The following is a 56,356-nucleotide window of genomic DNA, read 5'->3' as shown; positions in this document are numbered from 1 at the left end:
CGCGGACGGCGAACAGGGCCTGGCCCTCGTCCGCGCACATCTGCCGGACATCGCACTGATCGACGTGCAGATGCCGGTGATGACGGGCATCGAGGCGACCCGGCGGATCGCCGCCGACCCCGCCCTGTCCGCCGTACGCGTCGTGATCCTCACCAACTACGGCCTCGACGAGTACGTCTTCGAGGCCCTGCGGGCGGGCGCCAGCGGCTTTCTCCTCAAGGACACCGAACCGGCCGACCTGCTCCAGGCCATCGAGGTAGTGGCCCACGGCGAGGCCCTGCTCTCACCGTCGGTCACCCGCACCCTGATCGGCGAGTTCGTCTCCCGCCCACCGGACCGGTCGACGGCACCCGGCCTGGACTGCCTCACCCGCCGCGAACGCGAAGTGACGGCCCTGGCGGCGCGTGGTCTGTCGAACGAGGAGATCGCCGCGCACATGGTCATCAGCCCGCTCACGGCGAAGACCCACATCAGCCGGGCGATGACGAAACTGGGGGCACGGGACCGGGCCCAGTTGGTGGTGTTCGCGTATGAGTCGGGGCTGGTGGCGCCGCGCGGCGGGGATCACCGCTTCGAGTGACCGCCGACGACCCGTAGCGCCCCCGTAGGGGCGCGGGGCAATATCGACATGCGGCTTCGCCGCGTGGGCGCGACCAGCCCCCACTGGCCCGCAATGTCACCCCGCACCCCCAGAGGAGCGCTTACGCCGCGGTACCGCCCGCGTAGTCGCTGTTGAACGTCGTCTCCACGGTCGTGGCCACGGACTGGGCCACCCCCGTGCCGGTGAGGATGATGCCCAACTCCCTATTGTTGGAAAGGGAGTTGCTGCTGATGTTCATGGAGCCCGCCTCCACCTCCTGGGTGGACAGCCCGTAGTCGGCGACCATGGCCTTGGCGTGGATGTAGAAGCCGTTGGGGTCGGAGTAGCCGACGACGGTGCCGCCCGCCGCCTCGATCTCGGAGACCTCGCTGGAGTAGTCGCCCGGCGTCTCCAGGACCACCCGCACGGTCACACCCGCCTTCGCTCTTGCCGCGATGGCGTCGACCACCGTGCTGTCGCTGAACTCCAGTTCCTCGACGTCGAGCGTCTTGGTGGCGGAGTTGATCACGGACAGCAGGCGGCTGCGGGAGTCGTTGGGCGACCAGAGCAGGTGGTCGCCGTCGGTCGGCGTGATCGAGGTGCCCGCGTAGTCGGCGTTGAAGACCTTCTCGATCGCGGCGACGTCACGGGTGTCGTCGGTGAAGACGCCGTAGTCGCGGCCGGTCGCGTAGTACTGCGAGGTGAGATTGCCCGTGAGGACCAGCGACTTGGTGGCGTCCACCGTGATCGTCTTCTGGTGGGTGTAGACGAAGCTCGACGACGACCACACCACCCCCACGCCCGCGTTCGTCAGGGCGGTGTACGCCGAGTTGTTGGCGGTCTTGTGCTGGCGGTCGAGGACCACCCGCACGGTGACGCCCTTGTTCTCCAGCGCTATGAGGTCGTTGACGGCCGTGGTGTCCTCCAGCTCGTACATGGTCATGTCGAGGGAGGTGGTGGCCGAGTCGATGAAGTCGTAGATGTCCGGCTGGCTGCCGCTCTGAGAGAAGGCGAACGCGGTGTAGCTCGCCGCGTTCGCGGGGACGGCGGTGGCGACGACGGCGGCGCCGGCCGCCAGGGCGACACCCGCGCGCCCGATGACCTTCCACAGCATGCGTGACTCCTGGTCGAGTTGATGCCCACGTGGGGGGTGGGTGAGCGTGGGCATGACACCACGCGCGTAGAACGCCCAGGAAGAGAAGGTCGGTGAACACGGGATTACCGGCCCGAAGCACAGCCGGACAAACGGGACTTCAGGCAGGTGGTAGGCGGTTCATGCGGTCCCCGCGAGTTCGCAAAATCTTCGTAGGGTCCCCGCGGTGGAATGCAGCGCATGGCGTCGCTGCCGGGGAGTCCCGCAGAACGCCATGCGACCCGCACCCGGCAACTCAGCCCTTGACGGCCGAGCTTGCCACGCCCTGGACGAACCAGCGCTGGAAGAACGCGAAGACGATCAGCACGGGCAGGACGAGGAGGACGCCGAAGGCGAGAACCTGACCCCAGTCGACGGGCATCTGGCCCTGGAAGACGCTCATCTCCAGCGGCAGCGGGCGCACCGACGGGTCGGAGACCATCAGGACCGGCCACAGGAAGGCTCCCCACTGGGTGAGGAACGTCAGGACCGCGACCGAGGCGAACACCGGCTTCGACATCGGGACGATGATCGCGAAGAAGGTGCGCCAGGGACCGGCGCCGTCGATGCGGGCGGCCTCTTCGATGCTCGGCGGGATCGCGCGGAAGAACGTCGCGAACTGGTAGATGGAGAAGGCGTTGGCGATGAAGGGGAGGGCCTGGATGTAGACGGTGTTGCGCTGGTCGTTGAGCATGTAGAACAGCGGGACGGCGACCGCTTCGAACGGCACCAGCATCAGCACCAGCACGAGGGTGAAGACGGCGCGCTGGCCGCGCCAGCGCAGACGGGTGAGGCCGTACGCGGCCATGGAGTTGACGATCAGGTTGCCCAGCACCACGACCGTGGCCACGAGCAGTGAGATGCCCATGAAGCGCCAGAAGTAGCCGGTGGCGTCGGAGTCGAAGCTGTTCAGCACGGCGCGGTAGTTGTCGAACGACAGGTGGGTGGGGAGGAAGCCGGTCAGGCCGCTGAGGACCTGGTCGGACGGCTTGAAGCTGCCGAGGACCAGGTAGAGGACCGGCAGGACGAAGACGAACGCCAGGACGCTGAGGACGGCGTAGTCGAAGAAGCGGCGCAGGGGTGTGCTGGTCATGATCAGTCCTCGTTGCCGGGGCGGACGACGCGGCGCTGGATGAGGGTCAGAACGACGACGATCAGGAAGAAGACGACGGTGATCGCGGACGCCTGGCCGATGTTGTTCTGGTCGAAAGCGGTGGTGACGGCCTGGTACATCACGGTGCGGGTGGCGTCCTCGTCGAGTCCGCCGCCGTGGACGAGGACATAGACCTGGTCGAAGACGCGGAAGGAGAGGACGGAGGTCAGCATGGCCACGAAGACGAGGGTGCCGCGGATGCCGGGCAGGGTGACGTTCCGGAACTGCTGCCAGCGCGAGGCACGGTCGAGTTGGGCGGCCTCGTAGAGTTCGCCGGGGATCTGCTGGAGGCCGGCGAGCAGGATGACCATCTGGAAGCCGACGCCCTGCCACACGGACAGCACGATGATCGAGGCCATGGCGGTGAGGCCGTCGCCGAGCCAGTCGAAGGCGCCCCAGTTGCCGAAACTCACCGCGTGCAGCGCGGAGTTGAGCAGGCCGTCGCCGCTGCGGGCGAGGATGAGCCGCCAGATGACCGCGACGAGGGCCATGGGGAAGACGACCGGCAGGAAGAAAAGGGACCGGAAGACGCCGATCGCCTTGAGTTTGCGGTTGAGCAGGATCGCCAGGGCAAGGGCCAGCCCCGTCTGCAGGGGTACGACGACCACGGCGAAGGTCAGGTTGTTCAGCAGGGCCCGCAGGAACGGACCGGACATGTCCGGGTCGGTGAAGATGCGCCGGTACTGCTCGATGCCGAAGAAGCGCGGCGGGAGCGGGGAGCCGAGCCGCACGTTGTAGAAGGACAGGACGACGGCGTACACGAACGGCACGGCGACGAAGGCGATCAGTCCGCCGAGCGCGGGTGCGGACATCAGCAGTCCGTGCACCCGGTCGCGGTTCGCGCGGCGAGGCCGTACGGGCTTGGCGGACGGCGGTGGTGGGCTCGGCCTCCGCCGGTCGGGCGTGGCGGGTGCGGGGTTCACGGTGGTCACGGTGGGGTGTCCTCTTCCCGGCCGGGAGGGACGGGCGCTGTCAGAGTGAGTCCGTCCCTCCCGGCTGCTGGATGCCGCTACTGCAGCTTGTAGCCGTCGTTGTCCGAGAAGTCCTGGTCGATGGCGCGGGCGGCCTTGTTCAGGGCGGACTTCGGGTCGGCGCCGCCGTAGACGTCGCTCAGCGCCTGCGAGAACTTGGCGGTGACCGTGGGGTATCCGGCGGTGACCGGGCGGGTCACGGCGACGCAGGACTTGTCGATGTTCGTGTCACCGCAGGCCTTGGCGAGCTGGTCGGCGTAGAGCTGCAGGGGGCCGCCCTGCTTGTACAGAGTGCTCTTGGCCAGCGCGGTCCTGGTGCCGGGAGGGGCGCCGTTGGCCGTGGTCATCGCGGTGACGTTGGTGTCGTTCAGCAGGGAGTCGAGGAAGGCGCCGGCGGCCTTGCCGTTCTTGGTGTCGGCGCCGATGCCCCACGCCCACGAACCCTGGCCGGTCTTGGGGCCGTTGCCGAAGTCGGGCAGCGGCAGCACGACCAGGTCCTTGCCGAGCGCCTTGCCGTAGGCGGGGTACATCCAGTGGCCGACCCAGCTGAGGGCGACACGGCCCTTGGCGAAGGCGTTGCCGTCGGTATTGGGATCGACGTACTTCTTCCAGGACTGGAAGGTCTTCAGCGCCGATACCACGGCCGGGGTGTCCAGGGCGCCTTCGGCCTTGCCGTTCTTCAGCAGGGAGCCGCCCGCCGACCAGACGACCGGGGCGAAGCCGTAGGTGCCCCACTCGTTGGCGAACCCGCCGCTCTCCTGCAGGTCCAGGCTCTTGCCGTCGGAGTCCCCGGCGGCCAGCTTCTTCACCGCGGCGGTGAACTCGGTGGCGGTCCAGTTGTCGGACGGACCGGTGGGGTACTTGATGCCGGCCGCGTCCAGCAGCTTCTTGTTGCCGTAGATGCCGAGCCCGGAGTCGTACATGCCGAGGCCGTACTGCTTGCCCTCGAACCGGCCCTCGGCCTTGATGGCGGGGGTGGCGTTGGACAGCGTCCTGGCGGAGACGTAGCTGTCGATCGGGGCGAGCTTCTTGTTGTAGACGAAGTTGGCCATAGTCGGGCCGTCGAACTCCATCACGTCCGGCAGCCTGGACGCCTCCGTGGCAGTGATGGTCTTGGTGTAGTCGGTGTCGGGGATCAGTGTCAGCTTGACCTTGACCTTCTTCTGCGAGGAGTTGAAGGTCTTCACCGCGCTCTGCAGGGCGGCCGCCTCACTCGCCTGACCCTGGTGGGCCCAGACGGTGATGGTGCCCGTGCCGCTGCCCTGCTCGGCGGAGGCGCCGGTGCCGCTGCCCCCGCCGCAGGCGGCGAGCGCGGCCAGCGGAAGGGCGAGGGCCAGGGCCGTACAGGCCGTCCGTCGGGCTCTTGTGGTGCCGGCGTTCATCGTGGGTGCCTCCGGTGTGTGGTGCGGGCGAGGGTGGGTGGTACTCAGGTGCATGGGGGGGATTCGGGATCGGCACGTGCCGGTACGGCGACGCGGGCGACGACTCCGTCATGTGGGCTGCCCCTGCGGCAGTTCGGGACCGGTGCTCGGCTCCTTGACCACGAGGGGCAGCAGCTCCCAGGCGTCGACCGCGTGGCTCAGGTGCGCGCCCGGCGCGGTGTGGGCCTGCAGCCGCCAAGGGCCGATTCCTGTCGGATAGAAGCGCAGGGTGAGCACCTGGCCGGTGGAGGTCAGGAAGATCTCGGCGAGGGAGTGGTCGACGACCAGGCGCAGTTCGACCGGCTGTCCGGTGGGGCAGGGCATCCGGTAGGAGCCGCCGTGGGCGCGGGTGTCCAGCGAGGCGTGGTCGCGGTCGACGACCAGCTCGCCCGCGGCGGCGTCGAGGCGGATGTCGAGGTACTCCGAGCCTTCGGGGTCGGTGAGCAGGCGCAGGCTCGCCGCGCCGGTCGTCTCCAGACGGGCCGTCAGGTCGAAGGCGCGGCCCACACTGCCCAGTTCCACGGGCTGCGGGCCTTGCGCCACGCCTTCCGAGTGGAGCGCCGACTCGCCGTGCAGGGCAAGGAGTTCGGTGGCGGGCTGCTGGTGCAGTGTGCCGTCGGCAGCGACCGAGATCTCGCGCGGAAGGGTCAGTACGCCGGCCCATCCGTCCGCGACCACCCAGTCTTCCTCGCGGGCTTCCGGGGACCAGCCCCACAGCAGCCATCGGCCGCCCGGTGCGCGCAGCAGGGCGGGCGCGTAGCAGTCCGGGCCGTGGTCCACGAAGGCGGGCGGGCCGGCCTCGAAGGCGTTGCCGTGTTCCTCGCCGACCAGGGCGGTGACGCAGCGCGCGCCGTCGTGGTCGTTCCACGCGCTGAAGATCAGGGCACCGGGCCGTCCGGACTGCGGCGGCAGGTACTGGGGGCACTCCCAGCCCTCGCCGGTGTGCAGGCCGCTGTCGCCGACCGGCTCCTGCGCGCGGGCGTCGAAGGGGCCCAGGTAGGTCCAGGTCTCCAGGTCGGGCGACGTGTAGAGCAGGGCCGCGCCGCGGCCGTCCGTGAGAGCGGCGCCGACCAGCATCCGCCAGCGCTCGCCGTCCCGCCACACATAGGGGTCGCGGTACATGGTGCAGCCCTCGGGCCATGTGGGGATGACCAGTTGGCCCCGAGGGCCGAAGGTCCGGCCGCCGTCGCTGGAGGTGGCGGTGGTGACCGGCTGGTGCTGGGGCGAGCGGTCCCAGCGGTTCGCGGAGTAGAAGGCGACCAGCCGGTCGCCGTCGGAGACGGCGTTGCCGGAGAAGCAGCCGTCGGCGTCCACGCCGCCCGGGGTCGGGGACAGGGCGATCGGCAGCGGCTCCCAGCTCAGCAGGTCGGGGCTGCGGAAGTGACCCCAGTGCATGTTCGCGTGCGTCGCGCCAGAGGGGTTGTACTGGTGGAAGACGTGGTAGTGGCCGTCATGGAAGACCAGCCCGTTGGGGTCGTTGATCCAGTTCCGGGGCGGGCGCAGATGTGCGACGGGCCGGTACGGATCGCGGGGCGCGGTGGACACACGCGTGCCTTTCGGTATGTGCAGCGGAGCATGCGAGGACGGACGGTCACCGGACACGGCCGGCCACGATCCCCTCGTGGAACTCGGTGAAGGCGCCTTTCACCCTGCACTCGCTGCCGGCCCTCGTGGCATGGCGAGGGAAGCCGGGTCCGGCGTGCTGCCGGCGGCGAGGTGCGGGAAGGCTGTCTGAAGCGCCGACGACTCGTCGGCAGGAAAGGCGCGGCTCAGTACTCCGAGGCGCTGTCGGGCATCAGGCGGGGATGCCGCCTCGATCGCTCGTTGAAAGGCTCAGGGGACATGTGTGTACCCTCACTGTGTTCCAAGTACTGGCAGGACCGACGACCGGTTGCGACGGTCGCCTGTCACGGTGCGATTGCTTCGCCGTCCCGGGGTCAGAGTCGGGGCGGCGAAGTGACCGATGCCCGCGCCACCAGCGGGCAAGGCAGCAATTCCTGGGTGTCCGGGCCCGGTGGCCGGCCCGGAGTCTTCGTGAGTGCGAGCAACTGGGCCACGGCCCGTGCCCCCATCTCGTAGTGCGGGAGCTGAACCGTGCTCAGCTGCGGGTGCACCGACTCGCAGACGAGCTCCTGGTTGTCGAAGCCGATGACCGACAGATCGCCGGGGATGGACAGTCCCAACTCGGCGGCGGCCCGGTAGGCACCGGCGGCCATCCGGTCGTTGAAGCAGAACAACGCCGTGGGGCGCTGCTCAGCCGTCAGCAGCCGCCGCGCGGCCCGGTAGCCCGTGTCCACGTCACCGCCGACCGTGTTGAACGGCACCGCCGTCTCCGCGGCGACCAGAGACGGGTCGTAGGCGACACCGGCCTCGGCCAGCGCCTTGCGGTAGCCCTCCAGACGGCCCTGACGGGCGGGAAGGTCGACGGTCTGTACGGTCACGCCGATCCGGCGGTGGCCGTGGTCGAGCAGTTCGCGCACCGCCGCGTAACCGCCCTGCACCTCGTCGGGCACCACGGACGGGACGGCGGGGTCGGCCGAGCTCGCGTCGAGCAGCACGGTGGGCGTCGTGCGCAGTGCCTCCGGCAGTTCCACGATGCGGTGGTACATGGCCGCGTACACCACGCCGTCCACCTGCCGCTGGAGCAGCATCTCGATGCTGGTGCGCTCCAGCTCGGCATCGCCGCTCGTGTTGACCAGCAGCAGGACCAGGCCCGCGGCCGCGGCGGCCTCCTGGGCACCCAGGATCATCCGGCCCGCGTGGGGGGTGGTGGCGATCTGGTCGCTGACGAAGCCGATGGTCTGCGACCGCTGTGTCCTCAGCCCCCGGGCAAGACCGTTCGGCGCATACCCGAGCTCGTCGGCGGCCTTCCAGACGCGCTGACGCGTCTCCTCGCTGATCCGCTTGCCCTCGACCCGGTTCAGGACGTGCGACACGGTCGCGGTCGACACACCTGCCGCCGCAGCCACGTCCTTGATCCCGATCCGGCGCGCCATTGCCCCTGCCCAAAGTGGAGGATTCCGGGTTGCCTAATCGTTTAGCCAACCGTGTGGACATGAGAGTGCCCCCAGCCGGAAGCCACTGTCAATGGCTCGTTACGAACTCGTGGCCACGGCATGTCGCAGAGGGTGGCAGGAAGGGCGGCCCGGCCGAGGGGCATCGGCACGGCGTTCCGTACTCGGCCGGGTTCTGTCCCTGTTTCTCCCTGTTCCACCAGGTCCGAGGGGTTCGCCTCGCTAACATGGCTCTCCCGACGGGCTGTTGGCCTGCGGTGGGGCGCGCGCCAGGGGGAGGCGGCTCATGGTTGAGGCGGCGGAGTTGGCCGCGCCAGGGAGCGGGACGACCCGGGCCCCGTCTGGGCGGCTTCGGCTCGCACCGGAGGCGGCAGCGGTCGGGCTGGCCGTCGGCGGGGTCGCTTTCGGGGCGTATGTGCTGGTCGTGAGCGCGCCCGGGCGGTATGTCACGACCACCACGACGTGGTTCTCGGGGGCGGTCGGCGGTCTGTATCTCGGAGCGGGGCTCCTCGCGCGGATGCGGCGGCCGAGCAACCCGGTCGGGCTGCTGATGCTGTGGGTGGGCATCGGGTGGTTCGCCGAGGACCTGCAGATCAGCCCGGCTCCGGTGGCGCACACCGTGGGGCTGCTGGTGCGGTCGGCGTCCAGCGGATTCCTGATCCCGCTGCTGCTGATGTTCCCCGACGGCGTGCTGCGTTCGCGGTTGGAGCGGCTCCTGGTGGCCGCCGGTTACGCGACGGCGTTCGGGCTGATCCCGCTGAGCACGCTCTTCTACGACTCGGTGGTACGGAACCTGCTGCTGGTGCACGCCGTGCTCTGGCTGCCCGAAGCGGTCGACCGGGTCCAGTTCGTCATGAGCGCGGCCGTCGTCGCCGTCCTGCTGGGCCGGTGGGTGAAGGCGACACGTCCGGCGCGGCGGGTGCTCGCGCCGCTGTTCGCCACGGGCCTGGTCGGCGGGCTCGCGTCCACGCTCGACGCGATACTCGGGACGGGACCCGACTCGCCGACCCATCCACCGCTCATCGCCGTCGCGCACGTGGCGGTGCTCGCGCTGCCGCTGGCCTTCCTGGCCGGCGTCTGGCATGTCCGCATGGGGCGTACGGCCGTGGCCGACCTCCTGCGCTGCATGCCGACCGCCACCCGGGCGCAGTTGCGCGACGCGCTCGCGCGGGCGCTCCGCGACCCGTCGGTGCAGGTCGGCCACCTCGCCCCCGACGGGTACGTCGACAGCCATGGCACCGTGCTCGCCGTGGCGCCCGGGCGGCAGGTCAGCCCGCTGGAGCGGGACGGCCGGCGCGTCGGGGTGCTCGTCCACGACCCGGCGCTGCGCGAGGACCGCTACGTTCTGGAAGCCGTCGTCTCCGCGGCGGCGCTGGAGCTGGACAACCAGCGCCTCGCCGCCGAGGTGCGTGCCCAACTGGCCGAGGTCCGCGCGTCACGGGCCCGTATCGTCGAGGCAGGCGACGAGCAGCGCCGCCGGATCGAGCACGACCTGCACGACGGGGCACAGACGACCTTCGTCACCGCACTGGTGACGTTACGGCTGGCCCGGCAGAGGTTCGCCGGCCGGGAGGCGCCCGATCCCGAACTGGTCGGCCTGCTCGACCGGATCGCGATGCTGATGGGCGAGGGCATCGACCAGCTGCGCGACCTCGCGCACGGCATCCATCCCGCCGTACTGACCGAAACGGGCCTGGTGGCAGCCCTGGAGACGCTCGCCGCGCGGGCGCCGTGCCCGGTCGAGGTGACCGCGGGCACAGTTCCCGGCCTTCCGCCGCCGCTCGCGGCCACCCTGTACTTCGTCGCCGCGGAGGCCCTCACCAACGCCCTGAAGCACGCCCACGCGCGGACCATCGGCATCGACGTCCGCCACCGGGCCGAGGACGGGGTGCTGCGCCTGACGGTGGCCGACGACGGTGTCGGCGGCGCCGACCCGGGGGGCGGCACCGGGCTGCTCGGGCTGCGGGACCGGGTGGCGGTGTTCGACGGCACCATGACGGTCCGTGGCGAGCGCGGGCGGGGAACCGTGGTGGAGGTGGAACTTCCGCTCTGTGTACGGGACTTGGCCCCCGTGGCGGCTGCGGCAGAGGCTGCTTCCGGCGCCTCCGGCGAGGGGGAGGCGGGACAGGCGTGACGGAACACGAGTCGGAGAAGGCCCTTCCGGGACCGGGAAGTTCCCCGCGCGAAGGCGCCACCAGTGCCCCGCCCTCGCCCAAGCCCCTGCGGATCGTGCTCGCCGACGACGAACGCCTCTTCCGGGGCGCCCTCGCCGCGCTGCTGGCGAGCCGCGGTCACGAGGTCACCGCCCAGGTCGGCGACGCGGACGAGCTGCGCGCGGCAGTAGCCCGCACGGTCCCGGACCTCGCCGTGATCGACATCAGGATGCCGCCGACGAAACGCCTGGAAGGACTCCAGGCGGCCGTGGACATCCGGCAGTCCCACCACGACGTGGGGATCCTGCTGCTGTCCCAGAGCGTCCAGGTCACCCACCTCGCCGAGTTGACGGCATCCGATGTCCGGGGCGTCGGCTACCTGCTCAAGGAGCGCGTCGCCGACGAGCACTTCCTCGACACCGTCGGCCGGATTGCCGACGGGGAGTGCGAGTTCGACCAGGAGGTGCTGCAACTGCTCCTCAACGGCCCGCGCCGGCGCGGCGGTCTGGCCACGCTCAGCCCCCGCGAACTGGACGTGCTCCGGCTCATGGCCCAGGGTCTGACCAACCCCGCGATCGCCGGCCGGCTCGTCGTCACCGTGAAGACCGTCGAGACCCACGTCCGCAGCATCTTCCGGCGGCTCGAACTGCCCGACGAGAGCGAGGGGGAGTACCACCGCCGGGTGCTGGCCGTGCTGAAGTACCTCCAGTCCCGCGACTCCTGACGTGCCGTCCCGGTTCACGGCCCCCGGTCGGCGAGGTCCGACAGGGCCCTGACCGACAGCCGGTCCTTCGCCAGGAAACCGGCGGCCGGGGAGCGGGCGATGCGCGCGGCGAACTCCTCGGCCTCGCGCACCGAGCACAGGACGAGCACCATGTCGGCGGCCAGCACGTTCAGCTCCCGCGTCACGGCGAAGACGTTCTCCCCCGGCAGCCCCAGGTCCAGCAGCACGATGTCCGGTCGCTCACCCCGGGCGACCGCCGCGACCGCCGCCGCCCCAGAGGCCGCCTCCGTCACGGCATAGTCCCCGTCCGCCTCCAACAGGGCCCGGACGGCGGCCCGGTAGGCGGGGTCGTCGTCGACGATCAGCACGCTGCGGCTCATGGTCCCATGCTGACGGCCCGCGGTGGACCACGGCATCAGGGCAGACCCTGAGAAGCCCCCGCCGGCGGACCGGTGCCCGCCTGGATGTTCCCGGCCCCTGCCGCGCGAAGACTGGGCGGACGACTCATCAGGGAAGTCGGGGGAATCGGGGGAACATCATGCGGGGGAACACACGCGGAAAGGCATGGGGAAAACCTGCCAGGCCGCTCGCCCTGGTCGTGCTCGCGGCGCTGCTCGCGACCGGCCTGACCGGCTGCAAACCGGACCAGGGCTCGGTGACCGTCAAACCGGCGTTCTTGCCGGTGTCGTTCACGATCGACTCGGCGGGCAACATCAGTGTCTCCGCCGACGCGAAGATCGTCACGCCGCTCGGCGAGGTCTCCGTCGGCGGATTCCAGCAGCGACTGGTCAGCGGCAAGAACCTGGTGGTCCTGATCAGGCACCTGGCGCACGCCGTGACGACCACCCGGAGCGCCGCGTTCGTACAGCCAAGGGGCGCAGAAGGCACGGGATACGTCTACTCCGCTTACGAGATCCACACCAAGGGCCGCCATGTCCAGCCCTCCCTGGACGGGCGGGATCTCGCGCTCGCGCAGGGCGGCACGGTGCTGGTCGACGCGACCCGTACGCAGCCCGGCAAGGTGACGCGTCTGCAGATCGCCGACGCCCCGAAGCAGCAGGACTCTCCCGTGCCGACCGGTTCGGCGCCCTCCTGCACCGCCGGCACCGGCGACATCGGCGTCACCCTGCCCGAGGTGACCGCCGGCGCCGACGTCGACGACACCGTGGCGCAACTGGCCGCCGACTGTCTCCAGGTGCAGTACGCGGCCGAGCCCGCGGACGGCGTCGAGGAGGGCACGGTCTCCCGGGTCGTCATCCCGACCGCCGGCGCCGCCGACGCCGTACAACTTCCACCCGCCGACGACGCCTCGCCCCGGCCGGGCGACCGGGTGACCGCAAGCCGCCGGACGCCGACGACGGTGTACGTGGCCGCGACGGCGCCCGCGCCCTCCGACCCACCGACGGACTCTCCGACCCCGACACCGACGGACACACCCACCGACACCACAACTCCCGGAAGCACGACGGTCACCGGCGCCGTGACGGCACCCGTACGCACCGGGCCCAGTACCGCAGACACGCAGATCAGCTACGTCGAGGCGGGCGGTTCGTACCAGGCGCTGTGTGCGGCGCACGGCGACCCGGTGCAGGCGCACGGCTACGACAGCGATCTGTGGGTCGAGTTGCTCCGTGCCACCGGCGGCACGGGCTGGGTCACGGCCACCGCGCTCACCGGCGGCCCCGACGCCCTGTCGCTCCCCGACTGTGCCGAGCCCTCCGGCCCGGCGCCGGACACCACGGCCCCGGCGACGGTCACTCCGTCCGACGGCACCCCGACCCCGACCGCGACCGAATGAGGGACGACGAACAGCGATGAGCAGAACGAAGAAGAAGGTCGGCGAGATCCGCATCGCCAAGCGGATCGTCACCATCGGCCACGAGACCTACCCGCTCGCCAACATCTCGCGGGTCCAGACCCTGCGCGTGGTCTGGCGCGGCAAGCTCGCGACGCTCTACCCGCTCCGCGAGATCGCCGCCCTGCTCCTCCTGGGCGGCGCGATCACCCTGGTCCTGCAGCGCGCCGGCCTCGGGTCCCGGCTCTCGGACGCCGACGCCGAGACCGTACGGCGGATCGGCACTGCCTTCGTCGCGCTGCTGGCCGTCCGGACCGCGTACCTGCTGGGGGTGCTGCTCTACCGGCTGCTGTTCCGGCGCAAGCGGTACGCACTGCTCATCGAGACGGCGGGCACGCAGTACACCGCGCTGTCCGGGACGGCCCGAAACGAGATCCACCGCATCCAGGCCGAGCTCGTCGCCGCGATCGAGGACCCGCCGTCCACGGAACGGATCCTGCACGTGGGAGGAGATCTCGTCGTCGGGGACAAGTTCGGCGGCGACAAGGTCGGCCGCGACAAGAACGTCCGGAGCGGATCCCCCGCGTAACCACCACCCTCACGAAGAGCAAAGAAGAAGGAGTCACAGATGTCCGACTACGTCTACGGGGACAAGTTCGGCGGCGACAAGATCGGCCGCGACAAGAACGTCCAGACCGGCGGCAGCGGCAGCACCTTCAGGATCGACAACTCCCCGGGGGTCTCGCCTGCCGAGCTGGACGCCGCCGTCGGTGAACTGCGCGCCTTCGTGGCCCAGTTGGCCCGGGAGGGGGTCGTGGCGGCGGACGGCAGCGTCACCGATGCCGGTGCGGTCGTCACGGCGGTGCGTACCCGGCCCGAGCGTCTGCGGGCGCTCGCCCGTGCGGTAGCGGGCGGCGCCTCGGACGGGGTGCTGGCAGCGGTGCAGGGCGGGGTGGCGACGCTGGTCACGGCGCTCGTCGGGGGGATGTGAGGGGCGGGCGTCAGGTTGCGAGCAGCCCGCTGCCGTACCAGTCCTTGGTGTCGCGGACGCCGGGCAGGGCGTAGAAGTAGCCGCCGCCGGTGGGGGAGATGTAGTCGACGAGGGGCTCGTCGATCAGGCGGGTCTGGGTGGCTTCGAACTGGCGCTTGACGTCCTGCTGGTAGCAGCAGAAGACCAGGCCCATGTCGAGGTTGCCGACGTTGTCGATGCCGCGGTCGTAGTTGTAACCGCGGCGCAGGATGCGGGAGTTGTCGGTCCTGGACGTGCGCGGGTTCGCCCGGCGGATGTGCGCGTCCAGAGGGATCGTGGTGCCGTGCGGGTCCTTGGCGTAGTTGGGGATGTCGGTCTCCTGGGCGCCGTCGAGCGGGGCGCCGGTGTCCTTGCGGCGGCCGAACATCAGCTCCTGTTCGCTGAGCGAGACCCGGTCCCAGAACTCCACCAGCATGCGGATGATGCGGATCACCTGGTAGCTGCCGCCGGTCGCCCAGGCGGGCTCGCCCTGACCGTTGCCGACCCAGATCAGGCGGTCGGTCTCCCGGGTGGAGGTGACGTCCGGGTTGGCTATGCCGTCCTTGAAGCCGAGCAGGTTGCGCTGCGCACCCGTCGGGCGCGGTGCGTTCTGGAAGCCGTCGATGCGCCATTTGATCTGCATGCCGCCACGCGTGTGCTTGGCGATGTCCCGCAGGGCGTGCAGCACGGTGTCCTGGCGGTCGGCGCAGATCTGCAGGGACAGGTCGCCGTGGCACTCGGCGGGTTTCAGATTGTCGTTGGGGAAGGTCCGCATCGCGGTCAGGCGGCGGGGCCTCGCGGATGCAAGGCCGTAGCGGTCGTCGAAGAGGGAGGCACCGACGCCTACCGTGACGGTGAGGCCGTCGGCGGGGACGGTCGGGCCGAGGATGCCGTTGTCGGCGGGAGGAGCGCCCACGCCCAGGTCGGCCGGGGTGCCGCCGGAGGTGAGGAAGCGGGCGCGGGTGGTTATGGTCCGCAGCAGCTCGGCCAGTTCGTCGCGGTCGTCGGCGATGACGTCGAAGGAAACGAAGGTGGCGGCCGCGGGAGCGGGGGTGAGGATGCCGGCCTGGTGGGCGCCGTGGAAGGGGACCTTGGCGGCGTTCTCCGTCTGGGTGGCCGCCTGCGCGCTGCCGCTGCTCTCTGCGAAGGCGAGTCCGCCGCCGGTCAGGATTGCTCCCGCGGCCCCGGCGCCGAGGGCCGTCTTCACGAAGGAGCGGCGGCGGGCACCGGCGGGGCAGCCGTCCTGCGGGGCGGGGGATTCGTCGGACGGCATGGGGGCGTTCCCTTCGCTGCGTACAGGGTCGTGGCGGTGTGGGGTTGTCATCAGGCGGACTTCCGGATCTCCAGCAGGTCGGGGACCGGGGCGAGGTCCTCCAGGAGCCGGCCGGTGGTTCCGTCCAGGCGGGCCCGCGCGGTCGTGTCGAGCCGGTCCACGGGGGTCCAGGAGCTGCCGTGGTGAGCCGCGTGAAGGAGCTGCTGCAGGCGGGTGATGTCCGCGTCGACGGTCGGCAGCAAGTGCGGGGAGCGGCTGGTGAGCAGGGGCCTGAGGACGGTGAGCAGTTCGCGGGTGCCGGCGAGGTTGGCGTCGGCGGTGGCGAGGTTGGTGCCACTGCCCTCCTCGGTGTCGCCGGTCAGCTCGAACTGCAGGGTGTTCTCGAGGATCTCGTGGGCGCGCAGTGGCAGGTCGGAGGGGGCGAAGTCCTGGCGCGGGAAGGCCTTGCGCAGCCCGGCGGTGTCGGCGGCCAGTTGTTGAGCCGGAGCGGTGAGCGCGGTCGCCGACTCGTCGTGCCACAGGCCGTACTCCAGGCGGTGGAAGCCGGTGAAACCCTTGTCGTGCACGCCGTCCGGCAGACCGTCGGCACTGCCGTTGATCTTCTGGTCGAAGTCCGCGAAGGTGCCGTAGGCGGCGCCCAGGGAGGCGTAGGTGCGGTGCGCGACGAGCCAGTCGGCGCGGGCCCGGCCGAGTTGGTCGCCCTTGATGTCGGAGGCGAGGGTGCGCGTCTGCCGGACAAGAGTGGCCAAGCCCTGGTCGACGTACGCCTTGTACTGGCCGAGCGGGCCTGCGAGGTCCTGCTCGGAGACGGGAACGACCGCCTGCGAGGCTCCCCCGCCGGTGACGCGGACCGCCTTGGAGGTCACGGCCGTGCCGCTGCTCGGGACGCACCGCCACGCGTACGTGCCGCCCGCGACGGTGGCGACCAGCTCGCGGGTGGTTCCGGGCGCCAGGCCCTCGACCTCTCCGTAGACGGCGTTCGTGGCCGGATCGACGAGGTAGGCCTCGGACGTCTTGTCGCCGGTGTTGTGCATCTGGAAGGTCTGCCGGCCGGGCTTGGGCGCACTGAATCCCTTGCCGCAGTCCTTCTCCGAGACGGCGACGGTCTGGGACGCGGCCGACTTGGGGTGGCCGAATGCGACGGCGACGCCCGCCATCACCGCGGGCACGGTGACGACGGCCACGGGGACCACCCAGGCGGGACGGCGCCGGGCGGGCGGAGCACCCTGCACTTCCTGGGCGGACGTCACCTCGTCGGCAGCGGGCTGCTTCGGTGCCGTGGCCCGCGCACCGCGCACGAACAGCGTCATCACTACGGCGAGGTAGGTGCCGTAGCCGAGGACCTGCAGCCAGGTCATGGCTGGCGTCAGATTGAACACGCCCTGGAGCAGGGTGCCGTACCAGGAGCCGGCGTCGATGCTGCCGCTCAGGTCGAACGCGTACGCCGTGCCCCCGGGCAGTACGCCGCCCTCCTGCAGGTCGCGCAGGCCGTAGCCGAGGACACCGGAGGCGATGACGATCAGGACGACGCCGGTGGCGGTGAAGAACCTCGTCAGGTTGATCTTCAGCACCCGCCGGTACAGGCCCCAGCACAGGGCGGCCGACAGCAGCAGGCCGACGGCGGCGCCCGTCAGGGGGCCCGCGGACTCGCCGGCCGCCTGCGCGGTGGTCCACAGGAACAGGGCGGTCTCCAGGCCCTCCCGGCCCACGGCGAGGAAGGAGGTGACGACCAGGACACCCGCGCCCATGCCGAGCGCGCTGGTGACCTTCTCCTTGATCTCGCCGGACAGACTGCGCGCCGAGCGTCGCATCCAGAACACCATGGCGGTGACGAAGGCGACCGCGATCAGGCTGAGGGTGCCGCCGAAGGCCTCCTGGGCGGTCGCGGACAGGGACGCGGCCGTGAAGGTGAGGACCGCGCCGAAGCTCATGGCGAGCGCGATCGCCGCGAGGACGCCCGTCCACACCTGCGGCAACCGGGAGCGGGCGTCGGCCCGCACGAGCGTCGCGACGAGGATGGAGACGATGAGCCCGGCTTCGAGTCCTTCCCGCAGTCCGATCAGGAAGCTCGGAAACGCGTCATCCCACATGCGGCCCTCATTAGCGTAGGCATGCCTAACCAAACGCGAACCATCATGACCTGCGGGTATGCAATCAGTCAGTCGCGGGAGGGTAATTCCGAGGCCAAAATCCCCAGCTGACGCGTTGTCACCCGTGTACCGATGGGGCGGCGGCGTGCGGTCAGCGGGACGCCGTCTGGTGGATCCCGGGGACGTCCAGTTCGTCGGCGCTGAGGAACTGGTTGTACGCGGTGACGTTGGTGAAGAAGATCGGGATGGGAAGGGTGAGCCCCGGTGGCAGTGGGGGCGGCATGCTCGGGGTGAACGTGACGGGGAGCAGGCCGAGGAGGTTCCCGCTGAGGACCTTGGTCAGCAGGACCACGGGCTGCCCGGTGGCCACCGTCGTGCTGGAGGGGGCGTCGGTCTCCAGCGTGCCCTGGCAGGGATACCAGGGGCCGGGGGCGGACGGGTCCACGCGGCCGATGCCGGGGATGCCCATGTCGAGCAGCGGCAACCGGAGGCCGGGCAGCCCGTGGAAGGGCGGAGCGGGCGGCGGGGGCTGGTTGCGGCCGCATCCGGGGGCAAGGAGAGGGGCCGTCTGGCGCAGGCTCGCAATGTCGACCCGGTACGCGGTGAAGACCAGGACCTCCTGGGGGCCGTACACCGTCGGCACCTCGGTGATGCCGTGATAGGTCAGGCCGGTGAGCACCAGCAGCGGGGTGACGACCCGGAACGGCTGGGCGGCGGTGCGTACGCGGTACGCGGCGGCATCGACACCCAGCCTGAGAGAGATCAGGGGCTGCGGAAGACACCAGCGCGATTGCTCGTCCCGACCGGAGCCGGCGCCCAGATCGATGTGCAGGGGCAGCAGTGACAGCGGCCCGTTCATCCGCCCGTCGGCAGGCAGTGGCGGGATGTCCAGACGCAGGACGGACGGCGGGACGTCGTCGGCGGAGCTGCTCGGCTGCTTGTCCGACGCGCCCGGCCCGGCCGCGTGGTCGGGCTTGCCGCGGGTCGGCGGGTCGGCGGGGTGGGCCGGCTGCGGAGTTGCACGGTCGTGCCGGGCAGCCGGCCCGTTGTCGTGTTTGTCGGGTGTGTCGGGTGATCCGTGCAGGCCGAGCAGGTCGGAGACCGAGCCGAGAAGGCCCGCTCCGGATGAAGCCGGGGGAGCGGGTGCGGGCTTGACGGAGGCCGGTCCGCGTCCGGGCCTGTGTTTGTCGTTCGTCTCGGTACGCGGCTTCGGCACAAGAGGGACGAGAGGCGCGTGCGGGCCGTGCACTACGGAGTCAGTGCCCGGGGTGCGGCCTCCGGTGCCGCGCGCGGGAGGTGCCGCCCCGGCCAGCAGTCCGCCGAGCAGAGAGCAGACGGTCAGGTGCGGGGCAGTGGTGTCGTCGACGGTGCTCTCGAGCACGCTCGGGGGATCGGCGCGGCTCGGCAGCACCCGGGGGAGGTGCGCCGGGGCCGGTTGCAGGCCGCCGGTCAGCAGGGCTCCGATCGGAAGCACACCGAGCGCCCGCATACGGCTGGTGCGCCAGGTCAGACCGTTCGGGCGCGGGCTGCCGCCGGCTTGTCCGCCGCCGACCGTATGACCTCCACCGCCTCCCCAGCCATCCGGTTCACCGGAACCGCCGGGGTCACCGGAGCCACCCGCCCCACCGGGACCGCCCGAACCACCGGAACCGCCCGAACCACCGGGGCCACTCGGACCGTCCGGCCCTTCCGGCCCTTCCGGATCGTCCGAGCCTCCAGTGCGGCCCGAGCCGTTGCCGCGACGCCAGTCCGGCCAGATCGGCGGCCGGACCGGAGGCCGCTCGTACGGCACCCAGCTCACCGCCATCGCGCCGCCGGTGATACCCAGCAGAAAACCGATCAGGAAACCGCCGAAATTGGAGAGCACGAGCGAGGCGACCGCCAGCACCAGCGTCGCGATGCCCGCGAACACCCGGTGGCCGGGCGACAGCCACATGCTGAGCGCGAGGACCACCAGGAAGATCCCCATGAGCGACCCCGCCACGCCGGCGATGCCTTCATGCATCATGACCGGCAACGGCGCGAACGGGATGGAGAGGATCTCGACCCCGGCCAGCAGCGTCCACACCCCGGCCCAGAACGGGCGGCTGCGCCGCCAGTCGCGGAAGGCGCTCCACCATCCGCGGCCCATCCCGTCAGCCTCTCCCTTCCTCCTGCCTCCGAGGTTCAGCCACGCACTACTCACTTCGATCCCCCGGAGTGTGGTGGTGTCCCTGATCCGCACCCGACGAGTGGTGACCTGTGTGGTCCGCATCAGAGGAGTGGTGACCCTCGTGGTCCGCACCAGAAGAGTCGTCGTCCCCCTGATCCGCATCAGCATCGAAACACGGGTTCGAGCCGACCTGCACGCTCAGGTGGAGCCCCGGCAGCCGGAACGTCGCCGCACTCACCGAACGGGTCTGCTGCCGCAGGTTGTCGATACGTACGGTGTCGGCCTGCTCGCCGAAGCCGCCGGGCTCGCCGTGCACGCCCGGCACACCCTGCACGGTCGCGGCATCCTGACCGATGTTGATGTTGTGGAAGAGCGCGTCGCCCTGCAGGTCGTGGCTGTCCGCGACGAGCCGGTCCGCGTGCGCGGGGGTCCCGCCGCTGCCCGAGGTCAGCCGCAGGGTGACGGGGCCGAGGACGGGCACGTCCTGTACGACGGACTGGCACAGGTCGTACAGGTCCGCGGACCGGATGCCGGAAAGAGCTTCCGGGTACGAGGCATGAGCGCCGCGGTCCAGCACACCGAACTGAACGAAGCCTTGCCCGTCGAGCGTGCTGGCCGAGATCTGGAAGCTCTCGCCGGAAACCGTGAACGAGTTCGGTGACACACCGAAGGACGCGGCCAGGGCGCCACGAGCCATCGCCGTGCACAGCGCTGCGGAGGCCAGCAGCGTGGGCACCATGGCCACGGCCAGGCGCCTCCATCGGGTGTGGCCCGTGAGACGTGTGCTCACGGTGGTCTGGGTGGCGCTGTCGGCGATGCTTGTCATCCCTCTCCCCGTCAGACAATCCGGGCCGGCCCGTCAGCGGGCCGAGAAGCCCCAAATTCCCGAGTCTCGGGCGGTACGCATCGCCAACTCCGGCGGAACCCGGGGGTGACTCCGAGAATCAGCGGCGGGACCCCAATGGACGGACGCATTCACCCGCGCGGCTCAAAGGGGAGGGGGAGGGGCGTTCAGCGGATCCTTGCGAGGAACCCCCAGGGCTTCAGCCCTTGGAGGAATCGCATCTGCTGCCAAGGCTCGTGCAGGCGGCGGCACTTGAGGCGACCCTGCATGCCTTTTGACTAGCAGGGTTTGGATCCGGCCTTCACGCTGAGGTGCAGGCCCGTGAGCCGGAAGGTCGCCGCCTTCACCTCTCGGGTCGACTGCCGCAGGTGATCGATGCGTACGGTGTCGGCCTGCTGTCCGAAGACTCCCGCAACGGAACCGGAACCGTCTTTGAAGGTCGAGGCATCCTGGCCGATGACGATGTTGTGGAACACCGCGTCGCCGCCGAGATCATCGGTGTGGACGACGAGATGGTCCGCATGCGCGGGCTTGCCGCCCCCGCCGGCGCCGATCCGCAGGGTGGTCTCGCCGACGACGGGGAGCTTGACGACCATCGACTGGCACAGGTTGTACAGGTCGGCCGAGTCGATCCCGGCGATGGCCTCCGGGTACGTCTGGGACTTGGACCGGTCCGTCGCGACGTACTGGGTGAACCCGGTGCCTTCCAGCCGGTCGGCGGTGATCTTGAGGTTCTGTCCCGAAACCGCCATGGACTGGGCCGAGACCGCGAGCGAGACGGGGAGTATGCCGCTGCCGACCCCCACCAGGAGCAGCGCGGACACCACCAGCGTCGGCACCATCACCAGGCCGAGCCGCCCCCACCGGGTGTGACCCGCGGGGCGGGGACCGGGCTCAGGGAACGTCATCACTGCCTCCCCGGCTCGAGCGGGGCCGAGCGGGGGTGGGACACCACCTGCGCCGCTGGCTGCGGCCGTCGGGCCACAGCCTCATTGCAACCTGCGGGGTGGGGGTCGGCAACCGGAGCCGGTGCGCAGTGATCAGCCGGGGCTTCGGGCGCCCTGGGATGTGCGGTGCGCCTCGCGCGCTCTTTCTCCCCGGGTTTCGTCTGGGGTTGGATGGGCCTGGCCCATGCCCGCAAACATCGAGGTCAGAGATGCATTTCACCACTCGTCCCACCCTCCAGGGCACCTTCGGGATGGTTTCCTCCACCCACTGGCTGGCTTCGCAGTCGGCGATGGCCGTCCTGGAGGACGGCGGCAACGCGTACGACGCGGCCGTGGCCGGGGCGTTCGTGCTGCACGTCGTCGAGCCGCACCTCAACGGGCCGGGCGGTGAGGTGCCGATCCTCCTCGCCCCGGCGGGCGGCGAGGTGCAGGTGCTGTGCGGCCAGGGCGTCGCACCCGCCGGAGCGACGGTCGCGCACTACCGGGGACTCGGGCTGGAGCTCGTCCCGGGCACCGGGCCGCTCGCCGCCGCCGTCCCCGGCGCGTTCGACGCCTGGATGCTCCTGCTGCGCGACCACGGCACCAAGCCCCTCGCCGAGGTCCTCAAGTACGCCATCGGGTACGCCGAGCACGGGCACGCGCCCGTGGAGAACGTCGGCGCGACCGTCGAGTCGGTACGGCAGCTGTTCGAGACGGAGTGGACCTCGTCGGCGGAGGTCTACCTGCCGGGCGGGAAGGCCCCGCGCCCCGGTGAGCTGCTGCGCAACCCCGCGCTCGCCGCCACCTGGAAGCGACTGCTCGCCGAGGTCGCAGGTGCGGGTGACCGGGTCGCGCAGATCGAGGCGGCGAGGGAGGTCTGGCGGTCCGGGTTCATAGCCGAGGCCCTGGTACGGCAGGCGCAGCGGCCCACCATGGACACCAGCGGCGAACGCCACACCGGCACCCTCACGGCCGCCGACCTCGCCGGCTGGTCCGCGACCTACGAGGCGCCGGCGACGTACGACTGGCACGGCTGGACCGTGTGCAAGGCCGGCCCGTGGAGCCAGGGCCCGGCCTTCCTCCAGCAGCTCGCGCTGCTCCCGCCCGAGCTGCCCGAGTACGGGTCCGCCGACTACGTCCACCTGCTGATCGAGGGCTGCAAGCTCGCCATGGCCGACCGGGAGGCCTGGTACGGGGACGCCGCCGAGGTCCCGCTCGACGAGCTGCTGTCGGCGGACTACAACGCGGCCCGGCGCGACCTCGTCGGCGACAAGGCCTCGTACGAGCTGCGTCCCGGCAGCCCCGGCGGGCGGGCCCCGCGGCTGAGCGGGCACGCGCGCGTGGTCGTCTCCGACGACCCTGGGTTCGACCCGATGGGCGCAGGTGAGCCGACGGTTGCCAAGCCGACCACGTCCCCGGTGCCGGGTGAGCCAGGCGCGCGTGCCGGGGCTGCATTTTCCCGGGGGGCAACCCCCGGGCCCCCGGCAGAAAAGCAGGCAGGCCACCATGACCGGCTCGGACGTCGCGCCGCAAACCCGAGTGAACCCGAGGTGCGCGCCGACGGCGCCACCCACGGCGACACCTGCCACCTCGACATCGTCGACCGTTGGGGCAACCTGGTCGCGGCCACGCCCAGCGGCGGCTGGCTGCAGTCCAACCCCGTCGTGCCCGAGCTGGGCTTCCCGCTCGGCACCCGGCTGCAGATGACCTGGCTGGAGGAGGGCCTGCCGAACTCGTTGACGCCCGGCCGCCGGCCCCGCACCACCCTCACGCCCTCGATCGCCCTGCGCGGCGGCGTCCCGGTCATGGCGTTCGGCACCCCCGGCGGGGACCAGCAGGACCAGTGGCAGCTGCACTTCTTCCTGGCCGTCGCCCTGCGCGCACCGGTCCGCGGCGGTCTCGACCTGCAGGGCGCCATCGACGCCCCGAACTGGCACAACGACGGTTTCCCGGGGTCTTTCTACCCGCGCGGCATGCGGCCGGGAAGCGTGACGGTCGAGTCCCGCACGGCCCCCGGCGTCGTCGAGGAACTGCGGCGCCGCGGGCACGACGTGACCGTCGGTGACCCCTGGTCGGAAGGACGCCTGTGCGCGGTCGCCCGGGACCCGGAGACCGGCATCCTGTCCGCGGCCGCGAACCCGCGGGGCATGCAGGGGTACGCGGTCGGTCGCTGATCGCGCACCGGGCCGCTGCCGAGCACGCCGAGTTCACGCCGATTCCACCAGGGATCCACCGGCGCGGCGGGGATTGTCAGTGGCGCGTGCTCTCATGGAGCCATGATCGAAGACAAGGAAACCATCGACGAGTTTCTCGTTCGCCACTCGGCCGACGTGGAGGAGGCGGTCCGCAAGGCCGCCGCGGCCGAGATCATGCCCCGCTTCCGCCGACTGGCCGCGCACGAGGTCGACCAGAAGGCCGGACCTCACGACCTGGTGACCGACGCCGACCGCCTCGCCGAGCAGTACCTCACGGACACCCTCGGCGCCCTTCTGCCCGGTTCGGTCGTGGTCGGCGAGGAGGCGGTGCACGCCGACCCGGTGACGTACGAGGCGATCCAGGGCGACGCCCCGGTCTGGATAGTCGACCCGGTCGACGGGACACGCCAGTTCGTGCGCGGCGAATCCGGATTCTGCACGCTGGTCGCCCTCGCGCACCGCGGAGTTCTGCTCGCCTCCTGGACCTACGCACCCGCGCGGGACCAACTGGCCACGGCCACAAGGGGCCAGGGCGCCTTCCTCGACGGCGAGCGGCTGTCCGCGGGCTCGCCCGTCCCCGGCCAGGACCTCCAAGTGGCCACCTCCCACCCGGACTACACGACCGACGAGCAGAAGCGCGCCCTGCTCGGCCTGCGGACCGACGGTGTGGCGTTCCGGTCCTGCGGCTCGGCGGGCCTCGAGTATCTCGCCATAGCCCGCGGCGAGTTGGATGCCGTCGCCTTCTCCTGGGAGGCGGCGTGGGATCACGCGGCGGGAATCCTGCTGGTCGAGGAGGCGGGCGGCGCCCACCTCACCCTCAGCGGGGAGCCCTTCCGCATCACAGGTGGCAACGTCCTGCCGTTCACGGCCGCACGCGACACGGCGACGGCCCGCCGGGTGCACGGGCTGCTGTCCGGTACGACCTGATCCAGGCACCCGTCCAGGCCGGCCCAGGGGGCCTGATCAGCGTGGACCACCCGCCGCCGGAGACTGTCAGTGCCCCGGCATATCCTGATCCTCAGAGGCCATCGGCTGACGAAGGGGTCCGAAGGTGCCGTCGATGCTCGATGCTGTCGTGGTGGGTGCGGGGCCGAACGGACTGACGGCCGCCGTGGAACTGGCCCGCCGCGGCTTCTCCGTGGCGGTGTTCGAGGCCCGCGACACCGTCGGCGGAGGAGCCCGTACCGAAGAGCTCACCCTGCCCGGCTTCCGGCACGACCCGTGCTCCGCGGCCCACCCCCTCGCCATCAACTCCCCGGTGTTCCGCACCATGCCCCTGGAGCGCTACGGCCTGGAGTGGCTGCACGCCGAGCTGCCCATGGCGCACCCCTTCACCGACGGCACCGCCGCCGTGCTGTCCCGCTCCGTCGCGGAGACGGCCGCATCCTTCGGCCCACGGGACGCGGGCGCCTACCGCAGGCTGGTCGCGCCCTTCCTCCCCAACTGGGACACCCTGGCCCGCGACTTCATGTCCCTGCCCCTCACCGCGCTCCCACGCGACCCGGTGACCCTCGCCCGCTTCGGCATGGTCGGCCTGCCCCCGTCGACCTGGCTGACCCGCCGCTTCCGGGACGAGCGGGCGAAGACCCTGTTCGCGGGCCTCGTCGCGCATGTGATGGCGCCGCTGAACGGCTTCGCCACGGGCGCCATCGGCCTGGTCTTCGCCCTCGCCGCACATGCCCGCGGCTGGCCCGTGGCCCGTGGCGGCTCGCAGTCCATCTCCGACGCGCTCACCGCGTACCTCAAGGACCTGGGTGGCCTGGTCCACACGGACTACGAGGTCAAGCGCCTCGACGACCTGCCGCCCGCCCGCGCGTACGTCTTCGACACCTCGCCCACCGCCCTGGCCCGCATCGCGGGCTTCGGCCGCTACTACGAGGGCTACAAGTACGGCCCCGGAGTCTTCAAGGTGGACTACGCGCTGGACGGCCCGGTGCCGTGGACCGCCGAGGAGGCCCGCGCCGCCGGCACCGTGCAGATCGGCGCGAACAGCGCGGAGATCGGCGCCGCCCTGACCGCGGCCTCCCGGGAGGGCAGGGCACCCGACAAACCCTTCATGATCACGGTCCAGCCCGGTGTCGTCGACCCCACCCGTGCCCCCGAGGGCAAACAGGTCTTCTGGGCCTACGGTCACGTCCCCAGCGGCTGGACAGGCGACCTCACGGAGGCCATGGAGCGCCAACTGGAGCGCTTCGCCCCGGGGTTCCGTGACCGCGTCCTCGCCCGCGCCACCGCGGGCCCGCCCGAACTCGCCGCCCGCAACGCCAACTACATCGGCGGCGACATCGCCTCCGGCGCGGTCTCCGGACTCCAGATCCTGCTGCGCCCCAAGCTCTCCCTCTCCCCGTACAGCACCCCCCACCCGGCAGTCTTCATCTGCTCGTCGGCCACCCCACCCGGGCCCGGGGTACACGGCATGTCCGGGCACAACGCCGCGAAGGCGGTCTGGAGAAGGCTGAGGCAGACATGACGCCGACCATCACGCTCGCCAAGGGCGACATCACCCGCGAGAGCGCCGACGCGATCGTCAACGCCGCGAACTCCTCCCTGCTCGGCGGCGGAGGCGTCGACGGCGCCATCCACCGCCGCGGCGGCCCCGCGATCCTCGAGGAGTGCCGCAAACTCCGCGCCTCGCAGTACGGCAAGGGCCTGCCCACCGGCCAGGCGGTCGCCACCACCGCGGGCGAGCTCGACGCACGCTGGGTGATCCACACGGTGGGCCCGGTCTGGTCGTCCACCGAAGACCGCTCGGAGCTGCTCGCCTCCTGTTACCGGGAATCACTGCGCGTGGCCGACGAGCTGGGTGCCCGGACGGTCGCGTTCCCGGCGATCTCCACCGGGGTGTACCGGTGGCCGATGGAGGATGCGGCTCGTATCGCGATGGAGACGGTGCGGTCCGCCACGACCGCGGTCGAAGAGGTGCGGTTCGTCCTCTTCGACGACCGGGCGTACGAGGTGTTCGCCCGGCAGGTCGGCTGAGCCCGTTGAAAGAGGCCTTGCAATGCCCGGCGAAGAGATCCGCCCACCCGACTTCCTCGATCTCGTACCGGATCCCGACGCCCGGACACAGGGCCGCCTTCTGCTGGGCATCCGCCACTTCGACGAGTCTTTCCTGCTCACCGTGTCCCTCTCCCAGGGGCTCGGCTCCAGTGACCTGTGGCTGGACCGGGGGCGGGCGGGCAAGGCCCGGCTCGCGGAGTTCCGCCGCATCGGCGACCGGGTGCTCTTCCTCGTACGGAACAAGCACTTCCTGACCCTGGGCGACCCGGCCGCCGTACGCGCGGGCGACGAGTCCTTCGCGCCCTCCGTGGTCTGGAGCGGGCCGGTGCTGCGGGAGGAGAACGGCGTGGTGGTCGTGGACGCCACCGATCTGGTGGTGGCCGATCACGACCGCGTGGCCGAGCATCTGCACGAACGCGACCAGGGCGACTACGAGATCGACCCGGCGACAAGCGTGCCGCTCGTCGCCGACAGCCGCACCGGCCCGCGCGCCACCCGCCTCCCGGCCCTGCTCACCTTCCGCGGTCCCGGCCGGGGCGCGGCGGTCCGGGCCGTCGCCGCCGACCCGCGTGCCCTCACGCTCGTCCAGCAGCTCACCCTCCTCCGGCTGCCCGCGCGCCCCATGCCTGCCCGCGGCTACCACCCCGCCTCGGGCGGATACGGCATCGGCTACGCCGACCACGGCCTGGTCGGACGGGCCGCGACCCAGGTCAAGTTCCAGCCCCGCTTCCGAGTTGAAGCCCCCGATACGCCCGACACAGGCCGTCCGATCGTCTTCCAGGTCGACCCGGCCATCCCCGAGCCGCTGCGCTCGGCGGTCGTCGAAGGCGGCAACTGGTGGCAGGAGGGCTTCGCGCGGATCGGGCTCTCGGACGCGTACCGGGTCGAGGCGGGCGGCGCTGACTTCGACCCGTACGACCCCGACGTCAACGGCGTGGTGTGGGTGCACCGCGAAGGGCGTGGCTGGTCCCTCGGGCAGGGCCTGACCGATCCGCGCACGGGCGAGATCCTGCACGCCCGGGTCCGCCTCGGCTCCCAGCGCGTCGAGCAGGTCCGCGCGCTCGGCGAGGCACTGCTCGCGCCCTACGGCCGCCCCGACGAGGCCGAACGGCTCGCCGCCGTGGAGGAGTTGGTCCTCGCACGGCTGCGTCAGCTCGCCGCGCACGAGATCGGGCATGCGCTCGGGTTCATGCACAACTACGCCAGTACGCACCACCCCAAGCCGTCGGTCATGGACTATCCGCACGCGCGCGTCACGGTGACGCCGGACGGGAACCTCGACCTCTCCGATGCGTACGCCACCGGACTCGGCCCCTGGGACCACTTCCTCGTCGCCCATGCGTACGGCGACTCTTCCGACGACCAACTCGCGGCCCTGCGCCGCGATGCCGCCGACTCCGGCCTGCTCTACGTCACCGACGAGGACGGCCACGAGCCGCTCGCCGCCCACGCCGACGGGGTGCCGTGGGTCACCACTGGCGATGCCCTCGACGCGCTGGACACGATCCTCCAGGTACGCCACATCGCCCTGACGGGCTTCTCCCGAGGAGTGCTGCCGCCCGACCGGCAGACCGGCGAGCTGGAGGAACGGGCGGTACTGCTGCAGTTGCTGCACCGCCACGAGGTGACGGCCGTCGCCCGGCTGATCGGCGGAGTGCGGTACGCGTACGGCCTGGCGGGCGAGACCGGTACCGGTACCGTGCCCGTCGACGCCCGCACCCAGCGACGTGCGCTGACCCGGCTCGCCGAGCTCCTGCGCGCAGAGCAACTGGCCCTGTCCACCGCTGTGTTGGAAGCCCTCACCCCGCCCGCGATCCGCTACCACCGGACCGCTCAGTACTTCGACACCGCTGCGGGCCTGGTCTTCGACCCCTTCGCGGCGGTCCGGGCCGCGGCGACCCTGGTCACCGAACCCCTCCTCGACCCCGCGCGCCTCAACCGCCTGGCCTGGCAGCACGCCGCCGACCCGGCCGTACCCGGTGTCGCGGAACTTCTCACCGCGCTCCTGGCGGCGACCTGGCGCCGCGACGATCCAGTACCCGCCGACGTCCCCGCGGGCGCGACGGTGCAGCACACCGCCGACTGGGCCCTGCTCCACCATGCCCTGCGTACGCTCGACTCCGAAGCCCTGCATGCCCCGGTCCGCTCGGAGCTCCGTGCCGTTCTGCGTGAACTCGCCCCGGATCTGCGGCAGAAGGGCGGCGACCACCACGAGGAGGCGGCCGAGCTGATCACGGCCTACCTGGCCGCCCCGGACTCCGTCCGGCTCGACCCGCCGCCGCGTGTGCCGCCGGGGGCGCCCAACTGAGGCTCCGCCAGGGAGTGGAGCGGGGGGGTGAAAGGACCGGCGGGCCCACGAGGCGTTCGCCGCGCAGGCCCGCCGGCCGTCAGTCGTCGATCCGATGCTCAGCCGTCGATGCGGTGCGTGCTCCAGAAGGACGTCAGGTCCGTGGTCGTCGCGGCCTGCGCGGCCGCCTTGAACTCGGCCGTGGTCGAGACGCCGTACCAGTGCGAAGTGGCGTAGTCCTTCAGCAACTTGGTCATCGTCGTGTCGCCGAGGAGCCGCCGCAGGTCGTGCAGGGCGCACTTGCCGTAGCCGTAGACGACGGTGGAGTAGCGGGACGAGTGGGCGTCCCAGTAGGCCATGGAGTTGGTGATCTTCTCCGCGGACGAGGCCCAGGAGACGCTGTTCCAGCAGTTCGTGCCGGTCTTGCCGAGCGCCAGGTCGGTGGCGTAGTCGGTGAACGCCTCATCCAGCCAGGGGCTGTTGTACTCGTCGTCGCCGACGATGCCGTACCACCACTGGTGACCGATCTCGTGGGTGAGAGCGGTGGTGCTGACGAGGTCGAGGACGAACCCGGGGTACTCCATGCCGCCGAACCAGTAGTTGTTGTCGATCACCGCGTCCAACTCGCCGTACGGGTATGCCCCGAAGCGCGCCGCATGGGCGTCCACGGCCGACTTGGCGGTGCTGAGCATCGACTGGGCGTCGGAGGAGCTGATGCCCGAGACGGAGTAGATGTTGATCGCTGTTCCGGCCGTCGAGGTGCCGGAGATCTTGCTGAACGGACCGGCCGCCCAGGCGAAGTCACGGACCTTGGAGGCGGTCGCGGTGGTGACGGTACGGCCGCTGGAGCCCGGCGTGTCCGTCGAGGTGCCGGTGGCCGGGACCAGCAGGGTGCTCGGGTGGTCGAGGGTCACCTTGAAGTCGGCGGCCAGGGAGTAGAACGACTCGCCGTTGTTGGTGTACGGGTCCAGGTGCCAGCCCGAGCCGTCCTTGACCGCGAGGACGGGCAGCGCGTTGCCGATGTTGTTGAAGGCCCCGTCGTGGCCGAACCGGTCCGCGCCGCTCGGCACGGTGATGCCGAGGTCGAAGCCGATCGTGGCGGACTGCCCCTGCGCCAGCGGTGTCGGCAGGGTGATCTGCAGGGCCGTGCAGCCGACGGACAGCGAACCCGCCGTACCGCCGCTGACGTTGGTGACCGTGATCGGCATGGCGTCGCAGGTGCCGTGGTAGTTGTCCCACAGCCTCAGGTACACCTCGCTCAGCGCGGTCGAGGAGGCGTTGGTGAAGGTCGCGCTCTCATGACCGGTCCATACGGTGCCGCTGGTGTTGCTGCTGAGGCTGACCGTGTACGAGGGCGTGGCGGGCGTGCGTGTGGAGTCCGCCGGCGGGGTGCTGTCCCCGGAGGTGTCCAGGGCGATGTCGTCGAGGACGAAACTGGTCTGCAGATTGGAGTCCTCGGTGCCGGTGAAGGCGAGGCTCACGGTCTGCCCGGCGAACGCCGAGACGTCGAGCGTCTTCTTCACGTACCCGGTGTTCTTGTCGAGGTTCGAGTACGTCGCCAGCGTCGTACCGCCGATCTTCGCCGTCAGCTTGTCGTACGCGATCGACGAGGTCGTCTCGGTGGTGTCGATGTGGAGCCAGAAGGAGAGGGTGGCGGTGCTGCACCCGGACGGGATCGTGACGCTCTGGGAGAGGGTGTCGGTGTGGGTGCCGCCCGTTCCGTCCAGCCAGGCGTAGCTCGTGCCGCCGTGTGCGCTCTGGCCGGAACGGTTGGTGATGACGCTCGTCGAGGACTGGGTCCACGGTGAAGTGCCGCTCTCGAAGCCGCCGTTGGTGACCACCTGGGCCGGGGTGCAGGCTGCCGCGGCCGACGGGGCGGCTGCCGCAGGGGCGGTGGGCAGGGAGACGGCGGCCAGCGCGGCGACTGCCAGTGCGCGCACGGCGATGGATCTGTGGGGGGTCTTTCTCACGCGAAACTCCTTTGCGGCGGCCGGGATCCCGGCCTGCTCGGTGCCGCCCGGTCGGCTGGGGTGCGCCTGGGGGCGGCAGTGGGCTGCGTGTATCGGTGGTGCGACCGCTGTAGCGTGGCAGATTTGTCGGGGGCATGCCATGAAAAGGGGTAAAGCGGGTTGGGGTGATCGCCGGGAAATCGCCGCCGAGAGGGAGGACCATGGGCCTAGGTGGCGGCAGTCTTCGCCTGTCGACGAGAGGACCGGCTGGTTATGGCACGGGTCGGAGTGAACGGCGTGGAGCTCTACTGCGAGACGGCCGGGGACGGCGATCCATTGGTCCTGGTGCACGGATCATGGGGCGATCACAACAACTGGACCCCGGTCCTCGGCGCCCTCGCGGAGCGATTCCGGGTCCTCGTCTACGACCGGCGCGGACACAGCCTCAGCGAACGCCCGCCCGGGCAGGGGAACCGCACCGAGGACGAGGACGACCTTGCGGCACTGATGGAGACCCTGGGGTACGCGCCGGCATATGTGGCGGCCAACTCCTTCGGAGCCTCGACCGCACTGGGCCTGGCCGCCAGACGACCCGAACTCTTCCGGGGGCTCATCGCCCACGAGCCCCCGCTGCTGGCCATCGTGGCCGACGTACCCGAGCTGCAGCCGCTGATGACGGATGCAGCGAAGAAGATCGAGTCCGTGATCGCCCACCTGCGCGCGGGCGAAACCCTGGCGGGAGCACGCGAGTTCGTGGAAGAGGTCGCGCTGGGCCCCGGCATGTGGGAGCGGCTGCCGGACCCGGTCCGGGAGACCTTTCTGCGCAACGCCCCCACCTTCGCTGACGAGCAGGCCGATCCGAACTGGGCCGGCCTCGACCTCGACCGCCTCGCCGGCTACACCGGGCCCGCCCTGCTGTCGAAGGGCACGGAGAGCCCGCCGTGGTTCGCCACCATCGTCAGCCGGCTGTCCGCGGCCCTGCCGCACGCACGGACGCACACCTTCGAAGGCGCGGGGCACATCCCTCATGCGACGCATCCGGACGCTTACGTCGACCTCGTGACCGGTTTCGTCGAAGGGGCGGCCCGCCGGTCTCCGTGACCCATGGATCTACGGGGCCATCAGGGTCTGCGTGGGATCAGTCGCCGTCGCCGAAGGCCGCGTGCCCCTGTTGTCCCTGCTCACCCTGGGCGACCTCGATGCCGGTGTGCAGATCGGTGGCCGCGTCCAGAGCCGCCGTCGCCGATACGGCCACGCACGCGAGGAGCAGGCAGGCCAGGGAACGGGGGAGCAGGCGGGCGGCGGGCGCGGGGGTGCTCAGGAGGGCGGTGACACGGCGGGGGACCGGGCCCGCCGTGGCCGTCAGCGACAGGCGGGGGCGGGCGGAGGAGCCTGCCGCGCGGGCCGCAAGGGCGGCGCGGCCGACGGCTCGGGCGGTGAGCGCGCGGTCCCCCGTCGCCTGCGCCGCGGATTCGTCCGCCCAGCGCTCCAAGGCGTACGAGAGGGGCGCGCGCAGGCCGCGCAGGGCGGGGTGCAGCGCGACGGCGAGCTCGGCGGCCGCGAGGAAGACGTGGTGGCGGCCGGTGAGGTGGGCGCGTTCGTGGGCGAACAGCACCTCGCGTTCGCCGGCGCTGAGGGCGCGCAGCATTCCGGTCGTCACCACGATGCGGCCGGGCCGTCCGGGAAGGGCATAGGCCTCGGGCCGGTCGTCGTGCCGTACGCAGAGGTCGCCGGCGCTCGCCCCGCTGCGGAACTGGCGGTGCGCGGCGCGCAGTTCGCGCAGGTGGCGGCGGGTCCGGTCGAGGACCAGGACGCCGAGAGCGGTCAGCGCGAGGGTGGCGAGGACCGCGGCGGGCACGGTGGCGGGCGAGCCGTCGCCCAGCAGATGCGGGGAGAGGTGGGCCGCCCGGGCGACGAAGGGCAGCCGCAGCGCGCCGGCCAGGGCGAGCATGCCCAGCGCCGCCGTACTGGAGAGGGCGAGGACCAGCGCGAGAGCCGTCAGCACCCAGGCGGCCGTCCGCGGCCGCAGCTGCTCGGCGCCACGCCGGGCCACGGGCACGGCGAGGAACGGCATGAGCAGCGGGAGCCACACGGCGTAGATCACGGGATTCCTCCAGGGGCCACCGGGCCGTAGTCGACCAGCCTACGCGCCGCAGCCGACAACAAGATCAGTAAGGCGCTGTTCACACGCTGTCCTCACCGCCCTCGGGGCCGCCCTCCAGGAGCGTGCGCAGGAGCTGTTCGTCCTCGGGGCTCAGATCGGAGACGAAGCGGGCGAGGACGGTGCCACGGTCCTCGTCCTTGTCGAGTTCGGCGTGCATACGGCGGGCCGTGAGACCGGGGGAGTCCTGGGCCGGGGCGTAGGCGTAGCCGCGGCCGGAGCGCGCGCGGGTGACCGCGCCCTTGGCGTGCAGACGCGTGAGGATCGTGGTCACGGTGGTACGGGCGAGACCGCCGCCGAGCTCCAGCTGGACGGCGCCGGGCGTGAGGGGTGCGTCGGCGGCCCACAGTGCGGCCAGCACGCTCGCCTCCAGCTCGCCGGACGGCCGGCGGTCCGTGCGCCCGTCGGCCGGGCCGCCGGCCGGCTCGTCAATCTGCCCCTCGGGCATGGGAACACTCCTCGGCTCTGATTCGTCTACAGTTCGGTAGACGGTCTACATGACTGTAGTCGCTCGATGCGGGTCCGTGCCCGCTCCATCCACGTCCCAGTATGAGAGGGGTCGCCTCCGTGGCAGCTGCCCAGTTCGCCGTGGCCCAGGCGGTGAACGTCCTGGATGCCGGATCCCTGCTGTCCGCCTTCGGCGCGCTCGGCATCGCGGTCGTCATGTTCGCCGAGACCGGCCTGCTGGTCGGGTTCTTCCTGCCCGGCGACTCCCTGCTGTTCACGGCCGGGCTGCTGTGTGTCCCAGGCGTCCGTGGATCCGTGCACCTGTCGCTTCTGCCGGTGCTGGCGGCCGCAGTGGTCGGCGCGCTGCTCGGTGCCCAGACGGGGTACTGGCTCGGGCGGCGGGGCGGCCGCGCGCTGCTGGCCCGCAGCCGTGCGAAGAAGCTGCACGAGGGCGCGGCGCGGGCCGAGGAACTGCTCGCGCGCTACGGGCATGCGAAGGCGGTGGTCCTGGCCCGCTTCGTGCCGGTCGTTCGTACCGTGCTGAACCCGCTGGCCGGGGCGCTCGACGTGCCGGTGCGCGTCTTCACCCTGTGGCAGGTGATCGGCGGCCTTGTCTGGACGGTCGGTCTGGTGCTGGGCGGCTACGCGCTGGGTTCGTCGGTGTCGAACGTCGACCGCTACCTGCTGCCGCTGGTCGCGCTGGTGGTCCTCCTCTCCCTCACCCCCATCGCTCTCGAAGCCCGGCGCGCACGTGCCCGCCGCGCCTCCGAGGGGACCTCCTCGTGACCGGCCTCGCCTTCGGCGGCGCCTCGGTGGACGGCGGCGCGTACACCTGGATCACCGGCCTTGCCCGCCATACCCCGCACGCCGTGAACACCGTGATCGCCGCATGGTCCGACTACGGCCTCGCGCTGTTCGGCGTCCTGATGCTCGCGGCGTGGTGGCGGGCCCGCAGCGCGGGGGAGACACGGATGGTCCGGGCGCTGGCGGTACCTGTGGTCGTGGTGGTCTGTTACGCGGTCGATGTACTGGTCAAGTCGGCCGTGGCCGAGCGCAGACCCTGCCGGACGCTGCACACCGTCACGGTCGAGGCGTGCCCGGCCGCGGGCGACTGGTCGTTCCCCAGCAACCATGCGGTGATCGCCGGGGCCGCTGCGGTGGCGCTGTGGCTCGCGCACCACCGCCTCGGCCGGATCGCGGCCCTGGCCGCCGTCCTGATGGCCGCCTCCCGGGTCTGGACAGGCGTGCACTATCCGCACGACGTGGCCGTGGGGCTGGCATTCGGGGCGGCCCTCGCCTGGCCCCTCATGCTGCTGGCGAACCGGGCCGCCCCCCTCGTCGACCGCGCAGCCGGCACTCGGCTCAGGCCGCTGGTGACGGCCTCATGACGGGGCCGGAGCGGGAGCGGGACGGGCGGGGCGGGGGTTCGGCCGGAGCTGGGGACGCCGCTGAACGTGGCGCCGAGGCGGGACGCGATGGGCGCGTCGGCGGGCCTGGCGGTGGTGCAGGGCGCGGCGGAGAGGCTGCTGGGTCTGCTGGTGATGGCGGGCGCGGCGGGCCTGGTGCCGGATCCGGTGGGGGTGCCGGGTCTGGCGGAGAGGTTGCTGGGTCTGGTGGTGGTGCTGGGCGGGGTGGGGGTGCCGGGTCTGGCGGAGAGGTTGCTGGGTCTGGTGGTGGTGCTGGGCGCGGTGGGGGTGCTGTTGGGTCGGGTGGTGATGGCGGGCGCGGGGGGCCTGATGCCGGAACCGGTGGAGGCGCCGGGGACGGCGGAAAGGCTGCCCAAGTAGCCAGGCGTTCAGCACGGGGACCGACCGGGAGAGGACGGCGGTGGGCGGTGCGTGGTGCGCAGGCGCGCGATTCTGCCGGGCGGCCGAGCACGAGTCCGAGCGGACGAGGGCCGAGCGCCAACCGGAGCGGACGCGGGCCGGGGCGAACCGGCACAGGGCCGGGCGTGCACCGGACCGGTCAAGGTCCGGGCGTGGACTGGACCGGACGGGGGTCGGGCGTGCACCGGACCGGACGAGCGCCGGTGCTGCTCGCCGTCGTGTGTGCCCTGCTGTTCGCTGCCCTTGCGACCGCGGTGGCCCTGCGCCACGGCGCTCTCCTGCCCGGGGACGCTTCGGCCCACGCGTGGGGGCTCGCGCACCGGCCCCCGGAGGCGGTCGCGCTCGCGCGCGGGATCACGGCGACGGGGACGGGACCCTGGCCCTACGTACTCGTGGTGATCGCCGGGTTCCTCGCGGGGAGCACCACACGTGAGCGGCTCCGGATCGCCGTCGTCGTCCTGATCGTGCTGGTCGCCGGGCAGCTGGTCCGCACCGGAGTGATGGAACTGTTCGCGCGGGCCCGCCCGGCCCCTGCCGACTGGGCGACGCATGCGTCCGGCTTCGCGTTCCCCTCCGGTCACGCCACCACCTCGGCCCTCACCGCCGGTCTGCTGTGCTGGGCGACGACTCGTCGCACTCGCGCGGATCTCGCCCGTACGACCTGCACGCTCGCGGTGTGCTGGGCGGTAGCGGTCGGCCTGACCCGCGTGTACCTCGGGGTGCACTGGGCCAGCGACGTCATCGGCGGCTGGCTGCTCGCCGCCGTGTGGCTGAGCCTGTGGTGGGGCTGGGCCCGCCGGCTGCCCGTGGAGTCGAGCGGGCGCGACGGGCCCGGGGCGCCCGGTGCGGGTACGGCGCCGGATGCTTCCGACGCGCCACCGTCCTAGGAAACCCCCACCCACCACCCCGCGTCCCACCCACAACTCCCGCACACCGCCCAACCGGTACCGCACAACCGCCGATGGAGGACCATGCCCCCCAAGATCCTGGTCGTCGAGGACGATCACGCCCTGCGGGACGTGTTGCTGCGTGGATTGCGGGACGAGGGCTTTGACACCCTGCCGGCTGCCGACGGCGCGACCGCGCTGCGGCTGGCCGGGGACGAGGTGGCTGCGGCCGTGCTGGACGTCGGGCTGCCGGATGCGGACGGGCGTGACGTGTGTCAGGCGTTGCGGGCGAACGGGTTCGTGGCCCCCGTCATCTTTCTGACCGCACGGCAGGGACTGACCGACCGGCTGTCCGGGTTCTCCGCGGGCGGCGACGACTACCTGCCCAAGCCCTTCCACCTGGTGGAACTCGCCGCCCGGCTGCGCGCGGCCCTCAAACGCGCCGCGCCCCCGCCCCGCCCCGCGGCCGGCGACCTCGTACTGGACGCCCTGCGGCACCGACTGACCGTGCGCGGAACCGAGGTCGACCTCACGCCGACGGAGTTCCGGCTCCTTGCCCCCCTCATGGCTGCCCCCGGTGAGATCGTGAGCCGTCGTGAACTCGTCCGGGCGGGCTGGCCGGAGGGCGCCCAGGTCAGCGACAACACCCTCGACCAGTACCTGACCCGGCTGCGCCGCAAGCTGCGCGAGGCGGGCAGCGACGTGACGATCGGCACCGCGCGCGGCATCGGACACCGGCTGACATGACCGCGCTCCGACCCCGGCCGACCCCACGCGCCCCGCGCACCGGGCTCCGTCCCCGTCTCGTCCCCCGCACCCTGCGCGGCCGGCTCTCCCTGGTCGCGCTCACCACCGCCGCGCTCCTGATGGTGATCCTCACCGTCGTCTTCAACACCGTGGTCCGCCACCACCTGCGGCGCCAGGCGGACGACGAACTGCGCACCCGAGCGGCCGCCGTCGCCACCACCGTCGACACCGGCGGCCCGCGGGTGCGGGTCCTGGAGACGGTCAACGACCAGCTCCTGGATGCGAACGTGTGGATCTACGCCGGCCCGCGGCTGCTGGAACAACCGCCGTCCGCCGGCCCGCTCACCCAGGTCGCCGAAGGCCTGGCCCGCCAGGGCGGACGGCGTTGCGTCACGGCCTCGGGCCACGGATCGGGCCCCGTCCGCCTGTGTTCCGAGCCCGTCCCCGGCGCACGGCAGGCGGCCACCATTGTCACGGCCCTGGACCTGTCCCCGTACCGCAGTTCGGCCGACACCCTGCTGCTGGGCTCGTTCGCCCTGGACGCCGTGATGCTCGCCTGCACCTACGCGCTGACCCGGCTCGCGGTGGGACGCGCGCTGCGTCCCGTCGGAACGATGACCGACCAGGCGACCCAGTGGAGCGCGGTGGCTTCCGAGGAACGGTTCGGCAGCGCGGACCGACCGGCCGAACTCGCGCGGCTGGGCGCCTCGTTGGACGCCCTCCTTGACCGTATCCGCGCGGTGCTGCGGCATGAGCGGCAGCTGACCGGCGAGCTCTCGCACGAGCTGCGCACACCGCTCAGCAGGATCGTCGCCGAGCTGGACTGGTACCGCTCCCGGCCCCGCACGGCGGCCGAGACCAGGGCCGTGCACGAGACGCTCGCCGAGGCCGCCGAGTCGATGCGCACCATCTGCGACACCCTTCTGACCAGCGCCCGTGAGGACGCGACCACCGCCGCTCCCGGCACCGCCCCCGTCCTGCCCATCCTGCACCGCCTCGCCGAACGGGCGGACGCCCCCGACCACGTGACGGTCACGGTCGAGGCGGCCGTAGGCACAGACGGCGTCGGCGGCACGGACGGGCGGCTGGAGGCCGGCGTGCAGGTCGCCATGCTCGAGCGGATCGTCAGCCCGCTGCTGGCCAACGCCCTGCGGTATGCCGAGTCGAGCGTCACCCTGCACGCGGACCGGGACGGCGGCGGCGTACGCATCCGTGTCACGGACGACGGACCGGGCGTGCCGCCCGCGTTCGCCGGACAGCTCTTCCAGCCCGGCCGCCGCGCCGACCCGGACGACGGACACGGCGGAGCGGGCCTGGGGCTGCCGCTGGCGCGGCGCCTGGCCCGCTCCGCGGGGGGCGAGGTCTCCTACGACCCCGAACTCACCCCTGGTGCACGCTTCGTGGTCAGACTGCCGTCCGGCTGACGCCGCCCGCGGGACGCCGCTCGCGCGCATGGGCGTACCCCATCAGCCCGACCAGTACGGCCAGCAGAACCGCCGACGATCCAGCCGTGCCGAGATCGAGGCCGCCCTTGGCGACGGGCTTGGTGAGGAAGTCGCCGGCCGTCGCACCGAGCGGCCGGGTCAGCACGAACGCGAGCCAGAACAGCAGCACGTTCGGCACCACGGGCACCTTCATCAGGGCGACCAGGACGGCGAGCACCCCGCCCACGAGCAGCGCACCGCCGGCATAGCCGAGGCCGGAGCTGTCGGAGAGGAAGTCGCCCATGGAGGTGCCGAGCGTGTTGGAGACGAGGATCGCCGACCAGAACAGCGCCTCGCCGCGGAAGGTGACGATGTCCCGGATGACGAACGTCATCCCGGTCAGCTTCCACACGGCGAAGATGACGACCAGGAGCGAGATCAGGATCGCGGCGCCCGCCGGATAGCCGAGGCCCAGGCCCTGCGGCCCCCAGCCCAGCGAAGTGGCGCCGCCCGAGAGGTACTTGGCGCTGGCGTCGCGGTTCATGAAGTCGGACATCGTGGTGCCGGCCATGCTGGTCGACAGGATGACGGTCCAGTAGAAGAACGGGTTGTAGCGCCTTGACCTGAGCTGGACGACCAGCGTCACGACGAAGACCAGGAACAGGGCGATCGTGGTCAGGAAGTAGCCGAGCTTGAGGGTCTGCGAGAAGAGGTCGCCCGCTGTCTCGCCGAGGGTGGTCGCCGCGATCTTCATGATCCAGAAGGCCAGGGTGACCTCCGGGAGCTTCTTCAGTACATCGCGCCGGCCGGCGGCGGCGTCGAGGTCGCTGAGGACCGTCGACTCCGCCGCCTCTGTGGGGGGTTGTCGGGTCATGCGGTGGGGATCTCCTGTCGTCGTTCTGGTTCGGTGACGTCCTTGCGGGTGATCGCGAGGAAGACGACCAGGCCGAGGATCACCGTGAGGAACAGCGCGCTCGTCACCACGGTGCCAAGGCCGAGGCCGCCGTCCCCGGTGGGCTGGGAGAGGTAGTCGCCGACCGAGGCGCCCAGCGGGCGGGTCAGGACGTAGGCGATCCAGAAGCTCCACACCGCGTCCAGGCCGAGCGCGAAGCGCGCGACGGCGACCGCGGCGATGGCCAGCGCGAACAGCACGGCGGAGACCCAGTAGCCCAGGTCCATGCGCTCGGCGACCAGGTCGCCGGCCGACGTGCCGAGGGCGAAGGTGAAGAGGACCGCGAGCCAGTAGAAGGACTCCCGGCGCGTGGTGTCGACGCTGTGGATGGACAGGGTGCGCTCGCTGCGGTACCAGGCGACGAACACGACCGCCAGCAGGATCGCGAACACCGTGGTGGTGGTCTCCAGCGGCACGCCCATGTTGTCGGTCAGGTTGTCGCTGACGAGAGTGCCGACGACGCTGATGAGGGCGACGGCGAGCCAGTACACGCCGGCCCGGTAGGCGTTCGTACGGAACTGGACGACCAGCACCACCGCGAGCAGCGCGCTCATCAGCAGCGACACACCGGTCAGGCCCAGTCCGGCCTTCTCGTTCAGCAGGTCGGCCGCCGTCTCGCCGACGGTGGTGCACAGCACCTTGATCACCCAGAAATATACGGTGACTTCGGGAATCTTGTTCAAACGCAAGCGCGATCGGTGCCGAGCGGACGGCGGTTCGGTCGCGGTGCCGTAGGCCGCAGTCGCCTCAGTGGTCCCGGACGTATCTGATGTCATACGGCCGACGCTGTCACCGGAAACCTGAACGCATCCTGACTGCGGTGCCGTCACAGGGCTCTCGTACGGACCAGTCCGGCCAGCACCAGCAGCCCCGGCACCAGCGGCAGCCATACGGTCAGCAATCGGTATCCGAGTACGACCGACACACTCGCCGAGCCCGGGGCGCCCGCCGTGGTCAGCGCCCAGGCGAGCGCGGCGTCCAGTGAGCCGAGGCCGCCGGGGGTCGGCAACAGGACGGCGGCGCTGCTCGCGGCGAGGTAGGCGAGCGCGATGCGCCCTGCGGGAAGAGGTACGTCCAGGGCGTGGACCACGGCGACCACGACCGCCGTGTGCAGGGCCGCGAAGGCCAGCGAGCCGCCCCACAGGGCCACCGCCCGCCGAGGGTTCTCGTGCACGGCACGTACGTCGGCCGCCGCGCAGGCCAGCGCCCGCCGCAGCCGCGTCCGCCGCACAAGCAGGACGGCCACGGGCAGCGCCGCCGCTGCCGCCAGCGCGCCGGCCAGCAGCTTCGGTCCGCCCACCGGCGGCAGCCGCAGTACGCCGGGGCAGGCCAGGGCGAGCACCGCCATCAGGGCGACCCGCACGACGGCTCCGGCGGTGGACTTGACCGCGAGGGCCGTGGCCGCCCGGCCGGGTGCCAGTCCGCAGCGCATCAGGAACCGCACATTGACCGCGCCCGCTCCCAGTCCGGCGGGCAGCAGATGGTTGGCCGCGGAGGCCGCGAACTGCACCGTGAGCAGCCGGCCGGCGGGCAGCGCCTCCCGCACCGCGCCCTGTTGCGCGAGCGCCGCGCACCCCCAGGTCAGCAGGGTGAGCAGGGCCGCGAGCAGCAGCCAGCCCCGGTCGGCGGCGGCCAGCCGGTCGGCGCCCGAGTCCAGGACGGCCCAGTGCCGGGCGGCGAGAGCGGCGGCGCCCGCGGTGAGGACGAGTGCGGCCGCGGTCTGCCACGGTGCGAGGCGCTCCGCGGATCGTGCCGAAGTGCGGCTGCGCCGCGGGGCCGCGATGGGCCGTCTTTCGTTCGCGGCTTCGTGGTGGCTGTTCGCGCCCCGCGGCGGAGCCGCAGACTGATACAGCCCCGCGCCCCTTTGGGGCGCTGCCGAGCCGCACCGGATTTCGCCGACGGCCCCGTCCACGGGCGTGGTCATCCGTGCCCGCCCTTCCGTACGACGCCGGGAGCGAGGTACGCGTAGCCGCCCGTCAAGCGGTGTGGCTGCCAAGTGCGGGCGTACGACGGCGGGTGGACGAGGTGCGTGGTGAGGAGGGCGACCGGCATCCGGCGGGCGGTTCGGGCGAGTTCCGCGGGGGTGGTGTTGGCGTCGTGGCCGCCGGTGTGGGCGGAGGCGCAGCCCGCGGCGAAGGCGACCGGTACGGATTCGGCGCCGGTGACCAGGCATGGTGGGTGTACGCCGAGACGGCGCAGGTCCGCGGCGGTACGGCCCCAGACCCGGTGCTCGGCGGTGGTTCGGGACACGGCGCGCTCCAACACGGCGAACTGGACGGCCAGATGGCCCGCGAGCCCCACGGCCACCAGCGTCACGGCCACCGTCCGCCAACGCCCGCTCGGCGCGGTGACCAGACGGGCCAGGGCGTCCGCGACCGGGATCGCGAGCAGGGCGTACGCGGGCAGCAGGAAGCGGGGTGCGGCGTAGCCGATCAGGAAGAGGTACGGCACGGCAGCGGTGGCCGCGCAGGCCAGCGGCAGCAGCGTGGCCGTCGTGCGGCGGGCCCGTACCGCGATCACCAGAGCGGCGGCGGCGAGGAGCGGGAGGACGAACCACCAGGCGATCACCGGTGGGCTCGCGATCGCCCCCGTGCACGGGCGGCACAGGGCCCGTCCGCCGAGGCTGCGCAGCTGGTCGGCGACGGCGTTGTGCAGGCCCAGGCCGCCCTGGATGCGGGAGCCCGCGGCCAGCCGGGCGCCGACGCCGCCGTAGTCGACGTACGCCTCGACGATCCACTCGGTCGCCCCCGCCGCAAGGCCGGTGACCAGAGCCGTCAGCAGCCGCAGGTGGCGGTGGGGGCGGACGCACAGCACGAGCGCGAGCAGCGGAAGCGTGACCCAGACCGCGTCCGTGGGCCGCATCCACGCCATCAGTGCCGTACCGGCGGCCACGCCCCACAGGGCACCGCGCCGGCCGCGGTCGGAGCGGGCGTGCAGGAAGAAGCCCACGGTGGCCGACGCGCCCACGGCCACCCAGTAGTTGGGCATGGCCTGCGGGCCGTAGAAGAGGGTGATCCACAGTGAGGCGAACAGGGCGCCGCCGACCGCGATCACCCGCACCGGGAACAGGCCCCGCCAGGCTCGCAGGGCCCAGTACAGACCGAGCCCGGACAGGACCGCCAAGTACACCCGCAGCAGCGCGGTGGACGACGACCAGGAGGCGAGGGGAGCCACCAGCAGGGTGATGCCGCGGGCGCGCGGTGCGCTGAAGAAGGCCGCCGGGGCGTGCGTGCTCACCTGGCTGACGTACACCGCCTCGTCCCAGCCCAGGCCCATCCCGGGCCGCACCAGGGCGAGTTGGAGCAGTGTGAAGGCCGCCGCCACGGCCGCGAGCCACCACTCGCCCGCAGAGCGCCATGGAGGCCGGGCGGCCGACGGCGGCCCGTGCCGGGTGGCGCGGGTCGGAGCGGCGTTGGAGGTCCTCGTCATCGTTCACCCATCCGGCCCTACAAGTTGTAGGGTTGATCTCACCCTACAGGCTGTAGGTAGGCGCGGAACCGGAGGCGGGTAAGGGGCCGGTGCGACTTGGTGACCGTCGGACCCTACGCACCGTAAGGTGGTGGCCATGGCAGGCACGACTTCCCGCGGCAGGGGCGAGCGACGCAGCCCCGGTGAGCTGGAGAGCGAGGTCCTCGCCACCCTCTGGGCGACGGACCGGGCCCTCACGCCTGCCGAGATCCAGGCCGACCTCGGCGGCGACCTCGCCTACAACACCGTGCACACGATCCTGCGGCGGCTGCACGACAAGAGCCTCGTCCTGCGGGACGCCGACGGCCGGCGCGGCGCCTACCGCCCGGCGAAGAACGCGGCCCAGATGACGGCCGAGGCCATGCACCAGGCCCTGGACCGCGGCCCCGACCCGATAGCCGCCCTCCAGCAGTTCGTCACGGGCCTGAGCCCGGCGGAGGAGTCCGCGCTGCGTGCACTCCTCGGCGAGAGCGGTGCGTGAGGCGGCGGCCGCAGGCGCAGTGGCAACGGGAGCAGTGGGCGAAGGGGAGGCGGAGCGGGACATGAGGATCGACGTCTACACCCCGCTCCTGCTGTCCCTGCTGCTCGCCATCGTCAGCCCGCAGGTCGGCCTGCGCCTCGCGCCCGCTCCGGCGGCCCGGGCCCTGACCGCGGCCGCCGTCCTCGCCGCGGGCGCCACCACCTGGGCGCTGGTCCTGCTGACCGTCACGCTCGTCGACGAGGCGCCGCCGGTCGTCGCCGACGCCCGTGAGGACGGCAAGGTGCTGCCCGATCCGGTCCCCGAAGTCGTCGCGCTCGCCGCGCTCGTGGTTCTCGCGGTCGCCGCCTGCCGGGTCCTGCGGGCGGTCCGCGCCGAACGCGCCACCCGCCGCACCCTGCGCCGCCTGTGCGAGGGCCACCCGGACGGCACCGAACTCGTCGTGGCGGCCTCACCGACCGCGCAGGCGTTCGCGGTGCCCGGAACCCCGGGCCGGATCCTGGTCACCTCCGCCATGCTCGCGGCCCTGCGCCCCGCCGAACGCCGCGTGCTGCTCGCCCACGAGCGCGCCCACCTCGCCCACCGCCACTCCCTGCTCGTCCACGCGGTCACCCTCGCCGCGGCGGCGAACCCGCTGCTCGTGCCGGTACGGACGACGGTCGCCTACCTGGTGGAGCGCTGGGCCGACGAACAGGCCGCCACCGCGGTCGGCGACCGCCGGACCACGGCGCAGGCCCTGGCCCGAGCCGCCCTTGTCGCACACCGCCCCGGCTGCGCACTGCACTTCTCCGACCGCGCCGTCACCCGCCGCGTCGCCGCCCTGCAGACGGCCCCGCCGCCCCACCTGCGCCGGATCGCCGCGGCGGTACTGGCCCTCGGAGTCCTGCCCGCACTCGGCGCGGCGGACGCCACGGGGGATCTGCTGCAGCTTCTGGGGAGCGTGCTGACGTAAGGCGGACGCGCCCCGGCCTGATGGCGGACTGGCGCTCGCCTCAGCGCGCCCCTGCCGTCGCCCTCCGTACCCCCGCCACAACTCCCACCGCCAGGCACGCCGTCACCACCGCCAGCGCCCCGAACCCGTACGTCAGGGTCGCAGCGGCTGCCACCCCCGCCACCAGCAACGGCCCGCCCGCATCCCCCAGTTCGCGCCCGAGTTCCGCCGCGCCCATCGTCTGCCCGAGCCGTTCCTGCGGGGGCGCCGAGGCCAGGGTCGCGAAGCCCAGTGGGGTGATCAGGCCCGTGCCGGTGCCGATGAGGGCGGCGGCGAGCAGGACGCCGGTCAGGCCGGGCAGCATCGCGCAGGCCAGACCGGTCGCCGCGAGCAGCAGCCCGGCGGTGAGCCCGGTGCTTGCGGTGAGCCGCCCCGCGTCCAAGGCCCGCCCGGCACGCGGCTGCACGACCGCCGCGCAGGCGGCCAGCACCGACACCGCGGCACCCGTCGCCACCGTCCCGAACCCCGCCACCGCACCGGACACCGGGAGAAAGCCCACCCCGGCCGACAGCGCGGCGGTGGCCCCCGCGAGCGCGGCCGTCGGCACGAGAAACGCCGGGTCCGTCAGCCGCCGCGCCAGATCCAGCACGGTCTGCCGGGCCCGCGGAAGCGGCGCTACGACGGGTACGGCGACCAGGGCCCACACCGCAACGGCGGCACCGAGGACCGCCAGCACGGCGAACAGCAGCCGCAGCTCGCCCGCCCACACCAGCACCCCGCCGATCAGTGGCCCGAGCGTGTAGCCGACGGACTTGTAGAAGCCGTAACTCCCGAAGACCCGCCCGTGCTTGGCCGCGGGATTGAGTCGCGCCACCAGCGCGGACGCGGCCGGCGAGAACGCGGACGCCGCCGCCCCCTGCCCGAGCCGCGCCGCCCACAGCCACCCCGGGCTGTCCGCGAGGACGTACACCGCGGACGCGGCGGCGAAGGCCACCAGCCCGCCGAGCAGCACCGGCCGCGCCCCGACCCGGTCGGCCACCGTGCCGAACACCGGCTTCAGCACGACCTCCGCACCGTCATAGAGCGCGAGCAGGCCGCCCAGGACGAGCAGCGAGGTGACCGCGCCCTTTCCGGCACCCCCTAGGTTCGCGGCGATACCGTGCGCCCCGAAGGCGGTGGTGAACCCCGCCGCGTACAGCGGCCACATCGGTCGCTGCCGTCCACGGTCCATGGAGGGCAGCGTACCCACCGCGTACCGTGCAGAGGAGGGGGTGATCCGGACCGGTCCAGCCCACACCACCTTGATGTCGGATTCTCGCCAGCCTCCGTCCTGCCCATCGCTGATGCTGGACGCATGCAGAACGGGATGCACACCGACCGAGAGCGCTGCGTACGCGCAGTCCAGTCCAAGGACGCCCGCTTCGACGGCTGGTTCTTCACGGCGGTCCTGACCACCCGCATCTACTGCCGGCCCAGCTGCCCGGTGGTACCGCCCAAGCCCGAGAACATGACCTTCTACCCGAGCGCGGCCGCCTGCCAGCAGGCCGGATTCCGGGCCTGCAAGCGCTGCCGCCCCGACACCAGCCCCGGCTCCCCGGAGTGGAACCAGCGCGCCGACCTCGTGGCCCGCGCCATGCGCCTGATCGCCGACGGCGTCGTGGACCGCGACGGCGTCCCAGGCCTCGCCGCCCGCCTCGGCTACAGCACCCGCCAGATCGAACGCCAGCTGCTCGCCGAACTAGGCGCCGGCCCGCTCGCGCTTGCCCGCGCCCAACGCGCACAGACGGCACGCCTGTTGATCGAGACGACCGTCCTCCCCATGGCAGAGATCGCCTTCGCCGCCGGCTTCTCCTCGATCCGCACCTTCAACGACACCGTGCGCGAGGTCTTCGCGCTCGCCCCGAGCGAACTGCGGGCCCGGCTGCCCAAGAAGAGGAACCCCCAGTCCGCCACGCCGGGCACGCTCACCCTCCGCCTGCCGTTCCGCACCCCCCTCAACCCCGAGAACCTCTTCGGCCACCTCGCCGCCACCGCCGTACCCGGCGTGGAGGAGTGGCGGGACGGCGCCTACCGCCGCACCCTCCGCCTTCCCTACGGCCACGGCATCGCCACCCTGGCCCCCGAGCCCGACCACATCGCCTGCCGCCTCACCCTCAGCGATCTGCGCGACCTGCCCGTCGCCATCAGCCGCTGCCGCCGCATGCTCGACCTGGACGCCGACCCGGTCGCGATCGACGACCAGCTCCGCACGGACCCCCTGCTCGCCCCGCTGGTCGACAAGGCCCCAGGCCGACGCGTCCCGCGCACGGTCGACGAGGCGGAGTTCGCCGTACGGGCCGTACTCGGTCAGCAGGTCTCCACGGCCGCTGCCCGCACCCACGCCTCCCGCCTGGTCATGGCGCACGGCGACCCGATCGACGACCCCGAGGGCGGCCTCACCCACCTCTTCCCCACCCCCGAAGCACTCGCCGCCCTCGATCCCGAGTCCCTGGCCATGCCCCGCACCCGTCGCACGACCTTCACCACCCTGGTACGCCAACTCGCCGACGGAACCGTCCACTTGGGCCCGGAGAGCGACTGGCCCGAAACCCGCGCCCAGCTCCTCGCCCTCCCCGGCTTCGGACCCTGGACGGTCGACGTCATCGCCATGCGCGCCCTCGGCGACCCCGACGCCTTCCTCCCCACGGATCTCGGCATCCGCCGCGCCGCCCAGGACCTGGGCCTCCCGTCCACCCCGTCGGCCCTCACCGCCCGCGCGGCGGCCTGGCGCCCCTGGCGGGCGTACGCGGTCCAGTACCTCTGGGCGACCGACAGCCACCCGATCAACTTCCTTCCCGTATAAGGACGTTCGCGATGAGCCCCGTGAAACACCACACCGTGATCGACAGCCCGTACGGCCCCCTCACCCTCGTCGCCGACAACGGCGTCCTGTGCGGCCTCTACATGACCGCCCAACGCCACCGCCCACCGGAGGAGTCCTTCGGCGCACGGGAGGACACGCTCTTCGACGAGACGGAGGAACAACTGGAAGCCTACTTCGCGGGCGAGTTGAAGGAGTTCACCGTCGAACTCAGCCTGCACGGAACGCCGTTCCAACGTTCCGTCTGGGACCAACTCCGCAAGATCCCCTACGGCGAAACCTGTTCGTACGGCGACCTGGCCGACGCCCTGGGCAACCCGTCCGCCTCCCGCGCGGTCGGCCTCGCCAACGGCAAGAACCCGATCGGCATCATCGTCCCCTGCCACCGAGTCGTCGGCGCCAACGGCAGCCTCACGGGCTACGGCGGCGGCCTGGACCGAAAACGACGACTTCTCGATTTCGAGCGGGGAACCGCCCTGTTCCAGCGGTAGGGCGTTGAAATCCGCTGTGCAGGCCCGGTCACCCTGATCAGGTATGACCCTGACCCCGAATCAGTTGTCAGGGTGTGGTGAGGGGTTACTCGGGGACGCTCCCGATGAACGGGGCTGCCGGGGCGCAGGAGACTCGTGGTCGGGCCGGACGTTCGCCGGTCCGACCGCCACCCTGGGAGAGCTCTGCCGTGAACTGCTCCGTGCGTCGTACCCGTTGGTCCACCGTGGCAGCAGCCGGCGCCGTGCTGGCCGCCCTCGCCGTGAGCGTGGCCGCCCCCGCCTCCGCCGCGATCCCGGCTGCGGCGCCTGCGACTTCGGCGGCCAGAACCCCGCTGCCCGCACTCGACCCGGTCGAGCTCAGGGCGGCCATCGGCGGTCTGCCCAGCGCGGACGTCACCGGCGCGCTGCTGCGGATCACCGGCAGTGCGGGCCACTGGTCGGGCACCTCGGGCGTGGGCGACCTGGAGACCGGCCAGGGCGTCCCGCGCAACGGGCACTTCCGGATCGGCAGCATCTCCAAGGTCTTCACGGCGACCGTCGTGCTCCAACTCGCCGCCGAGCACCGGATCGACCTGGACACCCCCGTCCAGCACTACCTGCCGGGCGTGCTGCCGGCGGACCTTCCGCCGGTCACCGTGGCTCAGCTGCTCAACCACACCAGCGGCCTGCCGCGCGCGGCCGACAGCCCGGACTTCGGCGACGGCAGCCCCGAATGGTTCGCCGCCAACCGTCTGAAGAGCTTCACCCCGCAGCGGGTGATCGACCTGATGGCCGGTCAGCCGATGCAGTTCGCGCCGGGCACCGCGCAGCAGTACAACGGCATGAACTACTACGTCGCCGGCGTGCTGATCGAGAAGATCACCGGGCATACCTTCGCCCACGAGGTGCAGTCCCGGATCACCCGCCCCCTCGGCCTGCACGACACCTACGTCCCCGACGCGGACGACCCGACCCTGCCCGGCCCGCACGCGCACGGCTACCTGATGGTCAAGTCCGCGGACGGCACCAGGCACCCGGTGGACGTCACCGAGCAGAGCCCCTGGCCCTGGGCCGAGGGCGGCATGATCTCCACCCCCGCCGACCTCGACCGCTTCATGACCCAGCTGTTCCGCGGCCGTCTCCTTCCGCCGGCCCAGCAGGCCGAGCTCTTCGCGGTTCCCGACGTCCCCAGCTACCACAGCAGCCAGTGCCGCACCCGGACGGACGCCGGCCGGGCCTGCATGACCATGGGCCTGATGCGGGTCGAGGCCTCCAACGGAGTCGTGGTCTGGGGCAAGACCGGCTCCCGCCCCGGCTGCACCAGCGGCGTCTTCGCGACCCGCGACCTCTCCCGCAAGATCGTCTACTCCCTCAACCCCGACAACCTCGACGGCACCGAGATGCGCTACATCCAGCAGATCGCCGCAGCCTCCTTCGGCACCGTCGTCCCGGCCGGGAGCTGACACGGCGTCCGTCGTAGACGCGCCGGACGGCGGCCCCGGCCCTAGCTGCGGCTCTCCGCGTTCAGCCGGTCCAGGAGTTCGGGCAGCGCGGTGCCGATGGGTTCGTGGATCACTTCGTCGGCCCGGTCGTCGTACGGCGTCGGGTCGGCGTTGACGATGACGAGCCGTGCGCCGTGGTCCGCGGCGATGCCGGCGAGTCCGGCCGCGGGCTGCACCTGCAGGCTGGTGCCGACGGCGACGAACACGGAGCAGGCCTTGGTGATGGCGAGAGCCTCACCGAGGACCACCGGGTCGAGCCGCTCGCCGAACATCACCGTCGCCGACTTGAGAATGCCCCCGCACTCCAGGCACGCCGGGTCGTCCTCCCCGGCCTCGACCCGGGCGAGCGCATCCTCCATCGGCCCGCGCGCATGACACCCGGTGCACACGAAACTCCGCGCTGAGCCGTGCAGTTCGAGCACCTTGCGGGCAGCCAACCCGGCGAGCTGATGCAGCCCGTCGACGTTCTGCGTGATCACACGCACGGGCACCCCGGACCGCTCCAACTCCGCCACGGCCCGGTGCGCGGCGTTCGGCTCGGCCTTCAGAGTCCGGTTCTTGCGCCGCATCTGCCACGACCGCCGCCGGATCTCCGGATCGCCCATGTAGTACTCGTACGTCACGAGCTTCTCGGCCTCGGGATCCTTCCGCCACAGCCCGTTCGGGCCGCGGTAGTCGGGGATTCCGGAGTCCGTCGAGATACCGGCACCGCTGAGGATCGCGACGAGGGGCTTGCTCATGGCACCGAGGGTAGGACGGCGGACCGGGTGGGGCGAACGGATATTCGTGCGCGCCGTCCAGTGCTAGGTTCCGGCCATGGCCATGGTCACCGTCTCGCTCGATGCCGAACTCGTCGTGGAAGTCATGGTCCTCGCGGGTGTCGGCAGCCCTCAGGACGCCGTCGAGCTCGTAGTCCGCGACTACATCGAGCGCGGCCACCGGACCGAGGCCCGGGTTGCCGCGCGCGACGAGGGGCTGCACGAGGTGCACGTCAAGCCCCGCGACCCCGAGGGGTGAGCCGACGCCCGGTCAGGCCACCCGCTGTCCGTTCTCCAGCTCGGCCGTGCCCGAACCCTCCGCGAGGACGTCCAGGGCGACCCGGACGCGATGGCCGAGGGTGCCCAGCAGGTAGTCGTCGAGCTCCTCGCGGGGCACGAGGCGCCAGGACAGCAGTTCCTCCTCCTGGAGGCGGATCGCCTTGAGATCGTCCTCGTCGAGGACACCGCCGTCGTACAGGTAGGCCACCAGTGGCGGCCAGCTCGGCTTGTACACCCAGTCGACCGCGAGCAGCGGGCCCAGTTCGCGGTCGAGACCGATCTCCTCGAGCGTCTCGCGGCGCGCGCCCTGGCGCGGGGTCTCGCCGTCGTCGGACTCGATCGTGCCGCCCGGCAGCGCCCAGCCCTCACGGTAGTTGGGCTCGACGAGCAGCACCCGGCCCTCGGCGTCACGGAAGAGGGCGGCGGCCCCGGCGAGAATGCGGGGCAGGCCGGCGAGGTACGTGGCGAAGTCTGGCGTGGAGGTCATCCAGGAAGGGTAACCAGCTCGCGCAGTCGCCTCTCGCCCTCACTTGCCAGGCCGGGCAAGTGACAGACCAGTCTCGGCCCTCGGTTAGATCTCCGCCTCCGCCAGCTGCACCGTCCGCTCCGCCAGTTCGCTGATGCGCACCCCGTCGAAGCCGAACACCGCGCTGCGGACGGTGTCCTCCAGCGGCTCCTTCCACTGCGCCGACCGTCGTGAGCGTGTCCTCCCAGGTCATCCGCGTGTCGTGGAGGGAGACGACCCGCCGCACGGTACGGGCGAGCCGGCTGCTCGCCGGGATGACGGCCAGGGCCTGGTCGACCGCGTGCCGCACGGTGGGCGCAGTGAACGCCGCCGCGATCAGCGCCGCTGCCCACATCGCGCCGTACACGCTGAAACCCCGTTCTTGGCGCTACCCAGGAAGGGGTCAGGAAGTGACCCAGGGGAGGACCGATGACCACCGCCACAGCAGCGCTCACCGCCCGCGAGTACCTCCGCGTCAGCGTCGATACGCCGGGCACCGAGCGCAGCCCCGAGCAGCAGCACGCGGAGCACTCCAGGACGGCCGCCGACCTCGGCATCATCCTCGGCAAGCCCGACAACATCGGCTCCGCCAGCCGCTACGCCAGTTCGGCGCCGACCCGCTGTGGCTGTGGGAGTCCTCGCGCGGCAGCCGGAAGACCGGCGAGTGGGTGACGCTGCTCGACCTGTGCGAGGAGAAGGGCGTGCGCTTCTACATGCAGACCCGCGAGCGCATCCTCGACCCCCGCAACGGCAACGACCGGCGGACGCTGCTGCTGGACGCGGTCGACTCCGAGTACGAGAGCTACAAGACCCACAAAAGGGTCACGCGCGGCGTGAAGACCAACCTCAACCACCCCGGCGGAGCCAGGGGCCACGGCGTGTGCCCCTTCGGCTACGAGCGCGACTACGAGCGTGTTCAGGACGCCAGTGGCCGCCGGGTCATGCGCCCCACCGAGCAGATGCCCAAGCGCGACGAGGCGCAGGCCGTCATCGAGCTGTTCTTCCGCATCCGGGCCTGGCACTCCATGGCCGCCGTCGAGCGGGAGGTGCAGGACATCCTCAAGGACGGTGACCGGCGCACCAACTTCTCCGGCGGTGCCCTGCACGCCTTCAGCGGCGCGCACGTGTGCGACGTCTGCGACGCCCCCGTGACGGCGCCGGCCTACCAGTGCCACGGCAAGGGCTGCACCCGCATCAACAAGGAGGACACGGACCGCGTGCTCCGTGCGGTCGTGCTCGGGTACCTGGCCCGACCGGACGTCTACCAGGACGTCACGCCGCAGGACGGCGGCACGGAGCTGGCTACCGTGCAGGCCGAACTGATCCTGAAGCAGAGCCAGTTGGAGGCGTTCGAGGGCGAGGACCCCGAGACCCCGGCCGAGGCGCGGCTCATCGGCCGCAAGATCGAGAGGCTGAGCGGGGAGATCCGCGAGCTGGAGACCCGCGAGGCGGAGCTGGCGCCCATCCCCTCGCCGCTGGCGGCCCTGTTCGACTACGGGCCCGACGTCGAGCAGCGCTGGGACGCCACGCCCGTGGAGGAGCAGCGCTCCATCGCCTGCATGCTGCTGGCGCCTGACGTCCTCGGACAAGTGCGGGTCAAGCAGGTGTCCGCCAGCGCCTCGCCGAACGTCACCGACCGGTTCAGGTGGGTGGACGCCGACGGGCGCGACGTGACCCCGGCGAGTCGCTGAGCGGCCGTCTCCGGACCGTTCCCGGGCTGCTGGCCCAAACGCCACCAGCCCGCGCGCTCGTCGACGACCAGGCGCTGATGCGGGCGGGCTTCCGGGCGCTCCTGGAGGCCGAGGACGGCGTCGAAGGTGGTGGGAGAGGCGGCGGACGGGGAACAGGGCCTGGAGCTGATCCGCGCCCGGATCCCCGACATCGCGCTGATCGACGTACAGATGCCGGTGATGTCGGGCATAGAGGCGGCGCGGCGGATCGCGGCGGAACCCGCCCTGTCGGCGGTCCGCGTGGTGATCCTGACGAACTACGGCCTCAACGAGTACGTCTTCGAGGCCCTGCGGGCAGGTGCCAGCGGCTTCCTGCTGAAGGACACCGAACCCGCCGACCTGCTCGAGGCGATCGAGGTGGTGGCGCGGGGCGAGGCCCTGCTGTCCCCCTCGGTCACCCGCACCCTGATCGGTGAGTTCGTCTCCCGCCCACCGGACCGCGCGACGCCCCCCGGCCTGGAATGCCTGACCCGCCGCGAACGCGAGGTGACGGCCCTGGCCGCGAGAGGTCTGACGAACGAGGAGATCGCCGAGCACATGGTGATCAGCCCGTTCACGGCGAAGACCCACATCAGCCGTGCGATGACGAAGCTGGGGGCGCGGGATCGGGCGCAGTTGGTGGTGTTCGCGTATGAGTCGGGGCTGGTGGCGGTGCGGGGCGCGGATCACCGGCTCTGAACTCAAGGGCGGTCAATGAGACCTGAAAGTCAGGGTGCTTCCCTGCTTTTCCTTGCGTCCCCACGACGGAACAGTTTTCTTTCGCGTGAAAGGGTAAAGAAGGACGGCGGGCGAGAGCGGCATGTTTTCCCGCCTCCTGAACGGGCGAGGAGCCGAAGGGGAATTCGTGACTGCCGCCCCGCGCGGCCGGTTGCGGCGGCCCATTTCCCACTTCCCGCAGAGGTAAACCAAGGGGCCGACATCGTTATCGGGCCGTTATTGACGATGGTCGGGGTGCGGTGCCTGTGGCGTTTCAGCACGTGGACGGTCGGGTTACGGTCGTTCGACTCCCCCTTCGCGTGCCGTGGCGCCGCAACGCAGGGGCCCGGGGGTGTGCAAGTTGCCCGGCCGGTGCAGATGTGACCGTACCGAACCGTCCCTGCCGAACCATTTCTACGCGCGATGACCGAACCCACTCGGCGGGGGTACCGCAGTGTTTCCCCGCCGGTCCTGGTCATCGTTGACACCGGAATGCGGCCCACCTAATGTCGCCGACAGCGGGGCAGAAAATAATCGACCATTTATCGCAAGGTCTTCTGTTTTCTGTTCCGCGCAGTCGAAATTAATTTCCCGTGTTGACCGCTCAGGAGAAAAATTCGATGCTCCCCCACGTCGATCGTCCGGCCATGGTCAGCGGCCATTCGGAATTCCCGCGCAACGTCCGTCGTGGAGAGCGGCGGCCCAGTGCCCCGCAGCATGTCACCTGCATGGCGAGCCTGGACGCCGGTCTCAGGATAGAAGCGGCGAACGCCGACTTCTTCCGTCATGTCGCCCGCTCCTCGACGGAGATCTGCGGACGCAGCATCTACGACGTCCTGCATCCGAGCGCGCGCAACATCCTCCCGAAACACTTCACACGTCTGTCCGACGGTCATGGCAGCCGCTTCGTCGAGCGCGTGGTCGCAATGCGCGGCCACGACCGGGTCTTCTCGGCGGAGATCACCGGCATCGCTGTGAAGGGCGAGAGGGACGACCTTTCCGGTGTCGTCCTCCTGATGAGCCCGGAGGACGAGCCGGCCGAGGCGGCGGAGGGGCCCGCCAAGCCGGGGCCGATGCTCACGGCGCTGGATGCCCGCATTCTGGAGGGCGTCGCCACCGGCGCCTCGACCGTGCAGATGGCCTCACGTCTCTATCTCAGCCGCCAAGGCGTGGAATACCACGTGGGGCTGATGCTGCGCCGGTTCAAGGCCCCCAACCGTGCCGCGCTCGTCTCCCGCGCCTACTCGATGGGTGTCCTCACGGTCGGCAGCTGGCCGCCCCGTGCCGTACCCGACTTCGTGAAGTGACCCGCCCCACACCCGGTGTCGACGCCGGACTCCTGGCCGCGCCGGGAAGTCCGGCGTTTTCCATGGCCGCCCGGGTGGAGTCACCGAGGCGGTGCCCGCACCTCAGCGGCGGTGACCACCAATGCCCTCGTCGTCCGCGTCCGGCCACGGCAGGTGCGCATCAGGGCCGTCCTTGATCCGGACGACCTCCCTCGCACTCTTGCTGCGGTGCAACGCCGACAGGTGAACTCCGGCCCCGGGGACGTCCTCCATGTCCAACTGAAACCGGTCGAGGTCGTTCATCAGCCGGCGGACGTATGGTGAGTCGCCCTTGGCCAGCCGCAGTGATTCAAGGCTGCCGCGCAGCTTGATCAATGCATCGCGCAGGTCCGCGAGCTCCGCGTTCGTCATGCGTTCCCTCCGTCTTCTCCAGATGGGCCAGGACGCCGCCGCGCAAGGCGGCCCCGGACCCGGACACGTCACCGCGGTCCCCCGAGCGGTGTTGCGCTCATTCAGGAGGCAGAAGCCGCACGAGCGCAACACCCGGCGGCCTCCTCCCCGCCATGTCTGGGCGTTTCCCGAAAACACCGTCAGAAGAAAGCCCCTCGCACTCCGGATGCACCTCCGGGCCGCAGCGGGAATCTAGGGGCCGCCCTAGTCCATGCGCCCATAGCGTGGGGAGCCGGGCGGCCCCGTGATCCGCTGCCCGACGCATGACCCGGCGGCTACGGCCGTCACCTACGCCGTGCACCGTACGCATGCCGTGCACACGCCGTACCCGACGTCTGCGGTCCACACAGGCTGGGCCAACAAGCTGGTGGAGTGGAATGAGCGAGTCAGAACGCACTCGGTACGGGCTCAACGCCGCGCCCCGGCGTGCCATCGCCGTCATCGGCCTGGCCTGCCGCCTGCCCGGCGCCCCGAACCCGGAGGGCCTCTGGCGCCTGCTGCGCGCCGGAGACAGTGCCGTGCGTCCCACTCCCGCCGACCGGCTGAGGCTCGCCGGCGCGTCCGTCGAGAACGCGTCCGATGACGAAGCACCCCACTGGGGAGGATTCCTCGACGAAGTCGACCGTTTCGACGCCGGTTTCTTCGGTGTCGCGCCGCGCGAGGCCGACACCATGGACCCCCAGCAGCGCCTCGCCCTCGAACTCGCCTGGGAGGCCCTGGAGGACTCCCGCATCGTCCCCGCACACCTCGGTTCCACCAGCACCGGCGTGTTCATCGGGGCCGCCCACGACGACTACGCCACCCTCCTCCACGGGCTCGGACCCGAGAGCGTCACTCACCAGTCCTTCACCGGAACCCACCGTGCACTCATCGCCAACAGGCTCTCCTACCTGCTCGGCCTGCGCGGCCCCAGTCTCACCCTCGACTCGGCGCAGTCGTCCTCCCTCGTCGCCCTCCACCTCGCCTGCGAGAGCCTGCGCAGCGGCGACAGCGACATCGCTCTCGCGGGCGGTGTCAATCTGCAACTCGCCCCGGAGAGCAGCCTGTACCCGCACCGTCTCGGGGCGCTCTCGCCCGACGGCCGCTGCTACACCTTCGACGCCCGCGCCAACGGCTACGTCCGCGGGGAGGGCGGAGGCCTCGTCGTACTGAAGCCGCTCGACCGGGCCCTCGCCGATGGCGACCCCATCCGCGCCGTCATCCGTGGCAGCGCCGTCAACAACGACGGCGGCGGCGACACGCTCACGGCACCGGATCCGCACGCCCAGGAGGACGTCATCCGCCGTGCCCTGCGCAACGCCGGGGCGGCTCCGCATGACATCCAGTACGTCGAACTCCATGGAACCGGAACGCCGGTCGGAGACCCGGTGGAGGCCGCCGCCCTCGGCGCCGCCCTGGGCGAAGGAAGGGCGCTCGACCAGCCCCTGCGCGTCGGCTCGGTGAAGACCAACGTGGGCCATCTGGAAGGCGCGGCCGGAATCGCCGGCCTGCTCAAGACCGTACTGGCGCTCCAGCACCGAGAACTTCCACCCAGCCTCAACTTCGAGACGCCCCACCCCGACATCCCTCTCGATGCCCTCCACCTGCGGGTGCAGGACACCGCCGGCTCCTGGCCCAACCCCGATGCGCCCCTCATCGCTGGGGTGAGCGCCTTCGGGATGGGGGGGACCAATGCGCATGTGGTGTTGGAGGAACCTCCGGTTGTGCCCCCGGTCGGGTCCGGGGGTGATGCCGCTGCGCCGGTGTTCGGGGCTGGTGGTGTGGTGCCGTGGGTGGTGTCGGGTCGTGGTGGGGACGGGCTTGCCGGTCAGGCGGGTCGGTTGGCGTCGTT

At 71.6% G+C, this 56,356-nt stretch carries 51 protein-coding genes and 2 pseudogenes (1 of these 53 cut by a window edge); 29 read left to right on the top strand and 24 right to left on the bottom strand.

The features are described 5' to 3' along the window. A protein-coding gene (locus tag IH68_RS0142065) for a response regulator (RefSeq protein ID WP_030947012.1) crosses the window boundary here: on the top strand, positions 1-580 show its 3' portion. Its footprint begins 98 nt before the window's first position; only the last 580 of its 678 coding nucleotides appear in the window; its start codon lies off the left edge, out of view; its stop codon occupies positions 578-580. Positions 581-701: 121 nt separating this feature from the next. Here the strand turns inward: IH68_RS0142065 and IH68_RS0142060 are convergent, their stop codons facing one another. From IH68_RS0142060 to IH68_RS0142035, 6 genes are all read right to left on the bottom strand, one after another. Next, positions 702-1,694 carry a phospholipase D-like domain-containing protein gene (locus tag IH68_RS0142060; protein ID WP_030947010.1) on the bottom strand — a complete coding sequence of 331 codons (993 nt, stop codon included), beginning with the start codon at positions 1,692-1,694 and terminating at the stop codon, positions 702-704. A 274-nt stretch (positions 1,695-1,968) separates the two neighbouring features. Next, the gene (locus IH68_RS0142055; RefSeq protein ID WP_030947006.1) at positions 1,969-2,805 is read right to left on the bottom strand and encodes a carbohydrate ABC transporter permease; all 837 of its coding nucleotides are present in this window, start codon (positions 2,803-2,805) and stop codon (positions 1,969-1,971) included. Between the two features lie 2 nt (positions 2,806-2,807). After that, positions 2,808-3,797 (bottom strand): carbohydrate ABC transporter permease, encoded by a 990-nt coding sequence (locus IH68_RS0142050; protein ID WP_030947004.1) that lies wholly within the window; start codon positions 3,795-3,797, stop codon positions 2,808-2,810. 77 nt (positions 3,798-3,874) lie between these two features. Further along, the gene (locus tag IH68_RS0142045) at positions 3,875-5,272 is read right to left on the bottom strand and encodes an ABC transporter substrate-binding protein (RefSeq protein WP_234341766.1); all 1,398 of its coding nucleotides are present in this window, start codon (positions 5,270-5,272) and stop codon (positions 3,875-3,877) included. A 54-nt stretch (positions 5,273-5,326) separates the two neighbouring features. Then, positions 5,327-6,802, bottom strand: coding sequence for a glycoside hydrolase family 32 protein (locus IH68_RS0142040; protein WP_030946999.1), 1,476 nt, complete (start codon positions 6,800-6,802; stop codon positions 5,327-5,329). A gap of 392 nt (positions 6,803-7,194) precedes the next feature. Next, a complete protein-coding gene (locus tag IH68_RS0142035; protein WP_030946995.1) occupies positions 7,195-8,253 on the bottom strand; it encodes a LacI family DNA-binding transcriptional regulator in 1,059 nt (352 codons plus the stop codon). Positions 8,254-8,557: 304 nt separating this feature from the next. On the opposite strand from IH68_RS0142035, the gene IH68_RS0142030 reads away from it, so the two are divergent. Continuing rightward, positions 8,558-10,405 (top strand): sensor histidine kinase, encoded by a 1,848-nt coding sequence (locus IH68_RS0142030; protein ID WP_078912854.1) that lies wholly within the window; start codon positions 8,558-8,560, stop codon positions 10,403-10,405. Continuing rightward, complete coding sequence (locus IH68_RS0142025) at positions 10,402-11,148, top strand: response regulator transcription factor (protein ID WP_420719032.1); 747 nt, start codon at positions 10,402-10,404, stop codon at positions 11,146-11,148. The genes IH68_RS0142030 and IH68_RS0142025 overlap by 4 nt, the downstream gene beginning before the upstream one ends. A gap of 14 nt (positions 11,149-11,162) precedes the next feature. Here the strand turns inward: IH68_RS0142025 and IH68_RS0142020 are convergent, their stop codons facing one another. Then, positions 11,163-11,528, bottom strand: coding sequence for a response regulator (locus IH68_RS0142020; RefSeq protein ID WP_030946987.1), 366 nt, complete (start codon positions 11,526-11,528; stop codon positions 11,163-11,165). A gap of 158 nt (positions 11,529-11,686) precedes the next feature. On the opposite strand from IH68_RS0142020, the gene IH68_RS0142015 reads away from it, so the two are divergent. From IH68_RS0142015 to IH68_RS0142005, 3 genes are read left to right on the top strand one after another with little or no spacing between them, the layout of a single operon-like run. Then, positions 11,687-12,946: an SH3 domain-containing protein gene (locus IH68_RS0142015; protein ID WP_159403825.1), complete on the top strand. Its 1,260-nt coding sequence runs from the start codon at positions 11,687-11,689 to the stop codon at positions 12,944-12,946. A 16-nt stretch (positions 12,947-12,962) separates the two neighbouring features. Further along, complete coding sequence (locus IH68_RS0142010) at positions 12,963-13,532, top strand: DUF6232 family protein (protein ID WP_030946980.1); 570 nt, start codon at positions 12,963-12,965, stop codon at positions 13,530-13,532. Positions 13,533-13,571: 39 nt separating this feature from the next. Next, complete coding sequence (locus tag IH68_RS0142005) at positions 13,572-13,934, top strand: hypothetical protein (protein ID WP_030946977.1); 363 nt, start codon at positions 13,572-13,574, stop codon at positions 13,932-13,934. A gap of 10 nt (positions 13,935-13,944) precedes the next feature. Here the strand turns inward: IH68_RS0142005 and efeB are convergent, their stop codons facing one another. From efeB to IH68_RS0141980, 5 genes are all read right to left on the bottom strand, one after another. After that, positions 13,945-15,225: an iron uptake transporter deferrochelatase/peroxidase subunit gene (gene efeB, locus IH68_RS0142000; protein ID WP_030946976.1), complete on the bottom strand. Its 1,281-nt coding sequence runs from the start codon at positions 15,223-15,225 to the stop codon at positions 13,945-13,947. Between the two features lie 50 nt (positions 15,226-15,275). Beyond that, entirely contained in the window at positions 15,276-17,315 is a 2,040-nt protein-coding gene (efeU, locus tag IH68_RS0141995) for an iron uptake transporter permease EfeU (RefSeq protein ID WP_030946974.1), read from the bottom strand. Between the two features lie 151 nt (positions 17,316-17,466). After that, positions 17,467-19,446 (bottom strand): DUF6114 domain-containing protein, encoded by a 1,980-nt coding sequence (locus IH68_RS52120; protein ID WP_051833986.1) that lies wholly within the window; start codon positions 19,444-19,446, stop codon positions 17,467-17,469. A 46-nt stretch (positions 19,447-19,492) separates the two neighbouring features. Next, on the bottom strand, positions 19,493-20,293 hold the full coding sequence (locus IH68_RS0141985) for a DUF6230 family protein (RefSeq protein WP_051833985.1): 801 nt from the start codon (positions 20,291-20,293) through the stop codon (positions 19,493-19,495). Positions 20,294-20,589: 296 nt separating this feature from the next. Next, positions 20,590-21,219 carry a DUF6230 family protein gene (locus IH68_RS0141980; protein WP_030946968.1) on the bottom strand — a complete coding sequence of 210 codons (630 nt, stop codon included), beginning with the start codon at positions 21,217-21,219 and terminating at the stop codon, positions 20,590-20,592. Between the two features lie 248 nt (positions 21,220-21,467). Between IH68_RS0141980 and IH68_RS0141975 the strand changes: the two genes are divergently transcribed. The 5 genes from IH68_RS0141975 (at position 21,468) to IH68_RS0141955 (ending at position 28,740) form a co-directional block, all read left to right on the top strand. Beyond that, positions 21,468-23,411 carry a gamma-glutamyltransferase family protein gene (locus IH68_RS0141975; RefSeq protein ID WP_030946966.1) on the top strand — a complete coding sequence of 648 codons (1,944 nt, stop codon included), beginning with the start codon at positions 21,468-21,470 and terminating at the stop codon, positions 23,409-23,411. Positions 23,412-23,513: 102 nt separating this feature from the next. Further along, positions 23,514-24,359 carry an inositol monophosphatase family protein gene (locus IH68_RS0141970; RefSeq protein ID WP_030946964.1) on the top strand — a complete coding sequence of 282 codons (846 nt, stop codon included), beginning with the start codon at positions 23,514-23,516 and terminating at the stop codon, positions 24,357-24,359. Between the two features lie 133 nt (positions 24,360-24,492). Beyond that, on the top strand, positions 24,493-25,902 hold the full coding sequence (locus tag IH68_RS0141965) for a phytoene desaturase family protein (protein WP_030946961.1): 1,410 nt from the start codon (positions 24,493-24,495) through the stop codon (positions 25,900-25,902). Beyond that, positions 25,899-26,411 (top strand): O-acetyl-ADP-ribose deacetylase, encoded by a 513-nt coding sequence (locus IH68_RS0141960; RefSeq protein WP_030946957.1) that lies wholly within the window; start codon positions 25,899-25,901, stop codon positions 26,409-26,411. The genes IH68_RS0141965 and IH68_RS0141960 overlap by 4 nt, the downstream gene beginning before the upstream one ends. Positions 26,412-26,433: 22 nt before the next feature. Further along, positions 26,434-28,740, top strand: coding sequence for a zinc-dependent metalloprotease (locus tag IH68_RS0141955; RefSeq protein ID WP_030946955.1), 2,307 nt, complete (start codon positions 26,434-26,436; stop codon positions 28,738-28,740). Positions 28,741-28,838: 98 nt separating this feature from the next. On the opposite strand, the gene IH68_RS0141950 is transcribed toward IH68_RS0141955, so the two are convergent. Continuing rightward, positions 28,839-30,689, bottom strand: coding sequence for a M1 family metallopeptidase (locus IH68_RS0141950; protein WP_030946953.1), 1,851 nt, complete (start codon positions 30,687-30,689; stop codon positions 28,839-28,841). 252 nt (positions 30,690-30,941) lie between these two features. Between IH68_RS0141950 and IH68_RS0141945 the strand changes: the two genes are divergently transcribed. Then, positions 30,942-31,769 carry an alpha/beta fold hydrolase gene (locus IH68_RS0141945; RefSeq protein WP_030946950.1) on the top strand — a complete coding sequence of 276 codons (828 nt, stop codon included), beginning with the start codon at positions 30,942-30,944 and terminating at the stop codon, positions 31,767-31,769. Positions 31,770-31,806: 37 nt separating this feature from the next. On the opposite strand, the gene IH68_RS0141940 is transcribed toward IH68_RS0141945, so the two are convergent. Next, on the bottom strand, positions 31,807-32,772 hold the full coding sequence (locus IH68_RS0141940; RefSeq protein ID WP_037886145.1) for a M56 family metallopeptidase: 966 nt from the start codon (positions 32,770-32,772) through the stop codon (positions 31,807-31,809). Between the two features lie 79 nt (positions 32,773-32,851). Beyond that, positions 32,852-33,277: a BlaI/MecI/CopY family transcriptional regulator gene (locus IH68_RS0141935; protein ID WP_030946944.1), complete on the bottom strand. Its 426-nt coding sequence runs from the start codon at positions 33,275-33,277 to the stop codon at positions 32,852-32,854. Between the two features lie 101 nt (positions 33,278-33,378). Between IH68_RS0141935 and IH68_RS57420 the strand changes: the two genes are divergently transcribed. The 6 genes from IH68_RS57420 to IH68_RS0141905 all read left to right on the top strand — a co-directional run bounded on the left by IH68_RS57420 (position 33,379) and on the right by IH68_RS0141905 (position 38,160). Continuing rightward, complete coding sequence (locus tag IH68_RS57420; RefSeq protein ID WP_051833984.1) at positions 33,379-34,062, top strand: DedA family protein; 684 nt, start codon at positions 33,379-33,381, stop codon at positions 34,060-34,062. Next, a complete protein-coding gene (locus tag IH68_RS57415; protein WP_030946940.1) occupies positions 34,059-34,664 on the top strand; it encodes a phosphatase PAP2 family protein in 606 nt (201 codons plus the stop codon). Before IH68_RS57420 ends, IH68_RS57415 begins: the two co-directional genes overlap by 4 nt. Positions 34,665-34,730: 66 nt before the next feature. Next, positions 34,731-35,063 (top strand): hypothetical protein, encoded by a 333-nt coding sequence (locus tag IH68_RS0141920; protein WP_030946936.1) that lies wholly within the window; start codon positions 34,731-34,733, stop codon positions 35,061-35,063. Positions 35,064-35,254: 191 nt separating this feature from the next. Further along, on the top strand, positions 35,255-35,989 hold the full coding sequence (locus tag IH68_RS0141915) for a phosphatase PAP2 family protein (RefSeq protein ID WP_234341765.1): 735 nt from the start codon (positions 35,255-35,257) through the stop codon (positions 35,987-35,989). A gap of 84 nt (positions 35,990-36,073) precedes the next feature. Then, positions 36,074-36,736, top strand: a complete 663-nt coding sequence (locus IH68_RS0141910; protein ID WP_030946929.1) for a response regulator transcription factor — start codon at positions 36,074-36,076, stop codon at positions 36,734-36,736. Further along, the gene (locus IH68_RS0141905; protein ID WP_030946925.1) at positions 36,733-38,160 is read left to right on the top strand and encodes a sensor histidine kinase; all 1,428 of its coding nucleotides are present in this window, start codon (positions 36,733-36,735) and stop codon (positions 38,158-38,160) included. Before IH68_RS0141910 ends, IH68_RS0141905 begins: the two co-directional genes overlap by 4 nt. Here the strand turns inward: IH68_RS0141905 and IH68_RS0141900 are convergent. From IH68_RS0141900 to IH68_RS0141885, 4 genes are read right to left on the bottom strand one after another with little or no spacing between them, the layout of a single operon-like run. Continuing rightward, positions 38,141-39,034: a membrane protein gene (locus tag IH68_RS0141900; RefSeq protein WP_030946922.1), complete on the bottom strand. Its 894-nt coding sequence runs from the start codon at positions 39,032-39,034 to the stop codon at positions 38,141-38,143. The genes IH68_RS0141905 and IH68_RS0141900 overlap by 20 nt on opposite strands. Next, complete coding sequence (locus tag IH68_RS0141895; protein ID WP_030946918.1) at positions 39,031-39,888, bottom strand: membrane protein; 858 nt, start codon at positions 39,886-39,888, stop codon at positions 39,031-39,033. The genes IH68_RS0141900 and IH68_RS0141895 overlap by 4 nt, the downstream gene beginning before the upstream one ends. 50 nt (positions 39,889-39,938) lie before the next feature. Then, entirely contained in the window at positions 39,939-41,036 is a 1,098-nt protein-coding gene (locus IH68_RS0141890) for a lysylphosphatidylglycerol synthase domain-containing protein (RefSeq protein ID WP_234341764.1), read from the bottom strand. Then, positions 41,033-42,541, bottom strand: a complete 1,509-nt coding sequence (locus IH68_RS0141885; protein ID WP_030946912.1) for a hypothetical protein — start codon at positions 42,539-42,541, stop codon at positions 41,033-41,035. The genes IH68_RS0141890 and IH68_RS0141885 overlap by 4 nt, the downstream gene beginning before the upstream one ends. A 136-nt stretch (positions 42,542-42,677) precedes the next feature. Between IH68_RS0141885 and IH68_RS0141880 the strand changes: the two genes are divergently transcribed. Next, a complete protein-coding gene (locus IH68_RS0141880) occupies positions 42,678-43,061 on the top strand; it encodes a BlaI/MecI/CopY family transcriptional regulator (RefSeq protein WP_030946910.1) in 384 nt (127 codons plus the stop codon). Positions 43,062-43,122: 61 nt separating this feature from the next. Further along, entirely contained in the window at positions 43,123-44,010 is an 888-nt protein-coding gene (locus IH68_RS0141875; RefSeq protein WP_030946904.1) for a M56 family metallopeptidase, read from the top strand. Between the two features lie 40 nt (positions 44,011-44,050). Here IH68_RS0141875 and IH68_RS0141870 read toward each other — a convergent pair whose 3' ends face one another. Beyond that, entirely contained in the window at positions 44,051-45,196 is a 1,146-nt protein-coding gene (locus IH68_RS0141870; RefSeq protein WP_037886143.1) for an MFS transporter, read from the bottom strand. A 147-nt stretch (positions 45,197-45,343) separates the two neighbouring features. On the opposite strand from IH68_RS0141870, the gene IH68_RS0141865 reads away from it, so the two are divergent. The 3 genes from IH68_RS0141865 (at position 45,344) to IH68_RS0141855 (ending at position 48,782) form a co-directional block, all read left to right on the top strand. After that, a complete protein-coding gene (locus tag IH68_RS0141865; RefSeq protein ID WP_030946898.1) occupies positions 45,344-46,831 on the top strand; it encodes an AlkA N-terminal domain-containing protein in 1,488 nt (495 codons plus the stop codon). A gap of 20 nt (positions 46,832-46,851) precedes the next feature. Further along, on the top strand, positions 46,852-47,340 hold the full coding sequence (locus IH68_RS0141860) for a methylated-DNA--[protein]-cysteine S-methyltransferase (protein ID WP_030946897.1): 489 nt from the start codon (positions 46,852-46,854) through the stop codon (positions 47,338-47,340). Positions 47,341-47,564: 224 nt separating this feature from the next. Continuing rightward, positions 47,565-48,782, top strand: a complete 1,218-nt coding sequence (locus IH68_RS0141855) for a serine hydrolase domain-containing protein (protein WP_234341763.1) — start codon at positions 47,565-47,567, stop codon at positions 48,780-48,782. A 41-nt stretch (positions 48,783-48,823) separates the two neighbouring features. On the opposite strand, the gene IH68_RS0141850 is transcribed toward IH68_RS0141855, so the two are convergent. Next, a complete protein-coding gene (locus tag IH68_RS0141850; protein WP_030946894.1) occupies positions 48,824-49,561 on the bottom strand; it encodes an SIR2 family NAD-dependent protein deacylase in 738 nt (245 codons plus the stop codon). A gap of 76 nt (positions 49,562-49,637) precedes the next feature. Here IH68_RS0141850 and IH68_RS0141845 point away from each other — a divergent pair, with 76 nt between their 5' ends. Then, positions 49,638-49,838 carry a type II toxin-antitoxin system VapB family antitoxin gene (locus IH68_RS0141845; RefSeq protein ID WP_030946892.1) on the top strand — a complete coding sequence of 67 codons (201 nt, stop codon included), beginning with the start codon at positions 49,638-49,640 and terminating at the stop codon, positions 49,836-49,838. A gap of 12 nt (positions 49,839-49,850) precedes the next feature. On the opposite strand, the gene IH68_RS0141840 is transcribed toward IH68_RS0141845, so the two are convergent. Then, entirely contained in the window at positions 49,851-50,345 is a 495-nt protein-coding gene (locus IH68_RS0141840; RefSeq protein ID WP_030946890.1) for an NUDIX domain-containing protein, read from the bottom strand. Positions 50,346-50,429: 84 nt separating this feature from the next. Beyond that, positions 50,430-50,739 (bottom strand): annotated as a pseudogene (locus IH68_RS58655) (ADP-ribosylglycohydrolase family protein); the annotation flags it as partial. A 53-nt stretch (positions 50,740-50,792) separates the two neighbouring features. Here IH68_RS58655 and IH68_RS58650 point away from each other — a divergent pair. From IH68_RS58650 to IH68_RS0141820, 4 genes and pseudogenes are all read left to right on the top strand, one after another. Continuing rightward, the gene (locus IH68_RS58650; protein ID WP_030946888.1) at positions 50,793-51,035 is read left to right on the top strand and encodes a hypothetical protein; all 243 of its coding nucleotides are present in this window, start codon (positions 50,793-50,795) and stop codon (positions 51,033-51,035) included. Beyond that, positions 50,984-52,054, top strand: coding sequence for a recombinase family protein (locus tag IH68_RS55805; protein WP_234341769.1), 1,071 nt, complete (start codon positions 50,984-50,986; stop codon positions 52,052-52,054). Before IH68_RS58650 ends, IH68_RS55805 begins: the two co-directional genes overlap by 52 nt. Before the next feature lie 77 nt (positions 52,055-52,131). Next, positions 52,132-52,771: pseudogene (locus IH68_RS50745) on the top strand (response regulator). 746 nt (positions 52,772-53,517) lie between these two features. After that, positions 53,518-54,096, top strand: a complete 579-nt coding sequence (locus IH68_RS0141820; protein WP_030946884.1) for a helix-turn-helix transcriptional regulator — start codon at positions 53,518-53,520, stop codon at positions 54,094-54,096. A gap of 102 nt (positions 54,097-54,198) precedes the next feature. On the opposite strand, the gene IH68_RS0141815 is transcribed toward IH68_RS0141820, so the two are convergent. Beyond that, complete coding sequence (locus tag IH68_RS0141815) at positions 54,199-54,486, bottom strand: hypothetical protein (RefSeq protein WP_030946881.1); 288 nt, start codon at positions 54,484-54,486, stop codon at positions 54,199-54,201. A gap of 416 nt (positions 54,487-54,902) precedes the next feature. Between IH68_RS0141815 and IH68_RS50740 the strand changes: the two genes are divergently transcribed. Next, on the top strand, positions 54,903-56,356 hold a 1,454-nt coding region (locus IH68_RS50740; RefSeq protein ID WP_037886141.1), incomplete at its 3' end, for a polyketide synthase.

Source organism: Streptomyces sp. NRRL S-646 (assembly GCF_000720765.1).
Classification (GTDB): Bacteria; Actinomycetota; Actinomycetes; order Streptomycetales; family Streptomycetaceae; genus Streptomyces.
The sequence above is the reverse complement of the archived record's forward strand: the minus strand, read 5'-3'. Positions and strand labels throughout refer to the sequence as shown.

What these genes read in the sequence shown, in the direction of transcription:
- IH68_RS0142060 (WP_030947010.1), bottom strand. Translation starts at nt 1,694, where the DNA reads ATGCTGTGGAAGGTCATCGGGCGCGCGGGTGTCGCCCTGGCGGCCGGC.
- IH68_RS0142055 (WP_030947006.1), bottom strand. Translation starts at nt 2,805, where the DNA reads ATGACCAGCACACCCCTGCGCCGCTTCTTCGACTACGCCGTCCTCAGC.
- IH68_RS0142045 (WP_234341766.1), bottom strand. Translation starts at nt 5,272, where the DNA reads ATGCACCTGAGTACCACCCACCCTCGCCCGCACCACACACCGGAGGCA.
- IH68_RS0142035 (WP_030946995.1), bottom strand. Translation starts at nt 8,253, where the DNA reads ATGGCGCGCCGGATCGGGATCAAGGACGTGGCTGCGGCGGCAGGTGTG.
- IH68_RS0142030 (WP_078912854.1), top strand. Translation starts at nt 8,558, where the DNA reads ATGGTTGAGGCGGCGGAGTTGGCCGCGCCAGGGAGCGGGACGACCCGG.
- IH68_RS0142020 (WP_030946987.1), bottom strand. Translation starts at nt 11,528, where the DNA reads ATGAGCCGCAGCGTGCTGATCGTCGACGACGACCCCGCCTACCGGGCC.
- IH68_RS0142015 (WP_159403825.1), top strand. Translation starts at nt 11,687, where the DNA reads ATGCGGGGGAACACACGCGGAAAGGCATGGGGAAAACCTGCCAGGCCG.
- IH68_RS0142010 (WP_030946980.1), top strand. Translation starts at nt 12,963, where the DNA reads ATGAGCAGAACGAAGAAGAAGGTCGGCGAGATCCGCATCGCCAAGCGG.
- IH68_RS0142005 (WP_030946977.1), top strand. Translation starts at nt 13,572, where the DNA reads ATGTCCGACTACGTCTACGGGGACAAGTTCGGCGGCGACAAGATCGGC.
- efeB (WP_030946976.1), bottom strand. Translation starts at nt 15,225, where the DNA reads ATGCCGTCCGACGAATCCCCCGCCCCGCAGGACGGCTGCCCCGCCGGT.
- efeU (WP_030946974.1), bottom strand. Translation starts at nt 17,315, where the DNA reads ATGTGGGATGACGCGTTTCCGAGCTTCCTGATCGGACTGCGGGAAGGA.
- IH68_RS52120 (WP_051833986.1), bottom strand. Translation starts at nt 19,446, where the DNA reads ATGGGCCGCGGATGGTGGAGCGCCTTCCGCGACTGGCGGCGCAGCCGC.
- IH68_RS0141985 (WP_051833985.1), bottom strand. Translation starts at nt 20,293, where the DNA reads ATGACAAGCATCGCCGACAGCGCCACCCAGACCACCGTGAGCACACGT.
- IH68_RS0141980 (WP_030946968.1), bottom strand. Translation starts at nt 21,219, where the DNA reads ATGACGTTCCCTGAGCCCGGTCCCCGCCCCGCGGGTCACACCCGGTGG.
- IH68_RS0141975 (WP_030946966.1), top strand. Translation starts at nt 21,468, where the DNA reads ATGCATTTCACCACTCGTCCCACCCTCCAGGGCACCTTCGGGATGGTT.
- IH68_RS0141970 (WP_030946964.1), top strand. Translation starts at nt 23,514, where the DNA reads ATGATCGAAGACAAGGAAACCATCGACGAGTTTCTCGTTCGCCACTCG.
- IH68_RS0141965 (WP_030946961.1), top strand. Translation starts at nt 24,493, where the DNA reads ATGCTCGATGCTGTCGTGGTGGGTGCGGGGCCGAACGGACTGACGGCC.
- IH68_RS0141960 (WP_030946957.1), top strand. Translation starts at nt 25,899, where the DNA reads ATGACGCCGACCATCACGCTCGCCAAGGGCGACATCACCCGCGAGAGC.
- IH68_RS0141955 (WP_030946955.1), top strand. Translation starts at nt 26,434, where the DNA reads ATGCCCGGCGAAGAGATCCGCCCACCCGACTTCCTCGATCTCGTACCG.
- IH68_RS0141945 (WP_030946950.1), top strand. Translation starts at nt 30,942, where the DNA reads ATGGCACGGGTCGGAGTGAACGGCGTGGAGCTCTACTGCGAGACGGCC.
- IH68_RS0141935 (WP_030946944.1), bottom strand. Translation starts at nt 33,277, where the DNA reads ATGCCCGAGGGGCAGATTGACGAGCCGGCCGGCGGCCCGGCCGACGGG.
- IH68_RS57420 (WP_051833984.1), top strand. Translation starts at nt 33,379, where the DNA reads ATGAGAGGGGTCGCCTCCGTGGCAGCTGCCCAGTTCGCCGTGGCCCAG.
- IH68_RS0141910 (WP_030946929.1), top strand. Translation starts at nt 36,074, where the DNA reads ATGCCCCCCAAGATCCTGGTCGTCGAGGACGATCACGCCCTGCGGGAC.
- IH68_RS0141905 (WP_030946925.1), top strand. Translation starts at nt 36,733, where the DNA reads ATGACCGCGCTCCGACCCCGGCCGACCCCACGCGCCCCGCGCACCGGG.
- IH68_RS0141900 (WP_030946922.1), bottom strand. Translation starts at nt 39,034, where the DNA reads ATGACCCGACAACCCCCCACAGAGGCGGCGGAGTCGACGGTCCTCAGC.
- IH68_RS0141895 (WP_030946918.1), bottom strand. Translation starts at nt 39,888, where the DNA reads ATGACATCAGATACGTCCGGGACCACTGAGGCGACTGCGGCCTACGGC.
- IH68_RS0141890 (WP_234341764.1), bottom strand. Translation starts at nt 41,036, where the DNA reads ATGACCACGCCCGTGGACGGGGCCGTCGGCGAAATCCGGTGCGGCTCG.
- IH68_RS0141885 (WP_030946912.1), bottom strand. Translation starts at nt 42,541, where the DNA reads ATGACGAGGACCTCCAACGCCGCTCCGACCCGCGCCACCCGGCACGGG.
- IH68_RS0141880 (WP_030946910.1), top strand. Translation starts at nt 42,678, where the DNA reads ATGGCAGGCACGACTTCCCGCGGCAGGGGCGAGCGACGCAGCCCCGGT.
- IH68_RS0141875 (WP_030946904.1), top strand. Translation starts at nt 43,123, where the DNA reads ATGAGGATCGACGTCTACACCCCGCTCCTGCTGTCCCTGCTGCTCGCC.
- IH68_RS0141870 (WP_037886143.1), bottom strand. Translation starts at nt 45,196, where the DNA reads ATGTGGCCGCTGTACGCGGCGGGGTTCACCACCGCCTTCGGGGCGCAC.
- IH68_RS0141865 (WP_030946898.1), top strand. Translation starts at nt 45,344, where the DNA reads ATGCAGAACGGGATGCACACCGACCGAGAGCGCTGCGTACGCGCAGTC.
- IH68_RS0141850 (WP_030946894.1), bottom strand. Translation starts at nt 49,561, where the DNA reads ATGAGCAAGCCCCTCGTCGCGATCCTCAGCGGTGCCGGTATCTCGACG.
- IH68_RS0141845 (WP_030946892.1), top strand. Translation starts at nt 49,638, where the DNA reads ATGGCCATGGTCACCGTCTCGCTCGATGCCGAACTCGTCGTGGAAGTC.
- IH68_RS0141840 (WP_030946890.1), bottom strand. Translation starts at nt 50,345, where the DNA reads ATGACCTCCACGCCAGACTTCGCCACGTACCTCGCCGGCCTGCCCCGC.
- IH68_RS58650 (WP_030946888.1), top strand. Translation starts at nt 50,793, where the DNA reads ATGACCACCGCCACAGCAGCGCTCACCGCCCGCGAGTACCTCCGCGTC.
- IH68_RS0141820 (WP_030946884.1), top strand. Translation starts at nt 53,518, where the DNA reads ATGGCGAGCCTGGACGCCGGTCTCAGGATAGAAGCGGCGAACGCCGAC.
- IH68_RS0141815 (WP_030946881.1), bottom strand. Translation starts at nt 54,486, where the DNA reads ATGACGAACGCGGAGCTCGCGGACCTGCGCGATGCATTGATCAAGCTG.